The organism is Sulfolobus islandicus Y.N.15.51 (assembly GCF_000022485.1).
Classification (GTDB): Archaea; Thermoproteota; Thermoprotei_A; order Sulfolobales; family Sulfolobaceae; genus Saccharolobus; species Saccharolobus islandicus.
Window position 1 is genome coordinate 2714887 of sequence record NC_012623.1, and the last position, 57671, is coordinate 2772557.

Here is a 57671-nt window from a genome sequence, read left to right on the forward strand (position 1 = left end):
CTTTGTGTTTGTTTCATGTATGCCAATAGTATACAAGACAAATTACATTGCAAATACTCTTGCAGAGTTCTTAGATTTAATACAGACAATATCCGGTGGAGCATTGGTTTGGCATTTTGTAAGCAAAAGAGTACTTGGAATTTCAAAGAGAAATGATTTTTCAGAATGGCTAGATTCTAATTTTGGACTCTCAGAACTAGCTGAGAAATTAAGCAAGATTGACCCACAAACCTATATTGATGAGGAAGTGCTTAGGAGAGACATAATTAGAGTATTAGAAAGGTGGTTATTAAGATGATAGAGAAATACGTAGAATTTATAGGAGAGCATGAGCTCGATGCTATCTTTAAGATAGCTGAAAAGATCAAGGATCTATCAATACTTCACGTAAACTCCACTAAGGCAGGAGGAGGAGTAGCTGAGATATTAAATAGAATGTTGCCTTTAATGAAAGAATTAGGTCTCAATGTTGATTGGAAAGTAATAAAAGGGGATAGTGAATTCTTTAACGTAACCAAATCCTTTCATAATTCACTACAAAATGGAACTGGGAACATACCAGAGGAATACTTTAAAATTTACGATAAATGGCAAGAGATAAACCTATCTGAAATTCCATTAGATTACGATATAATTTTTATACACGACCCTCAGCCTGCGGGGCTTATAAAATTCAAAAAAGGTAATAATAAGTGGATTTGGAGATGTCACATTGATATTTCAAATCCTTATCCATCAGTATGGAACTTCTTACAGAAGTATATTTCACAATATGATAGCATGATAATCTCAGTTCCCTCGTTTGGGAGAGATAATATCGAGATTCCGCAATTCATAGTTCCCCCATCAATAGACCCATTAAGTGTAAAGAATAGGGATATCGCTGAGACTACTGTATTCAGAATATTATATAAGTTTGGTATTAATCTTGAAAAACCATTAATAACCCAAGTATCGAGATTTGACTACGCTAAAGATCCTTTAGGCGTTATACAAGCTTATAAGTTAGCCAAAAGGCATGTAGACATACAATTACTATACGTAGGAAGTCCAGCTACCGATGATCCAGAAGGTGAAAAGGTTTACAATGAAGTAGTTAAGGCTTCCGAGGGACATAAAGATATACATCTCCTAATGTTACCACCATACAGCGATTTAGAAATAAATGCATTTCAAACAGCATCTACGGTAGTTATGCAGAAGTCTATAAAAGAAGGTTTTGGTCTAACTGTAAGTGAGGCGATGTGGAAAAGAAAACCGGTAATAGGAGGAAATACTGGTGGAATTCCTTTACAAGTGATAAATGGAATTACTGGTTTCCTAGTCAATAGCCCACAAGGAGCAGCACACTACATAATATACTTAATTAGAAATGAGGAGATAAGGAAGAGACTCGGTATTAACGCTAGGGAACACGTAAGGAGGAATTTCCTCATAACTAGAGAATTGAGGGACTATCTAATGACAATGGCCTATGTAGCTAACAGACACAACTCTTAACTTTCTTCTCACTCTAATGAGTGGAATTTGTTTTCTCTATATAATGATATTATATGAAGGAGTTTAGAAACCTTATAAACCTCTATTCTTATTTTATATAGTGTCAAGATCTTCCGATGTTAGACTAACGCCGATTAGCGAAAGTCTTAGGGAAAGAGCAGAGGCCATTATGAGGATGTATGGAATAAAGGATGAGAAAGATTTCTACTCTAACGCGCTTATGAGTGTCATGAATATGATGGAAAAGGATGAGTCTTTATTGGGAGTAGACCTCTGCTTTCTCGTCCCTTATATTCTGATTCACGAGAACTTCTCGTTTGTTCATTCTTCCTATATAGAGGATAAAGTTGATTTGCATTCCGATGACGAGATTACAAAATATCTAATTAAAAAATATTTTAATTTCATAAATCCAATATATCTAAAACATCTTCTTGAGTATTTAATTCCATCCACATATACCCCGCTAGTAATTAGGAATGGGAATAATTTAGTCTATAAAATCAGTTTAAATAATATAAATAAAAAGTTACGAGAATACGTAGAGAATTTTCTACAGAATATTGTTGCAGTATTAAACATAGGAAAGATAAATAGCTCAAAAGACAATCTAGAAATAATTTTACCATATCGGACTCTTATAGATTTTGCAAACCAAAATCATCATCTAGTGAGGGTTGAAAGCAGTGTGATCAGTAAGAGAAATCAAATAATAGCTAAATTCAATCTCAAAAATGATATTAAATCCGATAAATTCGTAAACGATTGGTCCCTATATCAAATACTCACAATATATGATACTTTGTTCAAAAATAATTTACTTTTATATAACATATTGGATAGACTAAATGATATTTACACCTTGTTCTTAGAGCTGAGAAAGACAGGCCATATTTTATATCCTAATATAAAAGGAATCGAATATATTAATTATAGATTATTAGAGAAGGAAATAATCAACAAAAACCTTGACATTTTTGCCCTTCTTATGAGTCCTAAAATTAGAGTAATAAAGATAAATAGCCAAGAGCTAATTATTGCCGGCTTAGATGATTTTGATCAGAACCTCTCTAATTTTATAAGATATACTTTAAATGAAATAGAAATAGAAAAAGGTACTCATGGATACTTTAAAATAAGAACGAATGAGAGAATATTTTCATAACTGATATGCAAAACCCATAATTACTTTATCCCACCAATTAAACATATGGCATTACAATCTCGACCTTGGAGGATTAGAAGCGATATTTGGGAGAAATTGGATGAGATTTGCATAAAACTAGATAATAAGAAATCATATAATTGTACAGATAAGATAATACAGAGCGCGTCTGAACTTATAATGGAAGATATCGATATAACTGATATTAGTATCAGAAATTCGATACTTGGAATTAAATATCTCATTTCATCTAATGTGTTCTATAATCTTATCTCAAATATACAAGACGAAAAAATATACAAAGAAATAGCGAATTCGTTATTGTCAACAATAACTAATAAAGTGCAAGAGACATTTTTACTGTATTTAGAGAACTTTGAAAATAATTGCAAAGAGAGGTCTATTTTAGAGAACGTTATAAGAGGACTAACGTATATTCTAGGAGAGAACATAAAATTAGTTGCAGATGGAAAAACAAGATTTGAGATAATTAATGCATCAACTAACCCAAATATAATCAACTTCCTTCGCATAATAACGGAAATTCTCGATGAGAACTTTCAAATAATTGAAATGGATCATAGCTGTAAAAATGATAGGATTTGCATAAAGCTAGATTTCTGTTAATCACCCATCAATTCCTTCACTTTGCTTAACACACTATCTTCACATTGTTCAGAGTAATATATGTAAATCTTATCTCTATCTATCTTTATAATAGTCGCGTTAGGATCTAGACCAATACCAGTTAGCTCGATGTTATCACATTCACCCTTGTATCCACTTAATATATTACCAATACTTTCCTCTTTTCGTATAATCTCAGCTAGAGGCTGTTTTACTAAGTTAAATATCTGTCCTAAGCTATACTCGGCTTCTTTTAATTCTAAATGCTTTATAAGATAGTTCAACTCTATCATTACTTCGTCTATAATCTGATTGGAAATTCTTCTACATGTTGGAGAAGTTAAATTTAGAATATTTCTCAAATTATCAATGCTAAAAGGCTTTTCAACTTTATACTTCTTTACTAAATGCGTAGCAAGGACATAGTAAGTTGCGCCTTCTAATAATTCAACGTTCTCTATTAATTTACTATCTCTTATTTCCAAGTTATTCATAACTATGTCTATAATTTTCTCTTCGCTTAATAGCTTCTCTAGGTCTATTCTATTCAGAATATGAAGCATTACTAGAGGATAACAATTTTCTATACAAAAACCAATTCTCCTAAATTCAGCTCTTCCTACAGGCTGAGGTAAATTAGTTTGCTTTTCGGACTTCATTATCTTCATTTCTCTTAAGAAGTATTCAGATAGTTTAATACTATATATATCCTTAAGCACATGACTAATTAATTGTATAGAATAGCCCTTTTTAGCTACTTTCGCATAGATATAGTCTTGAACTTGTTGTGTGAGAAGTGAATCAATTATCGCTATTTCTAACGCCGCTAAAACTACTGTAGAAAAGGAAGAAGTAGAATGTGATACATCTAAAAGTATTAAACTAGGTAAGAAATTCTTTAGAACATCATGTATTTTCAGATAAGAGAAGAATAGAGAAGTGCCAAAACTTACTGAGTCCTCAAAAGGTATTACTTCAACTGTGATATCGTCACCGAATTTTAAGGTTTCTAAAATATTACTATCTAATTCATTATAATTATTGAATTTAATATTAAATCTTGTTTTTATCTCAGTTGGAACAAGAGTTAAAATTTTAACTTCATGTCTTTCTTCTTCTAGAAACTTCTTTTCAGCTAAAAAAGTATACTTAGAGCTAATTCCCACTGGTGAATTTGTCCAATTTGTAACTTCTATAGGTTTAATTTCACTTTCTTCTTCCGATACCTCAGTTAATGGGGCAATTATTAGTATTTTCACGTATATAGATAACTAACAGAATTATTAAATTCTTCCTAAAATAAACGTACAAATAAGTAAGATAATGGAATTCGTAATCATATCTAACTTCTTTGCCTTATTCTAAGATTAATTGCATCATTTAATCTTCATGAGCTTGAGAAGAATTTATTTCGAATAACTTAGAATAGGCACAAATACTCCCATTTTACCATATTATACTTGTGATTAAAAGATTACTGAAAGTATTCTTTAAATTGACACCTAGAGTACTAGCATATAGGGAGTTCAGAAATAGAATCCTAAAGGAAATTCCAATCGATGAAAAGGAGATAGCGGAAGAAGCTAAGAAATTTGTTGACACTTTAATTGAACTAGGCCCCACATTTATCAAGTTTGGACAAATTCTTTCAGTTAGACCTGATATCATGCCGGAAGCGTATATAAAGGAACTGGCCAGATTACAAGACGAAGTCCCACCTGCTCCATTTAACCAAGTAAGTAAAATTATTAAAGAGGAACTTGGCAATAGTATAAAAATTTTAAAAGAAATATCTTCAGCCTCTTTAGGTCAAGTTTATCTAGGGGAGTATGATGGGAAAATAGTTGCAATTAAGGTAAATAGGCCTAGAATAAAGGAGATTGTGAATGAAGATATTCAAGTAGTGAAGAAATTATTACCACTTCTTAGATTTGTATTTGATGAATCATTTACGGAAATAATAAAGGTGTTCTTAGAAGAATTTTCTAGAAGAATATTTGAAGAAATGGACTATACTAAGGAAGCGTTATATTTAAATAAGATCAAGGAGGAGTTGTCAGATTATCCATCCTTAAGAATACCTTCAATAATAAAGGCTACTAAAAGAGTGTTAGTGATGGAGTATATTAAAGGGTATAAAGTTACAAGCGAAGAAGCAAAAAAGATAGTTGATAACAGAATATTAGCATATAGAGTATTTAGATTGTTCATGTATATGTTACTAAATAAGGACTATTTTCATGCAGATCCTCACCCTGGTAATATAGCCGTAGACGAGCAAGGGAATTTAGTACTCTATGACTTTGGAATGTCTGGGAAAATAGATGAAAAGACTAGAAACTTATTGATTAGGGCATATGTGGCAATGATTAGAATGGATGCCGATTCACTAGTAAGGGTGCTAGACGAGTTAGGGGCAATACAACCTTTCGCGGATAGGAGGGTATTAGCGAAGGGACTGAAGCTCTTCATGCAAGCAATGCAAGGAATAGAAGTTAGTGAACTGGAACTGGAAGATTTTATGAAACTAGCCGATCAAGTATTCTTTAAGTTTCCGCTTAGAATGCCTTCTAAACTTGTTCTGCCTTTTAGAATGATTAACGTTTTAGATGGAACATGTAGAGAAATAGACAAGGATTTTGACTTTGTTAAATCTTCGATAACTTTTTTAGAAGAAGAAGGGTATACAACAAAAGTTGTTATAGAACAAGTAAGAGAAATAGTAGATGGAATTTGGAATAGATTTAGGAGCTTTCTACTATCATATTCACAACAGCAAGAGTTAATAAACATACAAAGCGGTAGGAAAGGTAGCGTAATAACTAATTATATTCCTCAAATGATATTAGTTATAACCATAATATTTTATGCTATAACAAAAGATATCATAATTACCCTCCTTATGGTCATTCTGGCATTATCAATACCGCTTAGCGGAAGAAAAAATACATAACTTAAGGAAAATTATTCTATTTTGATTGATACTGAACCATCTACGGGTATCCTTATAGTCAATACTCCATTATCGTATTTCGCTGTAACTTGAGAATCTCTCTTAATCTTTACCGGTAAACGGATTACCTTATGTATCTTAAGAGGCCTCTGAGTAGTGTATTTAGTGCCGATATACTGTATTTCCCTTTCAGCGTTGATTATCAGTTCATTCTGTGCAGATAACCTTACACTTATCTTATCTTTATTAAAACCCGCTAAATCTGCTACTATTACTAACTCTCCCCCTTCTTCGTACATATCTATGGGTGGAAAAACTGATTCATATAATTCTCTAGACAACTCATCTAACTTTTTACCTATTTCTCTCATTATTACATTCATCATAACTTATCACCTTCTTATCCTCCATAGAGCTCTGAGCAATCTATACATTAGATACCATCTTAGAATTCTTCTCATAAATATATCTTAGTGGGATTGCGATATAAATTTACTTACATTTAGGCAAATCTGTCAAACTAAGTCATAATATTGTCATTGTATGATTTATATTTCTATAAGTTTTCGACATATAGTAATACCTTATTTAATATGCCTACTCTTTGTAAGGAAATATTCATTTAATAAATATTTATCCCAACGACGATACTTTGAACTCAGTTAGCATGGCTCAGGTTCATCACAAATCAAGCCGAGCCCTTCTCAGCATCAGAGCAAAACTAACGTGAGTATTACGAATGCTGTAGCTATTGCAACTAATGTAGAACCAATAATATATAAATCATTTCTAACTCGCGGAAAGAGATTAAAGTAAGCCAGGCCGACATAGGTAACTCCAAATATAGCCATGACTAACGCTATAATCAAGAAGGAAATCTTAACAAATATTAGTGGTAAAATCATTTATCATCACATTCTTTATTCTCAAGCGGAATATATATATATATATCTTATGATAATGAAGATAATTAACAAATATTATGATTCTGATATATAGTACTACTGAAGAAAGTTCTGTTGGAAAAACACTTAAAAAGTTTTATATAAAGACAAAAAATATGGAATGGAGAGTAATTATCATAACAATTCTTTTAATTATATCTCTTATCCCATTAACCTCAGTATATCATAGCAACGCCAAACCCTTGCCATTATCTCCGTTAAATTCTAATGACCCAGGGATAACTTTCTACGATGAGCAAATATTCATGACATTAAATGCGTATCCAGTTAGTACAAATTTAATAGCTTATGTAAAAGTAATTTCGCAAACCAGCGATTCTGGTTACGGTCCGGCATATTTGCTAAACGCAATAACCAACAATGACTGGTGGTATCAAATTGGTGTAGCCTATAATTGGCCTTATACAAATGGTTCATTTGACCCAGGATTCCATATGATCTACATGGTTTGGAATAGCAGTGGGGATCCGGTAATTGGACCAGTTTTGCTTAGTTTTAACGGAAATGTGAATAATGGAGATGAGATAACGTTGGAAATTGAAATATCGAATGGTAATATAGTACTTTCTGCCTATGATAATAGCACTGGTGCTAAAGCCGTTGCGACTTTTAACACCAATGGTGCATCGAGTATCGTTACAGATCTTAACTTTTTACATGGCTACATAACTGGATTAATGACGGAATGGTATCACCTTAGAGCATATTTCGGAGGTGAACTCGGAGTGGTGTATAGATTACAATATTTAACAACAAGCTTCACTTTAGGTATTAATGAAATGTATTTAACCTCCCCTCCACAAAGTATAGCGTCTAATGAGGTAGCATACTCAGTCTCAAATAACTATACCTTTTATGATTTATCCTATGTAGGAGCATATGCTACGTCAAATGGATATTACTTTATAACTGGCGATTTATACCCGATATTCTTAAAATATAAGGTGGTTGGAGGCAGTTTTAATATACCAATAAACGTTACGTATTTTTACGATAGTTTTAAGGAGACTGCGAGATTACCTTCCTTGATTTTTGTAGATTCTAATTCTAATATAAGTTTACCATCTATGGTTTTAAATGGATTAAGTAGGATTGTTAGTTTAAATTCTACGCCAATTCTGGCAAATAGAAGTGGCAATCTAACAGTATACTATCAACTTCAGTATTTTATTAATATAAACGTCCCAGTAAACGCTAGTATTAATGGAATTTATACAACTCTAAGTAGTGGGTGGTATAACGCATCCATAAAAGTTACAATCAGCCCATTTACATATTATCCTAACAGTTCGAGAATAATGGTATTTCCATATCCAATGAGTCAGTTTACACTAAATAATCCTATTAATCTCAGCATAACTTATATTTTGCAGTATTACGTACACGTTAACTCATTAATCCCGCTTTTTGGTTCAATAAATGGTACTAATAGTACTATTTTCTCAGGATGGTATAATCAGAATACTATTATACAAATTTATAACATAACATTCTATCAGAGTAATGAAACTAGAGCGATAATTACTAAGATTTTACCCGCAAATAAAATCCTCGTAAACATGTCTTATACAATAACTGTAGATGAGTTGGTGCAATATTATATTGTTGTGAAATCACAAATACCCATTTATGCACTCATTAATGGAAGTAACAATACATTAACTAGTAACTGGTATAATAGAGGGACAACTATTAGTGTAGAAAACATAACATATTATGGGCCAAATAATGAATATAGAGACATAATAATTGCTATTTTACCTTCCAAAAATATTACGGTTGAAAATCCAGTCACAATATCAATCATAACTGTAAAGCAGTATCCTCTAACTGTTTATTCCAAGATTCCAGTTTACGCATTAGTCAATGGTACTAACGAGACTTTACAAAAATACTCTTGGTTCAATGCTGGAAGTAGAATACAGATAGAGAATATCACATACTACATAAATAGTTCTGCAAGACTTCTCATGGAAAAAGTTTTACCCTACTCAAACTTTACATTACTGCAACCAATCAATGTAACTATAATTACACTACCTCAGTATTTCTTAAATATTAGTAGTAACTATCCCGTTTACATATTCTTCAACGGTAAAAATGCCACTCTAAGTAACGGATGGTATAATAACGGTACTGAAATTGAACTATATTCGACCTGGTATATCAATCAAACTGAAAGACAACACTTAGTTAGTATTAGTCTAAATGGAAAGTCGACTTCCGTTAGTGTTATAATAATTAATGAGCCAATCTCATTAAAACTACAATACGTGCTACAATATTATATAGACTTAATTTCCAATATACCAATTAAAGCCTTAATCAATTCAACCTTAATTACTTTTAGTCCAGGGTGGTATAATACCGGAACGCTTATTTCTTTCATAAACATGTCATATTACGTTTCCAACAATACGAGATATGTAATATTATCTATAGTACCATTTAACTTTACAGTAAATAGAAGCATAACTGTAAAGGTAACCACGATAAAAGAATACTTAGTTACTGTGAATACACCCGTATTGATTACAATAGCAAATAGAACCGTAAATACAAGCGAAATATGGGTACCAGCTGGACAAACTATATTAATACCTAAGTACGTCAATATTAGCAATAATGTAAGGATATTTTATAACACTACTTCATACCTAATAAACGTAATCCAACCAACTAATATTAATGTTAAGCCAGTAAAGGAATATTTTGTAACTATAAATGGGAGTTCAGAATGGCTCCCAGCTGGAAGTGTGATAACGTTAACCCACTCTATACCGATATACGAACAAGGCAAATGGATAGGCACTTATAACGTTAGTAATGGTATGACAATAACTGTAAATGAGCTAATAACTGAGACTTTGGTAAAGACCTTAAATGGGACTTTTGTAGGAAGTATCGTAATAGTAATTGCAATTATCATTGGAGGAATACTGCTCTTAACTATAAGGAGATCCAGACCAAAGTTCTAAGTTATTTAACTTTTTTGTATATTACTATATTTATTATAATTAATGAGATAATTGAGAAAATTAGAGAGTAATATACGTTAGCAAAGAATACTAATAAAGCGGCTACGCCTATAATTGAGTTTATTTCTATTTCCCTTATTAGTAGCGATAATGGATCCGCAATCATTATTCCTTTTCCTTTAATAACATTATTATACGATATGAAAAGACTAAGTTCCACACTAGCTATTAATGACGGTAACATAATCAGACTTAAATAAGCGTGATTAAAAAATGAAAAGATTAGAACATCTATCAGATAGATTATCAAAATAATTAATAGTTTCGAAATATAAGAGCTTCTTAACCCTGATGGTAGGGATAGTAATAGTTGAATTCCAGAGGCTTCAAGTAATATTAGCATTATTGAGGATGTTGTTATCATAAAGATTGTATAAAAGATCGCATAAATGGGCACAAAAAACGAGAAAATGAATGCAAATACGGGTATGGTTAGTAAGAAACTAGCTTGAGGCACTCTAAGAAGACCCTTGATATCTTTATGAAGATATGTTATTAATGGAGACTGCAATTTTATACTATATTTTGTAGAATAATGAGAAGTAACCCTAAATGATAAGAATTTCAAGGCTTGATTATATGCAAAGACTATGGAAAGACCAGTGTAAAGCAGGGAGAGTAAAAGACCCTCAACATTTAAGAAACCAAAAGGAAAGATCAGTAAAATGTAGGGGGGAAGAATTAGGTATCTAAAGGTAAAACCGTAAGGTAGTATTATAAATATTATCCAAATTAGCGATGTTCCTACCCTAAATAGCGCAGAAGTTATTCCTAATCTTATTCTTTTCCCCAAGAGTATTACCAACGCAAAGGAAAGTGAAAAGAAAAATACTATTTCAAGTTCAGCCATAAGGGCTTGTAAAACAGAAAGTGTTATTATATAAGTAGAAATAGGAGCAATTACTATCGATGCTAAAAAACCATAGTAAAAAAATTCAAATATACCTCTAAATACAGCAATATTTATATCTCTCTCAGTAAGAGGAAGCGATAGTAAGAAAGTTTTTAGATCATAATTTGTTACGAAGAAAATTACATTCAATCCGGTAGTGAAAATATTGGCAAGTATAATTAAATCTAGAAATATAAAGGAAAAAGGAGCATCTTTATTTATTATAGAGATAGATGCCGAAACTACGGTTGCTATGGTGTATGCAATAATATTACTTATCTTGATTGTAACTGCATTTCTCTTGATTTTGCTAATCGCATCTGGCTTAGGTGATAAACCAAAAGACCTGCTTGTATACATTAAATAGATTATTTGCTTGTAAACCACATCATGAATCTTTACGTTACTCATTCCAATCCCTTCAGTATATCCTTTATCTCCTCATCTAATCCAGTAACGGATAGGAAAACGTCTTCAAGAGATCTCCCGGCTTCTCTAATGTTATCTGAAGAAGCCTCCATTACCATTATTCCTCTATTCATTATACCTATTCTATTACAGATTTTTTCTGCGACTTCCATTATATGCGTGGAAAACAATACTCCACCTCCATTCTTAACATGATTCTGAATTAGTTCCTTAAGGACTCTAACCGATAGAACATCTAACGCGTTGAAAGGTTCGTCAAGGATTAATAATTTAGGTTCATGAATTAAGGATAATAATATAGAAACTTTTTGTTTATTCCCTATAGATAAGGAGGCTATGGGTGTATTCATGAACATTTCTAAGGAAAATGCCCTAATTAACGCGTTTATTCTGTTCACATCTTTAATTCCTCTTAAACTTGAGACGAAACTTATTATCTCAGCCGGTGTCATGTATTCATAAAGAGCTGGTTGTTCAGGGACATAACCAACGTAATTTTTCACAATTTTGTCCTTATTACTAATTCCTAAGATTTCTATCCCACCCACAAAAGGTACCATATCCATTATGGCCTTCAACGTACTGCTTTTCCCAGCTCCATTAGGACCTAAAAGACAATATACTTCTGAGTTTATAGAAAAACTTAGCGAGTTAACTGCGATAAAAGAGCCATATTTCACTGTAAGGTTTCTAACACTTAAGAGCATTATATAAATAAACGTATCACACTATTATTAACCTTTAATCTTTAAGCTAATTTTGATTCATGAATTTTGACAGCAACCTATTTACCTTTTCCTCTAATTTTTTTATTCTCCTCTCGTTTGGATCGTCATTATCATAAAATCCAAATAATCCTCTCATTTTCATAAATATCACATCCCCAATTCTTTCTATCTTAGGCTCATAACCAGTTTTAGTAATTCTATAAAGACCTTGGGCTTTTTCACCTCCTATTGGTACTACCATGATCCCGTTTTCCTTAAGTTGATCGTATAGCTTACAAGGTATAGTTGGTGCAGCTGCCCATACTACGATCCGATCATAAGGGGCCTCTTTCTCATATCCTAAACTTCCATCCGTCTTCAGTAATTTAATTAGGGGGTATCTGATCAGAAGAACATTTTTAGCGTACTCAAACATCGTATCATCGATCTCGATAGATACAATGTTATTCTCACCAACTACTTCAGCTATCAGTGCTGTGTAATAACCTATACCAGTACCTATCTCTAAAACCTTCTGATTTTCTTCTAAATTAAGAATATCAAGAATATATATGCCTAAACTTAGCGCCGTTGTCGTAATGTTAGGTGTTACATAAAAGGGTTTATCTATATAATTTGGCTCATATGCGTATTTTTTCAATAGTTGCGGCAAAAAGTCTTCTCTATTAACTTTGATAAATGCATTAGCCAACTTTGAATTTTTTATAGATCTTAATAAGTCTTCTTTTGCACCCATACTTATTAACTATTTGAAGACATTTTTTAATAAATATGATGATAGACCCCTACCTAAAAGAAGATACTCCTACGGTTGCAAACTCAAGTCTATTAGAGGCGAAGCGTGTAGTGACTTCTCGATCCTACTTTGTGAATTTCTTCAATTTTTATCAAAACTAATCTAAAATTTACTTTTTAATCAACACTTGATTTTGAATTTAAGAAAAATTAACGAGTCAAATATCTAAGAAAGTTGAAGGATTCAACAAAACATCTCGACCCAGGGTTATGGTGTCAGGTGGAGGATTGAGTCCTTATTCTCTGCCGTGAAGCGTACTTTTGGGGAATCTGTTAGGGCTACAAGGCACTACATGCTGACGCCTCTAACAAACCTATGGGGATAACGAGTCTAGCGCGTCTCCCACGTCGAAGTCCTTGACATTAACTTCCTTACCCCTAGGAATCCTAAAACTCTTCTTGACAACTCCCTTGTAAACACCGTCCTTTATAACATGATAACAAATGCTTGCAAGCTTTCCGGCAAGAGCACAAGTAGCTTGAGTAACACTCTTCCCCCTAGCAATAAGCCTCTCATAATACCCTTTAAAAGGCTCAAGACCCCTAGCAACCTTGGCAACCAAGTAGAGAGCTCTACGCAAATACTTATTACCCCTAATCATACCGGAGTGAGACTCGCTATCACCACTCTGCTTAGTTTTGGGTGCAAAGCTTGCATAAGCCCTAGCAGCCTTAGAACTGGAAAAACGGGAAACATCACCGAACTCAGCGTAAATAGTTGCAGCACTAATCAAACCAATCCCGGGGATCTTACTCAACTCAATTACTGGTTTTGGAATCTTGGAAATTATCATATCCTCAACCTCCTTAATCATTTTCTCCAAGTTTTTTAACAGTTCAACTAATTGTTTTAACGCTAGTTTTTCCGCGTCGTTTAAGTTTCTCCCTAGTTTTTCTTTTAGTTCCTCCTTCTCTTCCTTGCTTAGTCCCTCCCCCTTTACTAGCTTTTCAAGTAGTTTTCTTCCCTTCTTGTCGAATGGTTGTATTTTATATCCCGCGAATTCTAATATTTTCCTTATCTCGTTCTTTACTTGTGTTGTCTTCTCTACTAAGCTTTCCCTATATCTCGTTAGTTCTCTTAGCTCCATTATTTCTCCTGTTGGTATGTATGATCCCTTGATTACTCCGGTCATGTGTGCTACTAGTAACCTTTGTGCGTCGAGTTTGTCTGTCTTTTTCCCTAGTATTTCTGTTAGGTGTAGTGGGTTTATTACTGTTACCTTGTATCCTTTTTCCGTTAGTTTTTCGTGTAGGTAGAAGTAATATATTCCAGTTGCCTCTATTATTCCTTCCTTATATTCTCCTAGGAATTTAATTAGTTCCTCTATTCCCTCGTTGTCGTGGTTGAATTCCTTTACCTCCTTGACGTATACTGCTGATTTTTCTTGTTCTACTACTAGTTCTCCCTTTGCTGCTGTTAGTTTGCTTTGTGAAATATCAATTGCGAAGGCCTTGTTTGTAACTTTTAATTCCATGCTTGTGTATTACGCGTTTCTCGAGATATTTTTTGTTCTCATAATACCTTGTTTTCTTTGCATAGTGTTAAGTGTTTCAGCCCCTAGAGTATTTTGTTACAACCTCCTACTCGGGGGTTTTTATCCCCTCTTGTTAGATCGTTCTAGGGGCTTCACAGCTAGCCTTGTAGATGGGGTTTTATCCCCATGTTTTCTATGAGCTTATGTTGTTTTTCTCCTTACTTGTTTATTTCCTTTTCTCTTGTAATACTTGGTTTTATTCGTTCTCTTGTTTTGCGTGGATTGCCCCGTAGGAGTTTTTTAGGGCAAGTGGTTGAGGCTAAGCTCAAGTTCTGGGCTTACGCATGGATGGTCCACTTGGCTAATTCTGTAGTCGGTAGAGCTCCGGGTATTAGGGTGTGAGCTTGCGAATAACGTTGAAATAAATATTAATTACTGAAAAATTCTCAGTGTATCATTTCATGCTTATGAAATAAATTGAAGAGATCAACAAAGCATCTCGACCCTGAAAATTTAAATAATAGGCATATGCTATTTCCTTTATGATGGAAAATAGTGAAAAGTTGTGGAATTCTATCAAAGATATTTACTCTTCAATCCTTAAACACCCATTTATTCTTGAACTGGTTGAAGGAACCCTAAGTAGAAATAAATTCGAGTACTATATCATTCAAGATTATCTGTATTTAAGGGAGTTCTCTAAGGCCTTGGCTTTATTATCGGCAAAGGCTGAAGATGAGGAAAATGCTTTATTGTTTGCTATACACATACAAGATGCCATAAAGGTAGAAAAGGCGTTACATAAATTTTACATAAGTGAATTCAATTTGGATGTGGAAGATTATGAAATGAGTCCGACTAATCTAGCTTATACATCTTACTTACTTGCTGTGGCTTATTCCAGACCTTTTCATGAAGTAATATCTGCAGTATTACCTTGCTATTGGATATATATGGAAGTTGGAAAGGAATTGCTCAAAAAAGGATCTAGGGATAAATATTATCAAAAATGGATAGAAACTTATGGTGGAGAGGATTACGAAAGGGGAGTTAGGGCAGTATTGGGTATTGTGAATGGTCTGAAAGTTAGTGAAGAGGAATTTAATAAGATGAAGATTCATTTTAGAACTGCATCTATATACGAATATATGTTTTGGGACTCTGCGTATAGATTAGAGAGGTTTCCTTTCCTACAGAAAAAAATAAAGGAGTGTAACTAACTTACCTTTTATGGATAAACTGCTACTTCATGTAGGTCCTACTACTATCAAGGAGGATGTTTTAATAGCAGGGCTTGAAAACAACGTTGGTTTTACGTCTAAAGAATTTGTAGAGGCACTCTCATATTCGTTAAAAGGATTAAGATACGTAATGGGGTCAAGCAAGAGTTATCAGCCATTAATAATCCCCGGAAGCGGTACCTCCGCTATGGAAAGCATCACGTCATTACTCAAACCTAATGATAAAATACTAGTGGTTTCTAATGGTGTCTTTGGTGATAGGTGGGAGCAAATATTCAAGAGATATCCAGTTAATGTAAAGGTATTAAGACCTTCTCCAGGAGGTTACGTTAAACCAGAGGAAGTAGAGGAAGAGGTTAGAAAAGACAACTATAAGTTAATAACACTAACTCACGTAGAGACCAGTACTGGAGTTAGAGAACCCGTAAAAGATGTAATAAATAAGATTAGAAGATATGTGGAATTGATAGCAGTAGATGGAGTATCAAGTGTTGGGGCTGAGGAAGTTAAAGCTGAAGAATGGAACGTTGACGTTTACTTGTCAGCCAGTCAAAAGGCGTTAGGTTCCTCAGCTGGTTTAGGCTTATTATTACTTTCTCCTAAGGCCGTATCAATATTAGATTCACAAGACTCAATTGCTGGATATTATTTGAATTTAAAGAATTGGTTACCAGTTATGAGAGCGGTTGAAGAGGATAAAGATGCATACTTTGCTACCCCACCAGTTCATGTAATTTTACAGTTAGCTGAAGCCTTTAGACTGATAGAGAAGGAAGGTATAGAAAATCGAATAAAAAGACACGCAACAGTAGCTAGTGCAATTAGAGCTGGTTTAAAAGCATTAGGATTAGACGTAGTAGCTAGGAGACCAGAGTCCTATAGTAATACTGTAACTGGAGTACTTCTAAAGACTATTGAACCGCAAAAGGTTCTCGCGGAGACTGTTAACGAGGGTGTAGAGTTTGCCCCAGGTGTTCATCCAGCATTCAAATATTTTAGAATAGGTCATATGGGCTGGGTTACCCCTAATGATGCGATAGTAGCAATAAGTGTTATTGAGAGAACCCTAAGGAGATTAGGTGAACCAATAAGGTTTGGTGAAGGGGTAAAGGCTGTAGAAGAAGTCTTGTCATCAGCCCGCTGAAAGTATATCATCAAATCTAAATCCCCGAAAATATCATCACTCTCAGTTTTTAAGATAATACCATATAATATTATAAATATGACTAATGCTAATAGTAACGATGTTACATTTAACGATATACTGGAATACGAGATTATCAAAAAGACTTACCAAAATATTATAACGAAGCTTAATTCTAGAAATTTAAAGTCATTAAAAGAGGGATTAAGAGAACTATTAAACTTCGTGAGAGATATAAAGAATAATATATTAGATAAAAGATTAAGAAGAATGATTCAATACCAGCAGAAATTGGCTAAAAGGCTGCTCTTAATCATAAATATAAGGTACGTAATATTCTTTATTTATAAAGTAGTAGTTAACACTTTAGTATCTAGACTTTACGAATCTATCAGAACGTTATTAGAGGAAGTAAGCAATGTTATCAGATATTAAGTAATGATTCCTTAAGACACTCTTCCACTATTTTAGCATCGCTTTCCGGAATAGGCCTCTTGAGGTTTGCAGGGGCATTTCTAAGGTATTTAGCTATCTGCCCTTTATCTTCAATAAATCTTATCTTATCTAAAATTTTTTTCATATCACACTCTCCAATTACAACAGGTTCTACTTTAACTCTATAAACGTATATTCCCTTATTCCTTACTGTCTCCTCTGGATATATTGGTGTCTGATCCTCATACCAGTTTGAAAGCACTTTTACTATACCTACAATCTTTCCCCCATATCTTTTAGCATAGTACTTACTAACGTATATAATAATGTAGTCGCCTTCTTTTATGTATTCCTCTAGATTTTCTTTGTAACCATAGACTCCCTTATCTCTAATTATATCCCACATGTCCTCTTGTATTGGTACTAACCAGTAGGTCACAGAATGCAATAGTATTTTGAGAATATAAGATTTACTAAACACTTGATAAAAAGCATTGCCTTATACAACAACTCCTATAATTACGTAATAATACCAAAAGGGAGAACTTTTAAGTAGAGTTTACAGATTTATACTTAGTGAACAAGGTTCAACTTGTCTCTTATATCGCAATCTCCTTATCAATCTTAGGTATCATCTTAAGCACTATAGCAATTATTATGTCACTAAGAGGACATTAATTTGGTTGGAAGGAAAAAGCTATAAACATAGAGAGTGATATCACATGTTGGTTAGAAATAATGATAGGTTGTAAAGATACGTCTTGTGTTAAAGATACTCTGAATGGACTCCTTAACAAATATGGTGTTAGAAAAAATGTTACAGAAATAGCATTGGAAAATATAAATGAACTTGCAATTTATAGGAATAACAAAATATTCATTAACGTGTTGAAGTATGATGAAATAGTAAATGACGTTTCAGGAGAAAGTGAAATAGTATCGGCATTTCTTATTTTATCATCCTTATACTCTTTGGTTGGAATAAAAAGAATGGAGGAAATAGTTAAAAATGAGTACAGAAGAGAATCACCCGTATATAAACTCTATGAGATATTATTTAAATAAAATTAGACAATTTGTAAAAGAAAATTATAGTCGAGAATTAGAGTTGAATAGTGAACTGCCCTCATAGAAGGAAACATTCGCCTCCCCCTTCCCCATTAAACACTATTTAAGCTTCAATGGTAATAGATTGCTAAGATTAATTAGTAAAATTCTGATAATTAATTTAATAACTATAGAAGAATTTGTATGGAAATTAAAGAATATATTCTATTTTATGCATTAATCTATGTTTACACATATTTCTCATTAATTGTGTTTTGAGGAGAATGAAATAAAAACATATGTAGGCATGGTTCTCCAGACATATATTTATTAAAAGTAGCTAAGAAGAGATAGCCTTCAATGCACTTGTGATAAAATCTTCAACAACTTTCTCAGGTTCTTTAGCCTTCATGACTGCACTTGCTACACCTATTCCATGAGCTCCGAGCTTTAACGCTTTATAAACGTCCTCACCGGTTGTAATTCCAGCACCCGCTATTAAATAGATCCCCTCAGACTTTCTTATCTCATCCACGGCTTTTGTTATTACCTCGGGTTTGGCTTTAGACACTGAGATACCGGTTCCTATCAATTCTGGAGGCTCTATCAAAATTGCATCAGGCCTTAGTAAACTAAAGGGATAGACTAACTCATATCTGTCAACGCATAGTATACTACTCAAACCTAATTTCCTAGTTCTTTTTAATACATCATCTATTTCATCAGCCCTTAGACGTCTCTCACTGTGATTTATCAATGTCCCTTTAGCATCTGCATCTTTTATCATTTCTGGTAATACGGCTCCCGTATAAGCGCCTAGAGGAACTGGATCTACATGTTCAGCATAAATTGGTAAATCTACCTCTTGGACCATTCTGTAGATCATAGTAGCTGGTACTGATAATATTATTTCAACTGAATGCTCCTTACTTATTTTTTCTATCTTTTTACCTAACTCAATTGCCTTATTACCAAAGGAGTTTTCGTAGGCCTTAAAGTTTATCACAATAATAGGGGGTTTCACAATAAGAAGATAATAGGGGAAATAAATATGTATTGTGGAATCGATCTAGCAGTAAGAAGGAAGACTGCAGTGGGTATCCTCATAAACAACGAGATAAAAATCATTGAACTAACAATAAATGAGGAAATTATAGAAAGTTGTAATAGAGCAAAAGTTACCGCGATAGATTCACCTCTTTCTCATCATAACGGTTTCAGAAACGTTGACAAGGAGTTGATAAAGAGAAAGCTGAAAGTATTACCACCATCCTTTATGAAAAAACTTGTAGAAAGAGCTATCCAATTGAAGGACAGATTAAATAATGTAATCGAGACTCATCCAACGTCTTCCATGAAGTTGATTGGTTTGAATTGGAGAGAATTGCATGAGATTAAGGATTACGTTGATGCTGCATTATGTGCCATGACTGCGATGGCTTACGATTCAGGGTATGCTGAGGAAATAAAGGCTGATGATGGTACGATTTACCTACTATCAACAAAATTTCCTTATGAGATAAAAAGGAAAAATTACTTTGAGTTTTATCTTAAAGGACCTAAATGAGGCAAGAGACAATTCAAGACTCCATTGCAAATTTAGTTTAGTTGATTCATTTCCTCTCTGCAAGAGTGGAACGTAGAAGTAGCCATGCCCGTTCAATAGGTTCGTGTAAAGCTTATAAGTAAAGAAAGAAAATAAGGATATTAGAAGAAATTAATAAAATATCAGCTAATCTATTCTAGAATTGAAAGAAATGAGGTAAGGTAATCCCTATTAGCCCTAGAATAAATAGTATTATAATCGCAACTATTATTGCCAAAATTGCTATGCCTAAAGCCTGTATCCAGCCGGTGTTAAATACCACCTTGTATACTCCTAGAAATGCTATAAATCCTATTATTACTCCAATTATTGGCGAAATGAGTGAGAATAACGCTGTGAAAATTGCATAAACTATTACTCCAATCAACGTCGCTAACATAGCCCTACCAAACGTGGTAGTTCGTGGTGCAACTACTTTTCCAGCTAACCATGTAGGTATGGAAATCACTATCCAAGCTATTATAAAAGCGATAATAGCACCTATCGAACCTAATATTGAAGGCATCTGTATATATCTTAGGTAAAAAGTTAAAAAAAAAGCTTATCTCCTGTCTATAGGAACATACTCTTGATGTTCTGGTCCAACATACAAAGCTCTTGGCCTAATTAGTCTGTGTTGCTCCTCTACGTATTCTATTATATGTGCTAACCAGCCTAAAGTTCTCGATAAAGCAAATAATGCGGTAAACATGTATACTGGAAATCCTAAAGCGAAGAAGACTATTCCGGAATAGAAATCGGTATTAGGATAGATTTCCTTGCTAGAAAATTGCTTTATTCCTAACTCCTCAAGTTTTTGAGCTATCTCGAAATATTTCTTAGCCTCACTATTTCTTTCAATCAGAGTTGAGGCTAGTTCTTTGAATATTTTTGCTCTAGGATCATAAGTCTTGTAAACCCTATGACCAAATCCCATTAGTCTATTCTTTTGATTTATTATCTTATCATTAAACCACATTTCTACTCTATTTGGATCTCCTATCTCAACGAATTGTTTAAAAGCCTCTTCAGCTGCTCCACCATGTAACGGACCTTTTAACGCTGCTAATGCTGCAGTAAGAGAGGAATACATATCTGATAAAGTAGATGCAGCTACAAGTGCTGCAGTTGTCGATGCTGGTACCTCATGGTCTGTATAGAGTATTAGAGCCTTATCCATTGCGTTAATTTCCTCTGCAGTGGGTTCCCTAGCTAAACTAGCTAGCAGAAAGCTTTTAGCGAAACTATCTGAAGGTTCTGGTATTCTTGGTTTGTTACCCTCCTTTCTCCTATATACATTTGATACTAGAGTAGCCATTTTAGCAATGATACTAATTGCTTTTTCCTTATCATTCTCCTTCCATTTGAAGTTCTTATCGATAGAAGCCAGCGCTGCTGTTCCCACTTCTAAAAGACCTATAGCATCAGCATCTCTAGGCATCAGGTATATTGAATCTAATACTTCTTGAGGTACCTCGTACTCCTCATTAAGTTTCTCCCTTAAATCGTTTAACTCTTTCTTCGTAGGTAACTTTCCATAGAGCATTAAATAGATAGTCTCTTCATAAGTGCCGTAATTAACTAGGTCTTCAATATTATACCCCCTATACCTCAATATTCCCTTTTCTCCATCTATAAATGTTAAATTCGTAACCTTTATAATAACATTCTCCAAACCTTTACTTACAACACTCATTAGTCAGTACCCCCTTCCCAACTTAACTCAGACCTAACTAAAAAATCTAGAACATGTTTCTCATTAACTATATCCTTTATGGATACAACACCAACAAGCTTACCTTCTTCATCCACTACAACTAAATGCCTTATATTGTTTTTAACCATTTTCTCTGCTATTTCTCCAATGGGAGAATTAGGCTTAACTGTTATTAATTTCCCAAAAGTTCCTAGGTTCTCTACATTGTCATTTAAATTCTTTCCACACGCTACAGCACGTAATACGTCTCTCTCCGTAAATATTCCGACTGGATAGCCTTTTTCGTCAACAATTACTACAGATCCTATATTATTTTGATACATAATCTTACAAGCCTCAATAGCTTTAGTACCTACCTTAACAACCACAGGGGATCTCTTAATTAAGCTTCTAGAAGTTACTGCCATAATTTAAATTTCGAATATAAAAATTTAAAGCTTTCTAACGAGTTTTATACTACCTAATTCCTTATCTAATCTCTCATAGAAGAAGTAATCAATTATCTCATACTGTTGCTGCCTAGTAATCATCTTATCTAATAAATTAACTTGCGTTCCCTCTTTCAATAGTACTTCTAAGGCATCTTTCATTGCCTTGGCCGCTACTCTAAATATAGTAACGGGGAATATTACGTATTTATAACCCATCTCCCTAAACTCTTGGGCTTTAATGTAAGGAGTTTTACCAAACTCAGTCATATTAGCCAGTAACGGAGCTTTTACCTCTTTAGCGAACTTGGCGAACTCCTCCTTACTAGTGAGAGCCTCCGGAAATATTATATCAGCACCTGCCTCTAAATAAATCTTGGCCCTTTCTATTGCATCGTCTAACCCTATTACACCGCGAGAATCGACTCTTGCAATTATTAAGGCATCTCTTCTAGCCTTTAATGCCGCCTTTATCTTCTGAACCATTTCTAAAGGCTCTACAACCTCTTTACCCTCTAAATGGCCGCACTTCTTTGGCATTCTCTGATCCTCTATTTGAATAGCGTCAGCACCGGCTTTTTCTAAAACCCTTACCGTTCTATAGACATTTATTGCCTCACCAAACCCAGTATCTGAATCAACTATTATCGGAATATCAGCAACTTCCTTTATCCTTCTTATCATCTCAGCAACCTCATCTAATGTTATTAAACCTATATCTGGTAGACCATAAGATGAGGTAAGAGCTGCACCCGATAAATACACTGCCTTAAAACCTACCTTTTTTGCCAGAATTGCAGTAAATGGATTAAATACTCCCGGTACTATTAAGAAGTCAGATTCCTTTAATACTTGAGACAATTTCCTTCACCTTTAATTCTTCCATATTCCACAAAATATTTAACTCTTCCTTCCTACCTTTTAACCTTAAGTACTTCTCCTCAACTTCTTCATCAGTCATTGGATTATTATAATAACCTCTTGGATTCCTAACCTCAACCATCTCTCTACCCTTACTGGTATAAACTGTTACTTTAACGGGTAACTCCTTAGGATATATACTAGTATATTTCTCGTCTTCAATAACAGTAATCTTCTTCATCAAACTCCTTATTTTTTCATTAAATATCATTTCTTGATCATAGGCGTCGAGCCAGAAATCCTTCTTAATTAGGGTATATGCCAGAATATAAGGCAAACTGTGATCTGCAGTCTCCTTATTAGTGGGATTCCATTTCTCTTCATCAGCTATTATCGTCTTGGCTGCCTCATAGGTTTCAACTTCAATCTTAACAATATCATCAACGTTAACGTTCAAACTCTTTCCAGCCTCAACAACCGCTTCAGCGTGATACTCCACTGGATATTTCTTTAGACTAGTCCTAAGTACACCATCAGCCTCTAGGTGATTAAACACCGAAGAGTCAAAATCTTTAGCTACAACATTAATGAAACCTAATCTACCTGAAAAAGGCTTTGAAGGACCAGTCATACCAAATTTCGCCAAAAGTGCTGAGAAAGCCGCTTTCCTTGAAGCATCAGCTGCCGCACCAGCTTTCCACATCGATAACTCCCCAGACCTAGTCTCCCTAAGTGCAATGTTTGGCACTATTGTTAACGAAATAGCGTTAATAGTAGATTTCTCGTCTAATTTCAACATTTTAGCTAAACCTGCAGCTGCTCCTACTTGAAGAAAAGTTACGTGATCAAAACCTTTTTTTCTCAATGATGTTGCGTCACATAGTTTTATCCCAACTTCATAGCCTATAGCAATTGCTTCTATTATATCCCTCCCTTTAAGATCGAATAGTGAGCCTAAGGACAAGAAAGCGCCTATCATATCACTGGGATGAAGAGGCTCTTTTGAAAGGTAAGTATCATTGAAGTCTAGATATCTAATCAAAAAAGTGTTGTAGAATGCTGCGAAGTCTGGAGTCGCATTTCCTCCGAAAAGTAGGGGAACAGAACCCTGGAAATACATTACCACGTTTTTGTTAACTAAATGAGGTGGGGAATCTAATGCTCCACGGGCCACTGCTATTGCATCAATTATCCTCCTTTTTGCCTCATGTATAATCTTTTCACTTAACTTTTGATAATTGACTGAATTTATAAATTCAGCAATCTTTTCAGCTATTTCCATAATAGAGTAAAGTTAAATGGAGTATAAAAGTCGAACTATAATGAACATTGAAAAAAGCTTAATATACTTTAGAATGCATATTTATACTTGTGATAATATGGTAAAAATAGCTTTTATAGGAGTAGGAAAAATAGGCCAGACAATAGCTTATTCTGTAATTTTTGACGGTTTAGCAAGTGAAGTTATATTATACGATATTATTCCAGAATTACCAGAAAAGTTCGAACACGAGTTAAGACATGCAATGGCTACTAGAGGTCTTTCCACTGAAGTAATAGGTACTAACTCTCTTGATGATGTAGCCAATGTCGATATCATACTTATTATGGCGGGTAAGCCAAGGAAACCAGGGATGAGCAGAAGGGATCTATTTGTTGATAATGCAAAAATACAAATAGATCTTGCAAAACAGCTTCCTCCTAAAAATCCAGGGGCATTATACATAATGGTAGCAAATCCCGTTGACATGATGGCGTCAATATTCATGAGATTCTCTAAACAATTCACAATAAGCACTGGAGACACGGTAGAGACAATGAGAATGAGATCATATATAAGTAAGAAACTCAAAGTCCCAGTGACTAAGGTAACCGGGTATGTAGCGGGAGAGCATGGAGAAGACGCAGTAGTTTTGTGGAGTACGGTTAAAGTTAACGGGAAACCCTTTGAGGAAATAGCTAAAGGATTAACTAAAGAGGAAGTTGAAAATTACGTTAAGTCAATACCGGGGGAGATAATAAGAGTGATGGGGGGAACAACGTGGGGACCTGCAACTATAATAAAGGACATAGTTAGATCAGTAGTCTTAAATGAAGGAAGAGTAATGAGCATAGCGACTCCTAGAACTTATCAAGGCGAAATAATACATATAAGTGTTCCAACAGTTGTAGGAGCTGAAATAGGACCAAGTTTAGAGGGCGTATTACCAGAGAGTGACAGGGAGAGGTTAAATAAATCTGTTGAGGATTTTTACAAAGTTTATAAGGAGAATTTAGATCATCTACTACAAGTAATCAAACAATGATTTCTTGATCTCGCAGATGCAGATTTAACTTTATCCCCGTAAATAGATGTCACCCTAACCATAAGCTTTTTTATTCTCTTAATCTCTAGATTATTGATGAAAGTAGTTATCTTAGGTGCTGATGGTTATTTAGGATGGTCACTAGCATTACGATTGGCTAAGAGAGGACATGAAGTTATTGGAGTAGATAACTTATACACAAGAAATGCCGTAAGGGAAGTAGGGTCAGATTCTGCGTTTCCATTACCAGATCCAGAGGAAAGGATAGTAGCAGCAAGGAAACTACTTGATGTTAATATAACCTTTCATAGAGTTGATGTGAAGGATTTTGATAAATTACATGAGATTATTCAAACACATAAACCAGATGCCATAGTACATTTCGCCGAACAAAGATCAGCTCCCTACTCGATGATTGATGTAAACCACGCTAATTACACCTTCATAAACAATCTTACTAGTACGATAAATCTCATCTATTCAATCATTAAAGTTGATCCAAGTATACATATTTTAAAGATGGGAACGATGGGAGAGTACGGAACACCAAATTATGATATACTAGAGTCGCCATTCGTAGAAGTCGAAATAAACGGCAAAAAAGATAAGATTCCATTTCCCAAATGGGCTAGCAGTTGGTATCATTGGAGTAAAGTTTACGATAGCTATAATTTGTTATGGGCGAATAAAGTATGGAATTTAACTATTACCGATATTATGCAAGGTCCAGTATATGGTACGAGAACTGAAGAGATTATAGATGAGAAGTTAAGGACGAGATTCGATTTTGATGAAGTTTGGGGAACGGTTGTTAATAGGTATTGTGTCGAAGCAGTATTGGGTCTTCCGTTAACACCTTATGGAAAAGGAGGTCAAACTAGAGGATTTATCTCACTTGAGGATAGCATGCAAGCGTTAACCATTTTACTTGAACATCCTCCTAATCAAGGAGAGTATAGAGTAGTTAACCAAATTCATGAAGTATATAGTGTTAGTCAAATAGCCGAAATGGTTAAAGAAGTTGCTGAGTCCATGGGATTGGGGGTTACTATACAAAATGTAAAGAATCCTAGAGTAGAAAAAGAGGAGCACTATTATAAAGTTGAAACTAGAATATTACCATCATTGGGATTCAGTCCTAAAAAGAATATGAAGAAAGAAATAAAAAACATAATAGAGGACTTAATTCCTTACAAGAATAGGCTGGAATCGTTTAAACATGTAATACTGCCTAAAACCGATTGGAGAAGAGGAAGAACATGAATTACTCTTAACTGTAAAACTGTCGTATTAAGGTAATATTCAAACTAAATTCGTACTAGATGTATCTCGATTTTTGGGAAAAATCTATTTAAACCCTCATAAGAAAATTAGTATGTTGGAAAATAGTCTAAAAAAGAAATTAGGCTATTTCATAAATTATAGTGATATAGAATATGAAGTCCTTTCCCAATATTATATGTTAGAGTTGAGAATGCCCAGCAATGGAAAATTAGGTCAATTTCTGCATGAATATTTGCAAGAATATCTAATAAATGGTATTAACAAAATTAATGAGAAATATCTTCCATTTTACTATAATTTGAATAAAGCTCTAGAGCTTCTTTCAGGGATAGTTGATGAGAGGAAGTTGTATTATTGCGATAAGAAAATAGAGAAAATAGGAAATGTTAAACTAATTGGACAAGCTGATATTTGCTCCGACGACTTAGTGATAGAAATAAAAAGTAAACCAGAACTTAAAAAGGTCGACTTAATGCAAGCACTTATATACACTTATTTGTACGAGAGAGATGTAATACTTTTTATGTATGGAATATATACCGGGGAATATACTATAATAAGACTACCTTTTAGTGAAAGAAATATAAACTCCTTATTCGAAGGTCTCAAAAAGATAAGTGAAAGAGAAGAAATATTGTGAAAACTTTTAAAACAGTATTGTAAGAAAAGGATATAAAACATAAATGAGATAGGTAATTATGGACTCAGTAGATAAGGGAATATTAAAGATACTTCTAAAAGATGCTAGAACACCACAGAGAAGAATTGCAATGCTGCTAGGCATATCTCCACCAGCAGTAAGTTACAGAATGGAGAAGTTGTTTGGGGATATAATCAAAAGATTTACAATTTACGTTAATCCAAATTTCCTAGGCAGATATCATGGTTATGTAGCCTTTAACAATTTATACGATTGGGATGGAGATTACATAGCCAAAATCGAGTGTCTAGAAGAGACTAACGTTTATGAAATTGACTCCAAGAGTAGAGTTGAACTTGATGAAAAAATACGAAAAATGAGCGAGAAGTTGGGAGAACCAAAAATGATATATATCCCAAATCAGATGCCTTATAGCCCCTCTAAGTTTGACTTGAAAGTAGTAAGCATACTTAAAGAGAAACCCCTAATAAAACCAATTGAACTTGCAGAAGAATTAGGAGTGTCGTCTAAAACGATCAGAAGACATCTAAGATATTTGTATAGCAAAAAATTTATCAGATTGATGCCTATTATAGATTTAAATAAGGCTGAAATATCTATATTTGCAGTATTTACATCAAGACTAGAAGAGGGGAAAAAATTCTTTGCAAAGTACGCTTTCACTGAAATAGAGGATGACAAGGCTGGAATATTTGTAAATGTAGTCGATAGTATGGATGAAGCTAGAGACCTTGCATTAAAGTTTAAGAGAGAATATGACAAAGATGTAGAAATAATGATAACAACAAAATATGAATTTTTATAAAATTGTATTTGTTATAGTATCTTGTCTTCTTTCTCTGCCTACTCTTCAATGCCTTAAACTCCCTAATTCTAGCCAACGATTCTTTCACATCACTAACTCCCCTTAACATCTCAGCCAAACCCCTCTCACCAATATAGTTCAACCAAGCCACAATATGCCCTTCCTCAAGATGCCATTCAACACAAGCTGGATCTTCTTTTCCTAATTATCACAATAAGACAATGATAGATCAACTTGATGCGTTTAGGCTTATTTTCTACTCAGAAAACTGAAGCAAAGGTATATAGTACAGAGACACCTTTATTAGGAAAAAGTTAGATTTTAAATTTAAATTGGTACTGTAAGACATTTTATACGGATAAAGTTATATCTTTATTTTACTGAAATCATTCTATAGGTATAAATTCAACATCATAATCTTTTGCCGTTCTTTCTGCAAACTCGTGATCCGATGTGACAACTGTTCCCCCAATCATCTCTGCTGTAGCGACGAGAAAAGAATCCCCTAGAGATAGATTATATTTTAATCTTATTTTTGAAGCTATTTCCGCAAGCGTCTTATCAATTTCCACAAGGTTAATGAAGGTCAAGAGATAGTTCAACTTGACACCCGAAGCCTTAAAGCCAAATTTCCTTGCATAATGATATGCGAATTCTGAAAGATTTACGGCGTTAATGAACTTCTCGTCATTATTTAATAGATACTTCTTGACATTAGGCGAACCGGAGAAGAATTGAAATATAATATTAGCATCAAGGATGTACTTTCGCACGTTCAGTTTCCCTTTCTTTAATATGTTCCTTAGCTAGCTCTTCCAAACCTTTTCCCCTATCTATTCCAAATAATTCCTCTGGTGACTTCTTTGGTAATATGTGAATCCCATATTCATCACTGTAAATGATCACTTCATCCCCCTCCTTAATGTTAAACTTTTCCCTTATTTCCTTTGTGATAACCACTATTCCCTTTTTGTGTACCTTTGTGACCATCATAAATAATAGTTTAACTCAATAGCTATAAAGTTTAACTTCTTAATATTAGAGCGGAGAATCCCATAACCCATATTTTACAATCAATTTTAGATGTAATTTAAGGATAATCTCCAATTAATAATCTTTTTCTTTAATTAATAATTTTTTTCTTTTCTAGTCTTAATTCCTTACCATTGAAAGTTTAGCCTTTTTAAGGTAAAGATGAATGCTTAAGATTTTTAGATTTTAATTCAAGTTTTTCATTATGGCCCTGAGGCCATATCCAAGTAAAAAAGCTGGACGTTCCACTAACCGTGGAAAATGGACTATTTGTTATAGTATCTTGTCTTCTTTCTCTGCCTACTCTTCAATGCCTTAAACTCCCTAATTCTAGCCAACGATTCTTTCACATCACTAACTCCCCTTAACATCTCAGCCAAACCCCTCTCACCAATATAGTTCAACCAAGCCACAATATGCCCTTCCTCAAGATGCCATTCAACACAAGCTGGATCTTCTTTTCCTAGTCTCTCGATTTCCTTCTCCAACTCATTCACATCATGAGCTATTCCTACTGTTCTGTTATATGACTTAAAATAGAATGGTTCCATGTAGCATAGATTCTCTCAGAAAGAGTTTATAAGGACTTTTGCGTAATACCAAAGAGATTATATGAAGGGCTAGAGGTGGTTTTAAAACAAGGGAAAACTTCATTCTACTAGCCAGAGCCGTTGCCAACAGTTTCCGATAAACCACGAAATTTATGCACTTTATACGTAAAGATTTCTTAGAAATCTTACCACCAGATGTGGATGGATTTTCCAGAATGATAAGATTTCATAAGATGTGCGGATTTACTTATCTGACAGATGAGTAGGGTTATCCCGCTAGATAGATGGAGAAGGGTGAATGGGTTTTCCCGTGACTTCGGTGAAGCCCAAGGGCTGAGAGTTGGATATGAGTTCATGAAAATTTAATGAAGCCCAAACCCCATACTTAGAAAATACCTAAACGTCTTTTAGAGTTCTCCTCATTTGGCTAACTCTATTATAATTCGATAAAGACCTCTATCATTAATTGGGATCGTAATAGAGAATCTTCGTTAATTTAAGTAACTTTTAAGGACTTAGTGGATTCTTTCTCCTTAGAACTTGGGATTTACTTTTGAAGAAAATATTATAGGAAACATATTAAATAATTCTTATATTTGACTTTCCTTCTCCATATTCTATACCTTCTGACCATTTCTTGAAAATCTCTCCATTTCCTTTTATAACCACGTTGTGTCCAGGGTTTTCACTTGGTGTAATTGTAAACTCCATAAGTTTTCCCTCTCGATTAATAACCAGTGCTAATGTAACTTGGCATTCTAAATTTAAATTATTGGAAGAGACTCCATTTATTCCAATTATCTCGTCACCCTGAATAATTCCTGCTTTATCTGCCGGTGAATCATCCTCAACAAAAGTTACCTTCTTGTTATCTAACATTAAACCGCAATACGGAGAACCTTTATCTACGAAACTCAGTTCAAAATATCTTGACAGCCTATTAAATATTGGTGGATCTCTTGAAAATACTAATTCGTCTAAATTTCTAACTCCTAATCTCTCTGCTATATCCCTAACATTATCATACGTACATTCCCCTAACTTGTATAATTCTCTAAAGAAATCATAAATTGAGTTACCATTTTCAATCATCTCTAGATCCATTATAAGACCAACAATGAGACCAAGCTGATAATAGGAAATGCCTACGTTTAAGAAATTATTATCACGCCGGTAATACTTTATCCATGTAGTATAGGAAGATTCTGCTAGGCTCATTCTCTTTGTCCCGGGAAAGGTAAGCCATGCTAACGTATTTGCAATGTAATTCAGAGTCTCCTCAACTTTTACTACTCTTGTTCTTAAAGGTACTATTACTGCAATATACTCTGTAAGACCCTCTGCAACCCACAGCAATTCAGTATAAGTTTCGTCTTCGTAATTAATCCTTAAATCTTTAGGCTTAATCTTCTTCACATTATACCTGTGAAAATACTCATGAATAAACAAGCGGATAAGATCTTTGTAATTCCACGAGACTACAATGGAAGAAGATCTCTCATGTTCAATTCCGCCGAAATCTGTATCAGATCTCCTAAAGAAGAATATATATTCATTTGTAGAGGAATTAGAGAAGATCTTCTGATCTATTTCAAATATACATTTTCCTAGTGATTCTATAAACGATTTGTCAAGTTCATCAATAGTAGAAATTTTATGCTTTTTATCAATCTCAATCAGCTTTAATTTAGGTGAAGCTTGAATCGGTGAATCCGCAAATTCATTATAGTTATCGGCACAAAACCAATCTTCGACCTTTTTTAGCGTAGTATGGATAGGCCACGTGGTGTTAATTTTTACACAATATTCCTCTTCAATTGTCTGAAACGGAAATACTGATGGGGGATTAATGAATAAATAGTCACTAGTTGAGATCGCTTCTCTCTGATCTTTACTAAGCGCTTGAATCAAATATCTGAACTTATCTTTAACGAAGAATCTATTCTTCCCTATTCTAATTCCTTCCATTTCTACGATATATCTCTCAGTATCTCTAATAACGTAAGAACCTGGTACCCATGTTGGAAAAATGATTATACCCTCTTTCCCTTCCCCAAAAACCTCAATATACTTATTCCGAGAATTTATATAAAATTTCATTTTAGAAAGCAAGTAGAAAAGTTAATAAAAAATTTTATGGTGGCTTTACATCAATTGCAGCCACTGGACAAACGTTAACACATGCCATGCAGAATATACAAGCTTGCTCGTTTACTGGATCTGCTTTCTTTTCTGATGCAGGATGACCCGGTGTGTCATACCATTGGAAAACATTAACTGGACATGCATTTATACATGAACCATCTGCAATACATAGATCGAAATCTACGCCAACAATGGTTCCATGTATACCCAGCTTTGCCGGTGGCTCTACTGTACCATATATTTTATGCCCAGAATGCTCACCAGATACCGGAAAATTCGTCCTGTAGTTAGGATCTATACCCATTTTTTCACCATTATCCTATTCTACCGAATCATTAATTAAAATAATCCCTAACGAGTTCGGGAATCTTTTTCCATCTTTGCTTATTAATATTATATATTGCTTTATTAAGGTAACTAACCCATTACAGTATATAATGAGGCAAATTAGGCTAGCCAAAATATTTAAATCTGAGGAAAATAAGAGTACAGTTAGATGAATCTCAGAGAGAAAATTCTTGCTTATTTATATCAGAATAGGGACTCCACTTTGGAAGAAATAGCGGAGGGACTTAAGGAAGATAAATATGAAATTGATGCGACGTTGAAGTATTTAGAACGAGAGGGATTAGTTATAAAGAGAAGTAAAGGCATTATATTTAAAAAGACTGTTTATGATCTTACTGCATCCGGTTTAGAGGAGGCGAAGAAGATTTACGAATCTTTACAAGAAAAATCGAGACAATTACAAGAATTACTTACAAGTGGTAATGTTGATCCTTCTCAGTTACCTCAAGAGTACATTGATGTTCTTCCATTATTAATCACTTTGTCACTTTTAGATATGATGTTATTAGAAGATCTGATGCTATTTGACACATTTGGATATTAAACGCTTAAATCCGATAGTGTGCATATAGAAGTTATGTGAGACTTAAGATTACTAGTATTGAAGATTTATTTATCCCACTACTTCAAGAATACTCATACTTATGTAATGGGATAATAACTGACATGAAATGCAAAGGTATGGAAATTTATAGAGATCCGGATTTTATCGCTTTTACAGTGAATGACATACTAAGTTCCATGAGTTTACAAGGTTTAATTAAGATGAAAACCAGAGGAAGGAAAAGGGAAAGGTGGTTAAGATATATTTCAAAATATAAACTGGAATTAGAACCTAAAGAGTTCTCAACAGTACTGAGATTAGGAGCATTATTAACTATTTACGTTGATGGATATGAGATAGAAGGGAATCAAGGAGATGTAGTAGTTAAGGAGTTCAGAGTCAGCGGAACTGGTAGCAATACAGACCATATTAGAAAAATGTTACTCGAACTCTCCCCTAGGCTAATAGTCATTCAGAATAAGAATAATATTTGGTACGTGGTTACGGGATATAAGGTAGCATTTGTAGATTCACAATTAAAGAAAATAGAAAAATCATTTGTAAACTCAGATAGAATGGAATGTAGTGAAATACAAGAGGAGTATAACACCAGAATATGTCTTAATCCTTCTTAATCAGAAAGTGAGTTCATTTCACATCGTCAACACTCGGCAAACTCATCATCACTTAATTCATGGAGAAACGGATAAAAAACTTAAATATAATAAATGGAAGATTATGCTTCCCTTTGTGGTAATACTGAATAGTTATACGTTATCTTTTAACTCCTAAAATTTAATCTGAAAGTTAGGGAATAAAGATGCTTTTTTGCGTAATAGAGAAATCCTCCTATTTGTAGACATAAAAGTAGGAGGAAGACGTTACAGATTAGAAATAAATAAATTTAAAGTATTTATAAATATGTCCGAATAATTATAAAAATTTCTAGGCGAAGAAAGTTACTAAACACATTAGAAGACATTAATATGTTCATAGATCGTAAACTTCCTCTGAGTGAGATTAATCAATATCTTGAGGAAAGCTCTATATCCTCAAATACAATAAATTATAGTTGAGTAGATTTCATGAATGAAAGAGATTCCCGAAACCAAATTGGAGACTTACCCTTTCGTGTTAAGGAGGGCTTTAGCGTATACGAGTTCATCGAACAATTATATGAAGCACACGTAGTAGAACGGATAAATAGATTCTTGGTTAAAGTGACTTTTAACGGGAAAGAATTCCTTGCCCACCTGCATGACCCTGGAAGATTAAAAGATTTAATTTATCCAGGAAACTTAGTATTGATTAGGGAAACAAAGGGTTATAAAACAAAATTTTCAATAACTGCAGCTTACTCTAATTCAAGATTTGTAGTACTAGATAGTAGATTACACAACATTATAGCCTCAAAGTTTCTACCGGAAGCATACGAAAAAGAGATAAAGGTAGGAAACAGTAGAATTGACTTCAAATACGATAATACCTACTTGGAAGTAAAAGGATGTACATTAGTGGAGAATGAGATAGCTTATTTTCCTGACGCACCAACTGAAAGAGGGAGAAGACACCTTAAAGAATTGAGAGAGTTAATGAAGAAGGGATTTAACTCAATACTATTAATTCTAGTAATGAGAGATGATGCTAAATGCTTCTTACCTAATGAGAAAACCGATCCTAAATTCTCGATTGAATTCTGGAATTCGATAAATGAAGGGTTAAATGTAAATATAAAAACTTTTAAATTAGTTGGAAATAAGATAATTTATGTTAGAGATATTCCACTTTGCAAAACAAATTTAACTTAATGTTCAGTTGTATATATGATGGCTAAAAGGAAAAAATCGCAACAAAATGAGAATAAATTGATTTACATACCTTTTGTTGTGTTAGCTGTGATAATTATAATCTTAGTAGCAGTGCCATACCTTGGCCATCCTTCCTCGTCTTCACCAATTACAGCCAATGCTAATACTCCTCTCTTTAACTTATATAAGGTAAGTAATACCAATTACGCTTCTAACAATTCAGTCGAAATTTACTTCATAAGTTGGTATGGTTGTCCAAACGGTGCTACGACGTCATGGCCCTTATATTTAGCACTTTCAAAATATGGAAATCTAAGCATAGTCACACACTATTCAGTAAACGAGCAAGAATTTGGAGGGGAAATCCCAGCTTTACTATTCCTAAACTATACGCCATTTCCAAACTCTCGAGTATACTTCCACCCAATTTACATTTATGGCCAATATTTAAATCAGACAACAAATGGTACACCAATAAATACTGATGATGTAACTTTTGGACTGAAAGAGTTAAAAAGTGAGTTACCAGGTTGGGCATATAATCTAGTAGTATATTATGAAGTAAATCAGACATACACGAAACTTAATAATATAGCCCCAGCATATTTTGGAAGCCATCCCCACATAATCACAATATTAATTATAACTGGACCTGGAGGCACTTGGGTTGATTTGGGGTATCCTAATTCAATCTCTCCAACCGTATTAGCAGCATTAAATTCTACATTATTATACAATATGATACTAAACAAAGTTACGCCTTCAGGACAGTACTTACAGGCTTACAATGAAATTCTAAATGCTTCAAGCGAAATAACAAATGCTATAAACGAGGCTTTAGCCTAAAAATCTTGCTATAAATACTTTTGAGAAGTTACCCTCTTTTTGTACTTTTAGCAGTCTTAAAGAGGATGGACATTCGCTACATTTATCAATTTGGGGGAGCTTCTTATTGCCTAATAGAATAATTTTATTGAACATGTGGGAATATCTAGTCAGTATGAAGTCGAAATACTGTTTATTAAGTATAACTGGTAATGCTTCAATCTCATGAAACACTGAACTAGTAAATAACTTAGAGTTCTTCCAAGCTGAAACTATGTTGCTATTATCATCGAAGACCTTATCCTTACCCCATACAAAAATTGGGACCAATAATACATCACCGCCTTCTATATCGTTTACTCTTTTGTTTTTACCATATTCTTCTAAAAAGTCAAGTATAACATTCATATAATATCTTCCCAATTTCTCATCATACATCTTATCCTTATCATATTGTTCATGGAATAACTCATTAAGCCAAATATAGGCATCAACTATTTCATTTCTTCTCCCTATTATTGGGTCGTAAAACTTAAACTCAGTAAAAGACGAAAGTGATGGGGACGCAACAATAACGCTCCCTTTAATTTCATCCTTAACCTCATTTAAACCATCTTTGAAATAGTTATAAGGAATTAAGGGATCTACTGCAATACCAGGAGTGTAACCTTCTTCAGTCCCAGGGATTGAATATTGAATAAATCTGTAAATATCAAAAAACTTTGCCTCTGGATACCATTCCTTAAATTTTGCCAAACCATCTTCCTTTCTTTCATTAATCTCCTCCATTATTTTTTTAAATGCCTCAATGGTATCCTTATACTCTCCATCTAGATAGCCATAGGGAATGAAAATAGGCTCTCCCCATTTAGGATCCGCATACCTAAAACCATAACCTCTTATAATATCTGGGAGATAAGAATCTAGTATAGTCTTTATTGCTAACTTCATTGTTGGATGTAAGTGATCTATATGATGTATTACCTTGACTTTCCTACCAAATAAGCTAGGCACGTCTTATAATGGAAGTAATAAAATTTAAAGCCTTTCATATTAAATGCTGCCATTTAGAAATCTTGACGCTAAATATCCTAAAGCATGAGTACCTAAAGCTGCCAACAGCGCTAAAGAAGCCATTTGAGCACCTTTCCTAAAGGGGTTTATTCCACTTAATATCCCTATGATAGAACCAACTATAAATGTAGATAATCCTGCTACCACATAAGACGTTATCACGCCAGTGAGTCCAGATAATCCAACTAAATATGGCAAAATTGGTATTATAGCTCCAGTAATGTATGATAAACCTGTGATTAAGGCACTCTTAACCGGATTTTCTTTAACCTCCGGGTATAGAATATCTTCAGCAACGTTAACTAAACTTGACGAAACCTTCTTGGCTAGATTTAGATTTACTCCAAGTTCTGTGAAGAAATTAACTAGCCTTAATTGAACTGAGTGCTGGTCAACATTCTTTTCCAACTCCAATCTCTTTCTTTCTTGGATCTTTACATCTTTTTCTGACTTAGTAGATAGGTATGCACCTATTGCCATTGAAAGCGTTCCAGATACTCCAACTATTAATCCTCCCACGGCAACAAATAGTGGTGAAGATATGGCCCCAGATAATCCCGATACTGCAGCTAAAACCTCTACTAGACCATCACTTATACCATACACAAAATCACCTACGCTCTTGGCTTCAACATTCCCTAAAACTTTTTCGTGTACTGCCTCATCTACCATAATATCCTTTAATCTTTGTTTCTCCTCAGATGAGAAGATCTCCATTTCGGACAATTTTCTATACTTCCCTATGTCATCTTCTTCACTGCTCTCTAAAACTTTAATAGTAATATCTAAACCTAAAATTTTTCGCAACAAAGTGTAAAAGTTTACTCTGATTCTATTTAATGTTGTTAATTTTCCTTTAACTCTAAGTCCTCTCTTCTCTGCGACCTCTATCCAAAATTCCGAATGTTTCTTCTCCATCTCTGCTAACTTAAAGAGTGTCTTCTTCAACTCTGGATCTCTCTCTGCTTCTGCTAACTTACTGTAAACCTCATGGTCAAATAGCTCTTCTTCGTAACTCCTAAGTATAATATTCTCCAACTTTCCCACTCTTTATAATATTCTATAACAGAGTAGAATTTAAGATTAACTTATAGTTATTATGAATTAATAGCTACTTCAATTAAGAAGGGAAATTTTTAGCTCCAAAAAGGAGAATATAAAACATGGACATATTTGAAAAGGCGAAAAAGCTGAAAAGTTTAGGAGATGAATATGAAAATTTCCTTAATAGTCTACTTAACGACCTATTTAAGTTAATACCGGACTGTCTAGCATTGAACTTAGATGACTCCTTATTGCCAATATACGCAGTTTCCGGACTAAAGACAAAAGGATTGCTAGCATTTCCATATAAGTGCAGAGGGAGAGTTGGATATGTGGTAATTGGTGAGGATGGAATACTGTACTTTGAGGATACAGAAGGAAATGTTATTGAACTTAAATAAAAATTAATAAAGTATAGAGTGAGAAGTTAATCCGCATTGAAAAATTTCACTCTAAGCAAGGCAGTATTTTTATTTCCATTTTTATTATGGTGGGTTCCAATTATAGGGCCATTTTTCACTGGGTTACTACTAAGTTATCATTTCAAAACAAATTATAGGCTTTCAATAATCTCTTCTATAGCATATTCAGTTTTTCTATCTGCAATAACAACATATGTATTTTATGTAGTGAGGATTACTATTTTGGGATATCCATTTTATTATTTTGTGTTGGCATTCAATGTAATTGGAAGTATAACATGTATAGCAACGGCATATATGTCAAGCCGGCACGGTACATTCGCAAGAATGATGAGAAATACCATAGAATTAGAATTTACAGTAAATGATATGAATGAAATAGACGAAATACTATCACAATATCTTGACGTAAGTCTTTGTAGTAAGCCAAATATTAGGTTCATATCAGAGGATCAAATTGAGATTAAACGATCGTGCAATAATTTACAAATAAATTACGAAGTAATAAAAATGGGTAGGGCCCTAAGAGTTAAGGCTAAATTTGAAAACCTCAGAAATTATTAAATATTTTCTCAAATGTTCTATCTAATAACAGTCTAAACTTATCATTAGGTTTCTTACCAAAAACATCTTCAAATACTAAATCTGACAACGTTAGCCTTCTATTCCATCCCTTCTCCTCCAGTTCTGGTATTTTAGGGAACTCCCTTACATATCCTAAGGTTAAATAACCTACCAGCTCTATCTCCTTTGGAATTTTTAATATCTCTTTGACTTTTTCCTTATTGAAAAACGATACAAATCCAACACCTATTCCCTCTTCAGTAGCAGCTAACCACAAATTGCCTATTGCCAATATAGTACTATACAGTGATGTCTCTGGCATAGTTGACCTACCTAAAATATTAGGGCCAAATCGATTAGGATCGTAGGTTACTGCTATATTAACGGGAGAATCTAATATGGCTTCTACCTTTATCTTAGAAAATATTGCTTTGCGTTCTTCATCTAAAACGTTCTCAAATCTCTTCCTTTCTTCCTCTACTAACTGCTTAATCTTCTTCCTAATTTCCATGTTTTTAATTATAATGAAATTCCAAGGCTGTGAATAGCCAACTGAAGGAGCTAGATGAGCTGCAGAAAGGATTCTGGCTAACACCTCATCAGGGATAGGGTCTGGTTTATAATAACTTCTTATATCCCTCCTTTTTCGTATTGCTTCATATACATTCATACTTATGGATAGACTATCCAGATATATATACTTACTTGCTGAGTGATGGTGTCTAGATATCTATCTCAGAGTCTGCTTAGAAGTTCAGTTATGGCCTCGATATAGGAGGGATGTGGAGCTACGTAATCCTTAATCTCACTAACCTTAATATTATATCTAATTAAGAATGAAATTAAAGATATCACTTCTTCAGCATCCTTCATAAAAGCTTGAGCTCCCACAATCTTATCGTCTTTAACGCAAATCTTAAGGAATCCATCAGTCTCTTTTTCAGTAATCGCACGACCTATTTCAGCTAAATTAATTTTAGCACACTTTCCTTCCATGTTTCCTACATAAGCTATTGTAGGATGAGTATATACGACTTTAGGTATACCTTGTTTATTAAATACTTTCTTCCCACCCATAACGTTAATTGCGGCTACTTTCCCTGCGTACATTGCTTCATGAGCAGTGTGAGTACCAATTATATCACCAGCTGCAAAAACGTTACTTATACTGGTCCTTAAGTATTCATCAACAGTCACAAAGGGATTGTGATTAACCTCCTCAAAACCTTGGATTGATGGTTTTCTACCAAAAGTCATGTATACAACATCTGCAGTTAACCTCTCCCCGTTCTCTAATACTACCTCTCTTTCTTTCATCTCCTTAACTGAACGATTCAAATACAATTTCATACCTATCTTTGAGAAGTAGTTGGTTATAGCATTACTAACCTCCTTATCCAGATATGGCAATAGCGAAGACTGTTTATCAATTATAACTACTTCCTTTCCAAGTTTTCTTAGCATCCATCCAAATTCAACACCTCCCACATCTCCTCCAACGATAACAACGCTCTGGAAATCCTTATCTAGATAAGGCAAATCCTCTGAATATATTATACCCTTAACCACTTCTCTATAAGTACCTGTAGCTAAAACAATATAATCTGTTTGAAGAGTCTCATTATTTACGTTCAACTGCCCAGATCTAAGGGACGCAACCCCATAAATAACTTCTACTCCATTATCTTCCAGCATGTATTCGACTCCCTTGGATAACCTAAATGACGCCTCCTGGCCTAATTTTCTCAACTCTCCCAAATCAAAAACTATACTTTTACCTAACTTTTCGAGCTCAGAAGCCAGATGTATGGGATGCAACATAGCCTTAGATGGAATACAGCCGTATAGCACACATGTTCCTCCCAGTCTTTCCTCTTTTTCCACTAATATTACCTTGTTATTTTTAGCTAATTCTAATGAGGCATCTATTCCGGCGGGACCCGAACCTATAACCGCAACCTTCATAAGAAAAATAATTGACTTGGCATTTAAAAGCAAATCACTGTTCTAGACTTATCTTATATGTCTCTGGTCCAGCGACAAGTCCAATTATGGCTATAATAAAGCCAATGACTGCTATAGTCGTAGCTGCGTTAAATGGGTTCATAAAAGTCGAAAGAATTGAAACGTAAATTGGTGCGAAGCCCGCTATTATATACGCTCCATTGTATGCAGTACCAACTCCTAAAGCTCTTGTAAACGTCTTAAATCTCTCTGATAGAAATGCAGGAGTTATAGAGGAGGGCAAATTTATCAGAAAACCAAAAAGTAATACAAGATATAATAAGTTAATGTTGTGTATTTGAATAAAGTAGTAAAAAGTAAATGAGCCTATTGCAGCGATTATCGAACCTATTATACCCATCATTCTTCTCCCTATATAATCTGAGAGTAATCCTGCAATTATCATCGATGGTATTCCTATTAGATTCATATAGAGAACTAGGGGACCATAGTATGAGGGAGGCAACTTCATAACTTGGCCAAATAGTGTAGGTACTAATTGAGGTCCAGCATATATTGCTAACCAGAAGCCTACCATGACTAGAAAAGGTTGCGGAAGTTCTCTTAAACCTTTTAAGGGGTTTGTAGAATGCTTCACCTTGAGCCAAATACTTGGCTCTGTCATCTTAAATCTGATTAATACTGCTAACACTGCTGGTATTACTCCAATTGCGAAAATCAGTCTCCAATAAAATGATATAAACTCTGCCCCATTAACAGAAGCTAAATAAGTGAATAAGGAGTCTACTCCGACAAAACCTACTAGCACTCCAGATTGCATTATACCAGAAAATATACCTCTATAATTGTTTAGACTCTCCATAACTATGGTAAAACTTCCAGCAACGTCTCCACCAATAAAAATACCTTGTATGAATCTGAGGATTGAAATTATAATAGCTGCCAAGATTCCTATTTGAGCGTAAGTAGGTAATATAGAAGTTAAGCCTATAGACAAAGAGTAACCTAAGACTGTAATTAACAAGCTAACTCTTCTGCCGTATTTATCTCCAACAAAACCAAATACGAAACCACCTAAGGGCCTTGAGATTACAGTAAAAACTATGGGCAAAACTGCACCTAGTAAACCTATTCCGGGATAAAATAATTTACCTAGTATAGTTGACGTAATAACGACAGCGCCTAAATCGTAACCATCCATTATCCACGAAATGTAACCCCCAACTACATTACTCCAATTTTCAGCTTTCATGGACTCTAACTCTTAAATTTGTACTAAAAAATTATCTCCTAAAAATACAAGAAGCTAAACATAAACAGTATTGCAATGCTTTGCTGAATACTTCAATTTTCTAAGATGTCAGACTCATCAATTTTTCTTAAATTCAAAATCGAACGTTGATTTAAAAGTAAGTTACACGTTAACTCAGATAAAAATTGAACTAATCCACAAAGCAGTATTGCAAGAAAGATTTTTATTGAATCCAACTGTTATGTTTGAAAACAGTTTAATATGCACCACTAATGTCTTCTAAGAGAGCCCTAAGAATAAATCTACGTCATTATTAAGTATTTTAAAAAGGACTTAATATCTAGCTTTTACTTTCTCTCCATTGTATACGAAGATTAAGTTCTTTTTTAAGCCGATGATTTTCCTATCCGTAATTACAACTAATGGGAACCTCTTCAGGTCTCTCTCTAATCTTATCACACTGGTAACCCTTAACCTATTGGATTTAACTTCTGAAAGTCTTTTCAGCACCTTATAGGTTTCCAATAGATCCTCCACAGTATAGAATGTTAAAACTAAATTCCCATCTAATTCCACTATACTGTCATCATCTATAATGAAAACTACTTCTAAAGCACCAAATGTCTCAAAAAGCTTCTTAACTGAGCTCTCTAGTTGAGAAATACTCATATTGGAATTTAGATCTATGGCTATTAGAGGTTCCATAGTCACACACTTTTAACTATGCTTATAAACTTTTTGCCTACTCACCCTAACGATCTTTTATTAATTTTAGTCAAAAAAGTCCTAAATATTTTTGATGTCAGGATTTATATTGAGGTTAAACTAAATAATTTATTATGACAGTAACTAAGGAACAACTGCTGAATAGGGCAATAGAAGTAATAGATAAGGCTAATAATGAGGGAATAACTCTAAGAGCAATTGGAGGTGCAGCAATAGCACTAATAGCCAAAAAAGGATCAGAGTTATATCCACGAGTATACAAGGATATAGACTATTTTGGACTTTCATCTCAAAGTAGTAAGATATCTAAATTCTTAGAAGGCATAGGATTAATCCCAAATAAGAGATTCAACGCTCTGCATGGACATACTAGATTGATGTTCTTTGACCCTATAATAAACTCAACGGTTGATGTCTTTTTAGACGAGTTCATAATGTGTCACAAACTTGTATTAAAAGATAGATTAAGAATAATGAAATACACCATCCCAACTTCAGACTTATTTCTAACAAAAATGCAGATAATACAACTTACTGAAAATGACGAAAAGGATATAGCTGCACTACTTCATGACGTTGAATTAGGAGAGAGGGATGACGAGAAGACTATGGACTATAACTATATTGCGAAAATCCTATCTGAAGACTGGGGATTTTATAAGACTTATACAATAAATCATGAGAAAATATTAAAATTCTTAATAAATGATAAAAATAGAGAAATAATTGAACCTAAACTATTAAAATTAAGAGAAATAATTGAGAAACATCCTAAGAGCATTAAGTGGAAAATGAGGGCAAAAATTGGGGAAAAAGTAAAGTGGTATGAAGAACCGGAAGAAGTAAATACTAACTTCACTCAATAATAATTATTAATAAACTAGCGAGTTTATTTTATTATTAATGAATGTAGAGAAAGAGCTTAGAGAAAAGGGTGTAGAAATTTTAAGGTTCACTTGGGTTGGGTTAGATGGATATATTAGATCAAAGGGAGCGTATATTGACCACATAGATGGATTATTAAAAACGGGCATAGGCTTAACAATGGCAATGATGAGCTTTACCCCAATGAATTATATAAGTCCCTATGGGACATTTGGACCACAAGATGAAGATGTATTCCTTACTCCAGACCTTAGCACACTCTCAATTTTTCCACCATCAGCCATGGTATTATGTAATTTGTATAAGCAAGGAAATCCGTGGAATTATGATCCTAGAAGTACGCTAATTAAAACAATAGAAAAGGTGAAAGAAAGATACGATTTCGACTTCAAATCAGCCTTCGAAATAGAGTTCTACTTAACAAAGGATAGAAAACCATTTGATGAGGCTAGGTGTTTCGATCCTTCTGCATTTTATACTAATCAAATCGTTCCGGAAATTGCCAAAACAGTAAGGCAAATCAACATAGAACCGATAAGGATAATAAAGGAATATGGACCAGGACAGTACGAATTTGACATAATGCACAAAGATACGTTGAGAAGTGCCGATGAAGTTATTATATTTAAGGAAGTCGCTAGACAAGTAGCGAGTAAACATGGTGTTGAGGCAAATTTCATGCCAAAGCCTTTTAATAAAATGGCTGGATCTGGACTACATTTGAACATTAGCGTATGGAAAGATAATCGGAATTTGTTCTATAACCAGAACGATAAGTATGGACTTAGTAACTTAGCTTATAACTTCATAGCTGGTTTATTAGAACATGCTAAAGCGTTAACTGCAATAGCCGCACCCACTATTAACTCCTATAAGAGACTAGTTCCAGGCTCTTGGGCACCAACTAAAATAGCCTACGGATATAACAATAAGTCTGCAATGATAAGAATACCAACACCATATCCCGGAATGTCACAATTAGATAGGAGAATAGAATATAGAGTTTCCGATCCCTCAACAAATCCATATCTTCTCTTAACAGCAGTAATAGAGGCAGGGTTGGATGGAATAGAAAAAGGATTGAAGCCTCCAGAAGCTTTAAATGAAAATGCATATAATAGAAAAGATATTGAGGACATACCAAGAAGTCTCAGAGAAGCGCTAAATGAACTAAGAAAAGATACCAGATTAGTGGAAAAAATTGGTAAAGAAATTATCGATGAATTCATAAAGGTCAAGTTAGCTGAGGTAGAGGAATATGAAAGCCTAGTAACAGATTGGGAATATGAGGTGTATAGGCGATTATAATAGATTCTCATGCCCATTGGTTCTCTGCTAAGATAATGAGTGAGAAGGAATTTATAATAGCTTCAGCTGAATCTTGGCTTGAAAATGAAATAAGTGCAGATACATTTACAATGAATCAATTGAGGCCATTCTATCTATATCTAAGGAATGAACTTAGAAGATTATTAGGTGACAATTTCATAGAAGAAAGAAATAAGTTAATCAAAGACGATCCAGTAAAGTATATGCAATTCCTATTTAATGACGCTGGAATAGAGGGATTTGTAATAGATACTGGATTTGGAAATAAGGAGATGGAAATACCAGCAAAACTAAAGTTACTATTTAGAATAGAGAGCATTATTAATGATAGTATTTTTCAAATGCCTTTCGATAAGGTCTTAGAGTACTTTGAGGAAACCTTAAGGGGAAAAATAAGAAAAGAAGGGTATACTGGTTTTAAGAGTATAATAGCATATAGAACTGGATTAAAAGTGAACTGTGACATAGAACAAGCTAGAAGAGATTTTTACAGTAATGAGACAGATTGGTTTGGCAAAGTTGTAAAGGGTTTTAGAGATTATCTACTTTGCGAAACCTTAAGAATAGCTAAAGAGTTAAAAGTTCCCGTACAAATTCACACCGGGGCTGGAGATAGAGATATTAAGCTAGAACTATCAAGACCTTCATACCTAACTAATGTTGTTAGAAAGTATGAAGGAAAGGTAATTTTCGTGCACGCTGGTTATCCTTATCATAGGGAGACATCTTGGATGTCCTACCTCTATCCCTCAGTTTACTTAGACACCTCACAAGTAATACCATTTGCACCTTTAGCAGCTTATACTATACTAAACGAGATTTTTGAGGTAGCCCCATTAAATAAGGTGATGCACGGTTCTGATGCGTTTCACATTCCAGAAATAGCTTGGCTTGCAGCTAAGTTAGCTAAAAAAGCTATACATAAAACTACAGAAATGATGATTGAAAAAAATATATTAGATGAAAAAGATGCTAAAGAACTGGTTGAGAGGTTCTTATACTATAATTCTAAGGAAATGTATGGGTTTGACTAGAAACATACCATCTACATTAGGAGGATCACTATTGTTAATTGGAATGAATTGGATTTTTTGATAAACATAATACCCAATAAAGTTAGTAGTGGAATTCTGTAAACCTTGGGCCAAGAATATCTCCTTATAACCAGCTCCATTAAGCAGTATATAATTAACTAAGCTCTTAGTAGTTAAAGCGTTATTTGAAATTATCGAGACAAGTACTGCACCACCATAACGATTTATAACTTCTATAATACCACTAAACCCACCAACCGTAGTAACGTTTTCAGTAGTCTTAATAGTCAAATTTTGGTTGTCAAATATGTTAGTATAATAATAGTATAGTCCTAGGTTTAAAGTGCCATTTTGAGCATATGATAAGTTGTAAGGTACAACGTGAGGATTAGATATAGGGGAGGCAAATACGGAGAATTGCATAGATATAGGGTAATATACGTTGTAATATAGTGTGGAGTTATAAAGTGAGCCCTTCTCAATTGCATATTCCATGAAGTTCTCCCCTAAATATGCCTTTTCGTATAGTTGATTGAATGTTTGATAAGCGTAAAATCTTCCTTCTTGAACAACATCAGAGTATTCAAACCCGTTCTTGAACTGTAAAACTGCAGAGTAGTTAAGTATATACGATCCTCCTTCTTGATAATATTCCCCGACTAGACCAGGATTGAAAATTGGTGAAGAATCCATAAATTTACTATAAGCCGTTAGCAATTTAGCTGAAATTAGTGGATTTGACCCGTTAACCCATAACATTAATACTCCAGCTATATCCCAATCATAAGCTGCACTACCAGTTAATTGTAAAGCTGTTTCTAGGTTAGTTACCGTAACTGCTATAATATTATTTGGCGAACTCATTGCCAATAGTGGTGTTAGGTCTATAATATAAGGACTATGGAAAGATAAGGTATTTATTGATGTTAATGGCTTCCACCAGAACAAATCTATACCACCAGTGTATATTGTCTGATAAGGGTTAACAATGCCAACTAGCTTATTATCGTAAAACACTTGAATCTCCCTAGTCGCAGGCTCATTGGCGTACCAGAACTCATCCAGCCCTCCACCCTCTTCATATAATAGTAAGGTCATTCTATAAGTACCATGGGGTATTGTTAAATTTTGTGATATGTAATAGTTCAATGGATTCAATATTACGTAAGAGTAATTGTACTTATTTAGGAATAATGGTATAAAGTAATTAGGTAACCCTTTAGGCGGAGTACCGGGATATAAGTAAAGTGTTACATTCATCTTATATATTCCAGTTATACCAATCTTAGCATCATAGAAGTTCTCTAAGACTAATTGGAAAGTAACATTACCACTTAATAAGTTTTCAAACATCGTAAGATCAGTCTCTGCTGTTGAATTTAGAAACTCTTGAGTTGAGCCCCAGAATATTGGAACATCGTTTGCGAATATGTAAACTGGCCTATCATATTGAGCTCCATTAGACTCGTTTATGCTAACGTTTAAAATCAACATGCTATAATTACCCTTCGGTATATTCACATGGACGATATAAGGAGTTAAACCACTATTGTTAAAAACAGCATTATTAGCTATTCTTACCACTACTGGAGTAACGTTGGGAGGATGAATCTGATAAGCTTCGAAGGAATAATATGTAGGGTCATACTGTATTTTTCCGCTGTTTAAGACAGAAACATTCCCTAATACTAGTGGACGTGAGATAATGGAGACGGGCTGTGAGCTGCCTATAGGCACCATAATAATTCCAGCTAAAATTGAAAATAATAGAATGAAGGTGATACTCTTCCTCATTCTTTATCACCTCCTTCTCATTAATACTAACAATAGAATAATAGCTATTATTGCTATTATTAAGGAAATTATTGCTATTACAGTTAATAAATTCACTGATCCTTGTAGTGTTATAATACGACCTTGTACAGTTACGAGATGATAATTATTTAAAATGTTAAATGTCAAGTTGTATGGCAACCCATCAGATACGCTTACTGTGAATACGTATTGGCCATCAGAGAATTGAGAAGCATTAAACGGTATACTTAGACTTATTGAGGAAGGTGAAGATGAAATTACACTATAACTTACTGGCTTATTGTTCATTGAAACTCCTAGAAGTCTTAGGTATTCCCCAGTTATGTTAACAATTATTGATTCTTTAGATACAGTAACATTAGTTGTTGATAAGTAAATTATCTTAGGAGCAGGTATTACAGACAAGTCAGTTACGTTATACATACTAATACCACTTATGCTAATTACTGAATTGGGTTGTAGAAACGCATATCTTGAATTTTGTATTACCGATGAGGTTATAGTCAAATTGGAATCATTAGCAACTACAGCAATATTATTACCTCCTATTTTAGATCCTATAATTGAGACTGAAGAATTCTCTAATACTAACTGGTTAATACTCGATGACCTTATCATCACATTAGAGTTCTTAAGAGTTATCGTATTAGCTATAACGTTATCCAAAATAACGTTTATTCCCTCAACCGTAATATTATTTGCCTTAACATTAGATAACATATATGTTGTAGAGTTGATTTTTGATAATAGGGGTGAATCTAGAGATTTACTGCTTACTATAATATTATTGATGAAAGTATAAGGCATAACATTAACGAAGCTAAAGGAAGCTGGAGTAGAATATAAATTATAACCATTCCAGGAAACACCAGAAACTATAACATTCCAAGGACCAGCTAAGGAATATACAGAGGACCCTTGGAATATGGAGCCGTAAAATATGGATGGAACCTTATAAATACCAACCCATTCTCCCAAAGTAGAGTTATACTGTAGTGGTATTCCAGCTTGGAATCCTATGATTAACTGTTCATAATTAAGGGAAGTCGGTAATACTGTTGCAGTGAACATCCCATACTTAACTGGAGTACCATTAGGATAAGTTATGTTAGCGTAAATCTTCAGAACCTCACCCTCATAGACTACACTATTCACCTTTACATTTAATCTCAAGTTAGCTGGGGAAACGTAAAACGATGTGACGAAGTTGGCTTTAACTAATCCAGTAGAAGTATTACTCACAGATTGTATTACAACATTATAGAATCCAGGGGAAGCATCGAAAGGTATTGTGAAGTTAGCGTAATAGAGGAAGAAGAGCAAGTAAACGCCGAATTGTATTATATCTGGAGCTGGAGTAAGTTTAACTTGCCCTATAAGGTTACCATTCTGATTATAAATGTATGCAGTGACGTTAGACGTAAATATGCCAGTAAGTTCTGGCGTAAGTACTTCGTCAATTATAGTTATGTTTTGTCCAGGAGAAGCAGCTGGAAATCCATCATTTATTGGAGTTAAAATTGCGCCAAAATTATACTCACCAAAATATACATAAGAGAAAGCGCTACCGTATGAATCGTTTATTATTAATAAATAAGTGCCTTGTGGCAATGGAGGAAGTAGGGCGTAACTACCCTCATATAACCCTGGAGCCATCATCAATAAGGGTATAGAAGCCAATAGCTTACCGCTATTACTAACTAAATATGCCGTAACGCTTTGATTAACGACTGGAGTACCATTAGGATAGTATATCCAAGCCTCAATGCCAAATGGTGAGTTATATGGAATAGGAAAGTTAAAGGGATAAGGAATGGGAGATACAATATTGATTGATTCACCAATATCAACTTCTGCAGTTCCAACTCCAGTAAACTGACCAGAACTACCGTTAACTACTATTTCCCAGATATTTGGCGGATCATTAGGAGTTATAGTATAATTACCAACCCAATAAGTACCGTTAAAGGATAAGGGGACTGTTGCCAAATATCCCTCGCTAGTGTATATATAAGCATTAAAACTACCTTTACTAACAATTGTGTTGTTGGGATAAGTTACGTACGCAGCTATTGTAAAAGTAGAACGATAGAAATACCAAGGTTGAAAAACTCCAGGCTCAAAAGTACTTACAGATATTGCTAAACTCTTGGATAGTAAATGCTTTATGATAATTCCTAACATACCAGCATTAGGACTTCCTAAACCAGTAACTAGATTGTAAGAGGAATTAGCATAATAATAACCATTATACCCTAAACTTATTGGATGGAAGGCCTTATGATACAAAGTAGTATTTTGGTAAATTTCATAAAGTATTGGATTTACCAAACCTAATGGATGGCCAACAATTCCATCTATATCAGCAATAATTCCAGCCCACAATGGAGCAGAAAGACTAGTTCCACCACTTACCCCCTCTTGACCTAAAGCATAAATTACAAACCCAGTAAATGGATTAGCGTCTGCCGCAACATCTGGAATAGCCCTATAATTCGAATGAGTAACATAACGCTGATACCAAGGAGCTGGGAACAACTGACCATATCCACCCCCAGAACTCACACCACCTTGAATAACACCAAGCAATGGATTAACACTCCACGCAATCTCAGCACCATAATTCCCTGTAGCATTATAAGTTGAAATGTAACCGCTAGTAATATTAGCAAATAGGGAAGTACCACCTACAGCTGTAACGAAAGGAGATGATGCAGGATAATTCGCTGAGCCGTAAACGGTTGGTAAATCATTATAAGCACCTAAATCTCCAGATGACGCTAAAAACGTAATACCCTCAGCCGAACCTAGCTCAAAGTAATAATCGTAATAGGGGTAGTTAGGAAATGCTATACCATTGAATACGGCATAGAAGCCTGAAGCACCAAATAGTATCCCGGGAAGACCCCAGCTCATGGAAACTACTTGTGCTAAATCCTCGCTTACAACAATATCAATTGCTGAAAATAATCCTTCTAAGGTTGCTGATGGCGCAACAACTAATAAAATATTGGAATATGGAGCAGCTGTATGAGCTGCCTCAACATCTAACGCAACTTCTTCGAACCAACCAGTAAACAACCCATTTTCTGGATTGTAAGGACCAACTGGTAATACGGTTAAGTTTATTGATGGTAAACCGAACTTAGCGTCAAACAGATTTACATCTTGATATATCTCTGGATCGCCATAGGCATCTATTATTGCAATTGTAACCTTTTTATCGGCAGTTGAATTTAGCAGTGGAGTTATATTGTAAACACCTTGGATAACTTTAGGAGTATACCAAGTTGCTGAGAATTGGAAAGTATAGACAAATGAGGAATAAACTTGTTTACTAGGTATTAAATTCCCATTTTCCAATTTACCTAACTGAATTAAAGGTAACGATACGTTGGTAAAGTTTGTTAAACCACCTATTAGTACGTTATCAAGAACAGACGGTATTTTAACGTTACCACCAGGCTTGTAATATATCTGACCACTAGCCGATTTGGCTACTACAAAATCAGTCCCAAAAACTGATGAAACAAGGGAAACTGGTGCTTCAGCCATGACTTCGAAGGGACTCCTATATACTATTGTGAAACCCTTACTCTCAAGGTACTCTATAGTCTCGTTAACCTTCTCTTGATTACTAAACATCGAGATAAGCTGACTGTTACTTAGTGGCTTAATTTGATGGTTAGCTACTTCTTGTGCTACTAGATAAAGCTCATTAAGATTCTTTGGGGGGATGAAAAAGGAAAGAATAATGTTAGTATTTGTGGGTAGAGATGAGATAATGTTAGACTGAGGATAGCTAGGGTTTATAAAGGTTGTGGAATAGGCTAAAGATAGTAAGGGGAATAAAGTGGATATCGATAAAAAAGTAGATATAACTATAACTTGTATTATTCTACTTTCCATATAATTAATAAACTTTCACACGTATAAAAAGATTACTTTAAAATCAAATCATCACAAGATTCTTTCATAAAAAAGAGATTATCCTATTAAGTGAAAAATAAAAATAAAAACTTCTCACTTTATATTTAAATCTTATTCATTTATTTCTTTTGTTTCTCTAACATTTGTAATAGCTCTTTTGGAGCATCTTTCTCGCTTACTGCTCCTCTACCAGTCTTTCCTCCACCCTCATCATAGGTGAAGCTTATCATCTTTCCGACTCTCCATACCTTCTTTATCTTGCTTGTATCTACTTCCTTCTCTTCTCCCTTGTACTTGAACTTTACTGTTACCATGTTTCTTCAAGTTATTCTTGAAGGTTTCACATAAATAAGCTTTACGCTATTAACAAGAGTACGACTTAAAGGAAATCCTTAGCGCAAACTAAAGTTATTACCTTAGCCCATAATAAAAATAAAGATGCCTAGAAGGGCAAAAACACATTGCGTCAACATAATATATTTACTTATTGTTTTATACTGATATCATTTATATTACCTATAATTAAAACATTAAGTCATAAGAAAAACATTACGTGTCATTTTGTAGAAAAAAATATAAGTCATAAGAAAAACACTTTAGCTAGTGAAAACTATGACAATGGCTGAAGCACTAAACAAGATCATGAAAAACAGAACAACCACTTTAAAACTATCCTATTACCCCTTCCTGCTGGCAGTAAAGGATAACGTACCAGAACTAGACATAATGCTAAAAAGAAAAAGAGAACTAAACTATTACTTAGACAAATTGTATAGTGAAAGCAAAAAATACTTATTAAAATACGCTAAGGATAAATACTATTGCGTATGTGGAAGAACATTCCCGTCAGCATATGACTTTTACACTCACGTTTTCAGAGAGCATAAATTAAGTATAAGGAATTAATCTGGTGGTATCTCCTTATACACTAACCTTAAATCTATACCACTCTTCTTCCTATAATAGTATGATGATACGAAAGTAATGACGCCTAATCCTATTAAGCTAACTATATAGGCTATTCCCGGCCAGTAAGGTGCACCGTTATCAGATATAACACCGAAGTAAGGATTAATAAAGGCCTCGTATCCCATAAAACCCAAAAACACAATAGAAAGTAAAGCTGATATTAGCATACCCATATTTCCCTCACTTAAAGCCTGCCTAATACCAGCTATTGAGACTAAAACTAAGTAGGCAATAGCCAAAGGAGTATAACTATATAAGGCCTCGTATCCGTTAGGACTTATTATTGGTACTGCTAAGAACACTAAAGTTACCGCAAAGTCTAAGAGATGAGCATAAGCTGGAGAGCCTTGCCTATTTAACCTTGAAAACACCTCTGGGAATAACCTATCAAAGGAGAATGCAAATACGTACCTAGCGAAAACAACGACACCGAAAGCCATTACAAAAAACTCCCAGGCTATCAAACTAATCCCTATAAACCACTCTAAAGCGTAGCTATGAGATAAAGCAATAGCGACAGTCCAGAAGTTATAAGTACTTGATAAATATAAAGAGTAATTAAACCCATACCCTGCAGCAATATCCATTAGCAGGAATGGGACAGTTATAAAGATAAGCGTTAACAAACTACCTAAAATTAAATTGTATCTTATCCCACTCGTATTCTTTATCTCAGAAGCGACAGCTGGCCCTGCATATAACCAAATGTAAGCAAATGATGCAAAGTAAGGAATCATATAAAACGTTGAAGACAAACTAAATGTTGGTCCCTTATAGGGTTGAACAGTTAAATTAAAGTCCTTTAGAAAAGGCTGAATTGCAGTATGAAAATCTGAAACGTTAAGTGCTAATACAAGAATTGCAACTAGAGTACCTAAAAGCGAAAGCATCCCTAGTGCTGACGTTAAAGTATAACCCCATCTTGGTCTGAGGATGTTAATAAGAATTATTATCAGAAATGCAAGCGCTGCTAAACTATAGGCTAGAATAGCATTACTAGTTGTAAACACATTATTAGCTAGATTAACCAGATAGGGCTGGGAATTCAAAGTACCAATAATTAACAATACAATATTTATTGCTGAAACAGAAAAGAATGCTGATAGTGCAAAAAACGGAGGCATATTAAAAGCTAATGCAACACCCATTATAGCACCTAAAGGACCATTAAGCTTTCTAGATAGCCAAATATAATCACCTCCAGTCCTAGGAATTCTAGAAATAAAGTAAGTATAAAGAAATACAAGGGGTAAAGTGAATAGGAAAGTGAGCAATGAAGCAATCCATAATACCGCACCCTTGACTATGTAAGGACTTATCCCGATAAAAATTGCTAACCCAGCACCCATATTAGCTACATTTAACATTGTTGCATCCAGCAAAGAGACGTTTTTGGTAAGACCAGAAGTTTCCCTAACAAACAGCTTAGCCATAATCTCAATTATGATGAAATATTTTTAAAGTTATCTTACGAAAATATGTTCGGGCATATAGTAGAGATATAAATAAAATTACAGTGATTAAGAGAGTAATTAAATTGATCATTATTGAAAAAGAGATAACATTATTATCATTATAGGGATACCCAAAAGCCCTACCCAATTGTGGATAAGGATAAGAGGAAATGTTATTGCCATTAAGTTCATTTTGTATAGAAATGTTATAAGGGATAAACATTACACCTATTAGATATGATAGAGAATTTCCAATAAAGAACAGCTTCACGCTACTAGAGACAGAAATATTACCTAAATACGAAAACACAATAGAAATGTTTGGAGAGGAAGTTGAAACAGAAAGCGAATAAGAACCATTAGTAACACCGAAAACACCTCCTCCAGGTAAAGAGACATAAACTAGCACAACCTTGTAAAATCCTGGTTTCACTCCTAAATTAAGAAATGAAGTATTACTAACAGAAATAAATGAAATGCTTGGGAATTCTGACAAAATTTCCTCATCATATACATTTACGTTTATTGTATCTGTGAAATTATTAGGATATGGTAAGTGCTTAACGTTTAGTTTAACCGGTAAGATACCTTGTTTATATGCAGACAGTGCTAGAAGTTCAGCATATGTCACATTTCCAAAATAACCACCTATATACTTTGGAGGAATATCAAACATGAGATAAGAGGGGACAACGTTAAGTGAACTATTAGTATTAGGAATCTTTGGATATTCAAAATTTATGAAAATTGGGGAATTAATATTATACGTAAAATCGTTGTTTTTGTATACTAAAAAGTAAGAGTCGTTATAAACTAGAGTGAAGACGTTTTTGTGAGAGTTAATTATGCTCAAGGTGTAATTATCATTAACAGTACTAACAACGTATTGTATACCATACTCGTTTAAAATAGTCCCTACACTAGAGGTATTAACTAAGAAGGCAGAAGTTACATTCGGTAATACTTCAATAAATGTACTCCAATTTGATGGAACTATAGCATCAACGAGAACGTTGCCTATAGTGTTATTCTCTAAAAATTTTGCTAAATTTACTAGTAGGGGAGGAGGATTTACAGGGTTATAATATCCAAGGTAGTCTCCGCTAATTACCATTGAGGAGGAAAAGGTAAATTGAGATAAAACTATGAGAATAAATAAAGGAATTAAGTAGTGTCTTGAAAGAATCTTAGCCATTACCAAGGATACTAAAAGAAATAGTGGTGCTAATATCATCTCAGTTAAATAAGTTGGCAAAAAGAGCCATAGGTAACTATACACGAAAGTTTGGGCTAAGAAATCCAGTAAGGGATATGTTAAGTTCAACATTATGTTATACCCTAAAACGTTTACATAAGACGAGACTAGAAATACTAAAAATAAGTAAAGCGCTAAGAAATAGTTAGCTGGTGAGCCCTTTTTCTTTAGAAAGATATAGCCTAAAATTCCAGTTTCGACAAACGCAAAGGACATCACATAAATCAGGAGGGGATTTCCAAACGACAAGTAAGATACTAATGGCCTAAATAGTGACAATCCCCTCAATGAATCTAATAGGGGAAACGTAAAGTAATTTAACCATAACTGTTGATTAGATATTGTGAAACTTATTGAGGAGTAAGAGTGAAAGTTGTAAAATAATACCACAAACAGTCTAGAATTTAATAAGAGATAAAAAGGTATTGAGTATAGGAAGACCTTTAGATCATTTAATTTATGTCTATAAATAAGAATTGAAAGTATTATAAATAACGTGTAAACGAAACCCCTAGGGTCAGTTGTAGTTAGAGAGGCGAAAAGTGAGAGAAGTATAGCACCAGAAAGACCTCCTTTCTCTAGCGAGTAAAAAGTACCGGCAATCAACCCCGGTAAAAGCGCATAAAAGGCTGCGTAATTGGACCAATGACTGAAATAGTAAGCTGTAGGTGTTATAGCGTAGAGGAAAGCAATAGTAGAAGATACTGAAATTTTAACCCATAATTTAGTTTCTTTTGCATATTTATTTAAAAAGTATCTAGAAGAGAAATACATAGATGGGACTGAGATGGCATAGGGAAATAAAAGATACGTTATCCAGTATGCTATCACTGGTGAGATGAAATTAAAATACAGTATAACCACTAAAGGCATCCAAACATTATCTATAATCATGGGAAAATTAAGATAAGATAGCGCTGCCTGCCTAGAGTCTAAATAAAAAGTCGGGTAAGAATCCCTTTGATAAATGTATCCAACATGGAAGAAAACCTTCCATAAGGCTATCATGGGAGTTAGTATGGAAAGGAGTATTACAACAATTATCTCAACTACTTGAAGTCTTCTTTCTCGACGCATAAATTTTCACCATCACGAGTACAAAAATGAGCAAAAGAGTTACAAAACTTATATATTTACCAACTACTTGATCTAGATCAGAGTTTAAATCTAAAGAAATAGGTAAATTAATGATCTTGCTATTATTTGTGAATTTAAAGCCATCTGGAAGTATTGGTTGTTCGTTAGGATTTACAAGATTTGAGCTCACTAAAGTATAAGTTGTATTACTGACTATCTGTCCACTCTCCCCTATTTGAAGGATAACGATCTTATATGGAACCCCAGTGGAATTAACGTAATAAAAATACTCAAGCTCAATATAACCTATAAAAGTCTTGCCATAATATACATAGTTGGAATTATTTGAGGATAGTAAAGACAAGATAACACCTCTTTCAATTACTGGTTCTCCAACATTAGGAATATAGAAAAAAGTTTCCGGAAGAGAGACATTATCTAGAATTGTGGAAGAAGTTAGAATCTGAGAGAAATTGAGAACATAAACAGTCAGATTATAAGCGAAGGTTGCATTATTATAACAAACTCTTGTAACATTTTCAAAAAGAAGCTCTGATAGATGGTAAACTTGGTTGTCATAATTTATTTGAATATGAAGCGAGTACTCTACAAAGGCGTTAGGAAATAAGGCTATTATTAGGAGAAATAGAAGAGGAGAAGACATGACTATCTTACCCATTTAGTCCCCCTAAATAAAAGAATTACCATAACGAGAAGTGCCCCAACTATTATAATGTACTCCATAATTTTAGAATATTGCGGGAATAGACTGACAATTACTTCACTACTTGCAGTCGTAATTCCCTCAAAGTAAGGTATTCCAATATGCGTATTATTGAAGTTCGTCATCCATAAAACTAATGTAGTTTCACTAGATATCTTACCATTTGCACCTATCTGTAAGTTAATTATCTTATCCGCCAAACCATCAGACTTAAAATAAAAGTAAGTTTCTATAGCTACGCCTTCTACATTACTTTTTCTGAGATAAACGTAACAGGAGTTAGTATGATTAACATAAAAAAGGTTTACTCTACTTACACTTATGTTTTTTTCTCCTAATAATAAGGGTGAAACATAATAAAATGGTAATGGAAGAGTAGAGTTAACTAATGAATATGAAAACTTACTTTGCATTGATGTATTCCATGATATTATACTTATACCAACTAGAACTGTCCCGTTGTTAAAGGTCTTGTTTATCATTTGAATTATAGAAAATTTCTGAAATAACATAGATCCATCTTGGAGATAATAAGTTGAGGTGCCGTTATAAATTGCGAATGTGCCAGAAACTAGAGAAGATTGAGAGGACGTTATTAAAGTTAAGGAAAGGGCTAATGGAAAAAGAAGAATAGACAGGAAAAATATTAAAAAAAAAAAACTTTTCATCTTGCTGGCTCCTCTTTTTCAGCTCGTTACTATTGCACTCACTGTTACTGTTTGTCCATTAGAAAGTTGTAATGTCAGCGAAATAGGAGAACCAACTAGATTTTGTAATGTAGAAGTGCTGACACTTAGTGCGATTGAATATGTACTTTC

General features: G+C 34.1%; 58 protein-coding genes and 3 pseudogenes (2 of these 61 only partly in view). 27 read left to right on the plus strand and 34 right to left on the minus strand.

Annotation, left to right across the window (positions count from 1 at the left end):
• The 4 genes from YN1551_RS14705 to YN1551_RS14720 all read left to right on the plus strand — a co-directional run.
• Positions 1-298 carry the 3' portion of a DUF5752 family protein gene (locus YN1551_RS14705; RefSeq protein ID WP_012718223.1) on the plus strand. 359 nt of this gene lie to the left of the window's left edge, so 298 of the gene's 657 nt are visible here — the last part of the coding sequence; the start codon falls outside the window, past its left edge; it ends in the stop codon at positions 296-298.
• On the plus strand, positions 295-1500 hold the full coding sequence (locus tag YN1551_RS14710; RefSeq protein ID WP_012716861.1) for a glycosyltransferase: 1206 nt from the start codon (positions 295-297) through the stop codon (positions 1498-1500). Before YN1551_RS14705 ends, YN1551_RS14710 begins: the two co-directional genes overlap by 4 nt.
• A 100-nt stretch (positions 1501-1600) precedes the next feature.
• Positions 1601-2665: a hypothetical protein gene (locus tag YN1551_RS14715; protein WP_012718224.1), complete on the plus strand. Its 1065-nt coding sequence runs from the start codon at positions 1601-1603 to the stop codon at positions 2663-2665.
• 45 nt (positions 2666-2710) lie between these two features.
• Complete coding sequence (locus YN1551_RS14720; RefSeq protein WP_012718225.1) at positions 2711-3292, plus strand: hypothetical protein; 582 nt, start codon at positions 2711-2713, stop codon at positions 3290-3292.
• Here YN1551_RS14720 and YN1551_RS14725 read toward each other — a convergent pair.
• Positions 3289-4551, minus strand: a complete 1263-nt coding sequence (locus tag YN1551_RS14725; RefSeq protein ID WP_012716863.1) for a hypothetical protein — start codon at positions 4549-4551, stop codon at positions 3289-3291. The two genes, YN1551_RS14720 and YN1551_RS14725, sit on opposite strands and share 4 nt — an antisense overlap.
• 203 nt (positions 4552-4754) lie before the next feature.
• Here YN1551_RS14725 and YN1551_RS14730 point away from each other — a divergent pair, with 203 nt between their 5' ends.
• Entirely contained in the window at positions 4755-6245 is a 1491-nt protein-coding gene (locus YN1551_RS14730) for an ABC1 kinase family protein (protein WP_012716864.1), read from the plus strand.
• Between the two features lie 11 nt (positions 6246-6256).
• Here YN1551_RS14730 and hsp14 read toward each other — a convergent pair whose 3' ends face one another.
• Together hsp14 and YN1551_RS14740 are read right to left on the minus strand one after the other, a co-directional pair.
• The gene (gene hsp14 / locus YN1551_RS14735) at positions 6257-6631 is read right to left on the minus strand and encodes an archaeal heat shock protein Hsp14 (protein WP_012718226.1); all 375 of its coding nucleotides are present in this window, start codon (positions 6629-6631) and stop codon (positions 6257-6259) included.
• A gap of 324 nt (positions 6632-6955) precedes the next feature.
• Positions 6956-7150 (minus strand): hypothetical protein, encoded by a 195-nt coding sequence (locus YN1551_RS14740; protein WP_012716865.1) that lies wholly within the window; start codon positions 7148-7150, stop codon positions 6956-6958.
• Between the two features lie 77 nt (positions 7151-7227).
• Between YN1551_RS14740 and YN1551_RS14745 the strand changes: the two genes are divergently transcribed.
• A complete protein-coding gene (locus tag YN1551_RS14745) occupies positions 7228-10188 on the plus strand; it encodes a hypothetical protein (RefSeq protein WP_012718227.1) in 2961 nt (986 codons plus the stop codon).
• A gap of 1 nt (position 10189) precedes the next feature.
• Here YN1551_RS14745 and YN1551_RS14750 read toward each other — a convergent pair whose 3' ends face one another.
• From YN1551_RS14750 to YN1551_RS14760, 3 genes are read right to left on the minus strand one after another with little or no spacing between them, the layout of a single operon-like run.
• Entirely contained in the window at positions 10190-11551 is a 1362-nt protein-coding gene (locus YN1551_RS14750; RefSeq protein ID WP_012718228.1) for a hypothetical protein, read from the minus strand.
• A complete protein-coding gene (locus tag YN1551_RS14755) occupies positions 11548-12276 on the minus strand; it encodes an ABC transporter ATP-binding protein (RefSeq protein WP_012718229.1) in 729 nt (242 codons plus the stop codon). The genes YN1551_RS14750 and YN1551_RS14755 overlap by 4 nt, the downstream gene beginning before the upstream one ends.
• 46 nt (positions 12277-12322) lie before the next feature.
• Positions 12323-13033 (minus strand): protein-L-isoaspartate O-methyltransferase family protein, encoded by a 711-nt coding sequence (locus YN1551_RS14760; RefSeq protein WP_012718230.1) that lies wholly within the window; start codon positions 13031-13033, stop codon positions 12323-12325.
• A gap of 262 nt (positions 13034-13295) precedes the next feature.
• On the opposite strand from YN1551_RS14760, the pseudogene YN1551_RS18140 reads away from it, so the two are divergent.
• A pseudogene (locus tag YN1551_RS18140) lies at positions 13296-13418 on the plus strand (IS5/IS1182 family transposase); the annotation flags it as partial.
• Here the strand turns inward: YN1551_RS18140 and YN1551_RS14765 are convergent.
• Complete coding sequence (locus YN1551_RS14765; protein WP_012715521.1) at positions 13407-14567, minus strand: IS110 family RNA-guided transposase; 1161 nt, start codon at positions 14565-14567, stop codon at positions 13407-13409. The pseudogene YN1551_RS18140 and the gene YN1551_RS14765 overlap by 12 nt on opposite strands.
• Before the next feature lie 294 nt (positions 14568-14861).
• Between YN1551_RS14765 and YN1551_RS16900 the strand changes: the two are divergent.
• The 4 genes and pseudogenes from YN1551_RS16900 to YN1551_RS14785 all read left to right on the plus strand — a co-directional run.
• Positions 14862-14969: pseudogene (locus YN1551_RS16900) on the plus strand (IS5/IS1182 family transposase); the annotation flags it as partial.
• Positions 14970-15109: 140 nt separating this feature from the next.
• Entirely contained in the window at positions 15110-15787 is a 678-nt protein-coding gene (gene tenA / locus YN1551_RS14775) for a thiaminase II (RefSeq protein WP_012718231.1), read from the plus strand.
• 10 nt (positions 15788-15797) lie between these two features.
• On the plus strand, positions 15798-16952 hold the full coding sequence (locus tag YN1551_RS14780; RefSeq protein ID WP_012718232.1) for a pyridoxal-phosphate-dependent aminotransferase family protein: 1155 nt from the start codon (positions 15798-15800) through the stop codon (positions 16950-16952).
• Between the two features lie 78 nt (positions 16953-17030).
• On the plus strand, positions 17031-17387 hold the full coding sequence (locus YN1551_RS14785) for a hypothetical protein (RefSeq protein WP_012718233.1): 357 nt from the start codon (positions 17031-17033) through the stop codon (positions 17385-17387).
• Here the strand turns inward: YN1551_RS14785 and YN1551_RS14790 are convergent.
• A complete protein-coding gene (locus YN1551_RS14790) occupies positions 17377-17868 on the minus strand; it encodes an EVE domain-containing protein (RefSeq protein WP_012712628.1) in 492 nt (163 codons plus the stop codon). The two genes, YN1551_RS14785 and YN1551_RS14790, sit on opposite strands and share 11 nt — an antisense overlap.
• 257 nt (positions 17869-18125) lie before the next feature.
• Between YN1551_RS14790 and YN1551_RS14795 the strand changes: the two genes are divergently transcribed.
• Positions 18126-18452, plus strand: a complete 327-nt coding sequence (locus tag YN1551_RS14795) for a hypothetical protein (protein WP_012716870.1) — start codon at positions 18126-18128, stop codon at positions 18450-18452.
• 322 nt (positions 18453-18774) lie between these two features.
• On the opposite strand, the gene tpiA is transcribed toward YN1551_RS14795, so the two are convergent.
• Positions 18775-19458: a triose-phosphate isomerase gene (tpiA, locus tag YN1551_RS14800; RefSeq protein WP_012714661.1), complete on the minus strand. Its 684-nt coding sequence runs from the start codon at positions 19456-19458 to the stop codon at positions 18775-18777.
• A 27-nt stretch (positions 19459-19485) separates the two neighbouring features.
• Between tpiA and YN1551_RS14805 the strand changes: the two genes are divergently transcribed.
• Entirely contained in the window at positions 19486-20001 is a 516-nt protein-coding gene (locus YN1551_RS14805; RefSeq protein WP_012714662.1) for a DUF429 domain-containing protein, read from the plus strand.
• A 175-nt stretch (positions 20002-20176) separates the two neighbouring features.
• Here YN1551_RS14805 and YN1551_RS14810 read toward each other — a convergent pair whose 3' ends face one another.
• From YN1551_RS14810 to YN1551_RS14830, 5 genes are read right to left on the minus strand one after another with little or no spacing between them, the layout of a single operon-like run.
• The gene (locus YN1551_RS14810) at positions 20177-20545 is read right to left on the minus strand and encodes a hypothetical protein (RefSeq protein ID WP_012712632.1); all 369 of its coding nucleotides are present in this window, start codon (positions 20543-20545) and stop codon (positions 20177-20179) included.
• A gap of 36 nt (positions 20546-20581) precedes the next feature.
• Positions 20582-21715, minus strand: a complete 1134-nt coding sequence (gene gltA / locus YN1551_RS14815; protein ID WP_012714663.1) for a citrate synthase — start codon at positions 21713-21715, stop codon at positions 20582-20584.
• Positions 21715-22143, minus strand: a complete 429-nt coding sequence (locus YN1551_RS14820; protein WP_012718234.1) for a CBS domain-containing protein — start codon at positions 22141-22143, stop codon at positions 21715-21717. The genes gltA and YN1551_RS14820 overlap by 1 nt, the downstream gene beginning before the upstream one ends.
• Positions 22144-22167: 24 nt before the next feature.
• Complete coding sequence (prpB, locus tag YN1551_RS14825; protein WP_012714664.1) at positions 22168-23025, minus strand: methylisocitrate lyase; 858 nt, start codon at positions 23023-23025, stop codon at positions 22168-22170.
• Positions 23000-24307, minus strand: coding sequence for an MmgE/PrpD family protein (locus YN1551_RS14830; RefSeq protein ID WP_012714665.1), 1308 nt, complete (start codon positions 24305-24307; stop codon positions 23000-23002). The genes prpB and YN1551_RS14830 overlap by 26 nt, the downstream gene beginning before the upstream one ends.
• Before the next feature lie 16 nt (positions 24308-24323).
• On the opposite strand from YN1551_RS14830, the gene YN1551_RS14835 reads away from it, so the two are divergent.
• The 4 genes from YN1551_RS14835 to YN1551_RS14850 all read left to right on the plus strand — a co-directional run bounded on the left by YN1551_RS14835 (position 24324) and on the right by YN1551_RS14850 (position 28081).
• Entirely contained in the window at positions 24324-25331 is a 1008-nt protein-coding gene (locus YN1551_RS14835) for a lactate/malate dehydrogenase family protein (protein WP_012714666.1), read from the plus strand.
• Positions 25332-25427: 96 nt separating this feature from the next.
• On the plus strand, positions 25428-26594 hold the full coding sequence (gene agl3 / locus YN1551_RS14840; RefSeq protein ID WP_012718235.1) for a UDP-sulfoquinovose synthase: 1167 nt from the start codon (positions 25428-25430) through the stop codon (positions 26592-26594).
• A 112-nt stretch (positions 26595-26706) separates the two neighbouring features.
• Complete coding sequence (locus YN1551_RS14845; RefSeq protein WP_012718236.1) at positions 26707-27255, plus strand: hypothetical protein; 549 nt, start codon at positions 26707-26709, stop codon at positions 27253-27255.
• A gap of 58 nt (positions 27256-27313) precedes the next feature.
• On the plus strand, positions 27314-28081 hold the full coding sequence (locus YN1551_RS14850) for a winged helix-turn-helix transcriptional regulator (protein WP_012718237.1): 768 nt from the start codon (positions 27314-27316) through the stop codon (positions 28079-28081).
• Here YN1551_RS14850 and YN1551_RS18020 read toward each other — a convergent pair.
• From YN1551_RS18020 to YN1551_RS14875, 6 genes and pseudogenes are all read right to left on the minus strand, one after another.
• Positions 28020-28286 (minus strand): annotated as a pseudogene (locus YN1551_RS18020) (hypothetical protein); the annotation flags it as partial. The gene YN1551_RS14850 and the pseudogene YN1551_RS18020 overlap by 62 nt on opposite strands.
• Positions 28287-28467: 181 nt before the next feature.
• The gene (locus YN1551_RS14855) at positions 28468-28854 is read right to left on the minus strand and encodes a type II toxin-antitoxin system VapC family toxin (RefSeq protein ID WP_012714670.1); all 387 of its coding nucleotides are present in this window, start codon (positions 28852-28854) and stop codon (positions 28468-28470) included.
• A complete protein-coding gene (locus tag YN1551_RS14860) occupies positions 28835-29074 on the minus strand; it encodes an AbrB/MazE/SpoVT family DNA-binding domain-containing protein (protein WP_012718238.1) in 240 nt (79 codons plus the stop codon). The genes YN1551_RS14855 and YN1551_RS14860 overlap by 20 nt, the downstream gene beginning before the upstream one ends.
• Before the next feature lie 305 nt (positions 29075-29379).
• On the minus strand, positions 29380-29664 hold the full coding sequence (locus YN1551_RS14865; RefSeq protein ID WP_012714672.1) for a hypothetical protein: 285 nt from the start codon (positions 29662-29664) through the stop codon (positions 29380-29382).
• Between the two features lie 579 nt (positions 29665-30243).
• Positions 30244-31764, minus strand: a complete 1521-nt coding sequence (locus YN1551_RS14870; protein WP_012718239.1) for a M61 family metallopeptidase — start codon at positions 31762-31764, stop codon at positions 30244-30246.
• Positions 31765-31798: 34 nt separating this feature from the next.
• Positions 31799-32113, minus strand: coding sequence for a 4Fe-4S dicluster domain-containing protein (locus YN1551_RS14875; RefSeq protein WP_012712645.1), 315 nt, complete (start codon positions 32111-32113; stop codon positions 31799-31801).
• A 192-nt stretch (positions 32114-32305) separates the two neighbouring features.
• On the opposite strand from YN1551_RS14875, the gene YN1551_RS14880 reads away from it, so the two are divergent.
• From YN1551_RS14880 to YN1551_RS14895, 4 genes are all read left to right on the plus strand, one after another.
• Positions 32306-32701: a MarR family transcriptional regulator gene (locus tag YN1551_RS14880; RefSeq protein ID WP_012714674.1), complete on the plus strand. Its 396-nt coding sequence runs from the start codon at positions 32306-32308 to the stop codon at positions 32699-32701.
• 35 nt (positions 32702-32736) lie between these two features.
• The gene (locus YN1551_RS14885; RefSeq protein ID WP_012712647.1) at positions 32737-33336 is read left to right on the plus strand and encodes a hypothetical protein; all 600 of its coding nucleotides are present in this window, start codon (positions 32737-32739) and stop codon (positions 33334-33336) included.
• A 450-nt stretch (positions 33337-33786) separates the two neighbouring features.
• A complete protein-coding gene (gene sfsA, locus YN1551_RS14890; RefSeq protein ID WP_012714675.1) occupies positions 33787-34509 on the plus strand; it encodes a DNA/RNA nuclease SfsA in 723 nt (240 codons plus the stop codon).
• 15 nt (positions 34510-34524) lie between these two features.
• On the plus strand, positions 34525-35355 hold the full coding sequence (locus YN1551_RS14895) for a DUF929 domain-containing protein (protein ID WP_012718240.1): 831 nt from the start codon (positions 34525-34527) through the stop codon (positions 35353-35355).
• On the opposite strand, the gene YN1551_RS14900 is transcribed toward YN1551_RS14895, so the two are convergent.
• Together YN1551_RS14900 and YN1551_RS14905 are read right to left on the minus strand one after the other, a co-directional pair.
• On the minus strand, positions 35347-36348 hold the full coding sequence (locus tag YN1551_RS14900) for a hypothetical protein (protein ID WP_012718241.1): 1002 nt from the start codon (positions 36346-36348) through the stop codon (positions 35347-35349). The genes YN1551_RS14895 and YN1551_RS14900 overlap by 9 nt on opposite strands.
• A 39-nt stretch (positions 36349-36387) precedes the next feature.
• Entirely contained in the window at positions 36388-37455 is a 1068-nt protein-coding gene (locus tag YN1551_RS14905; protein ID WP_012718242.1) for a VIT1/CCC1 transporter family protein, read from the minus strand.
• A gap of 116 nt (positions 37456-37571) precedes the next feature.
• Between YN1551_RS14905 and YN1551_RS14910 the strand changes: the two genes are divergently transcribed.
• Together YN1551_RS14910 and YN1551_RS14915 are read left to right on the plus strand one after the other, a co-directional pair.
• On the plus strand, positions 37572-37853 hold the full coding sequence (locus tag YN1551_RS14910; RefSeq protein ID WP_012712652.1) for a hypothetical protein: 282 nt from the start codon (positions 37572-37574) through the stop codon (positions 37851-37853).
• 36 nt (positions 37854-37889) lie between these two features.
• Positions 37890-38438: a hypothetical protein gene (locus YN1551_RS14915; RefSeq protein WP_012712653.1), complete on the plus strand. Its 549-nt coding sequence runs from the start codon at positions 37890-37892 to the stop codon at positions 38436-38438.
• Here YN1551_RS14915 and bluB read toward each other — a convergent pair.
• The 4 genes from bluB to YN1551_RS14935 all read right to left on the minus strand — a co-directional run bounded on the left by bluB (position 38425) and on the right by YN1551_RS14935 (position 42360).
• A complete protein-coding gene (bluB, locus tag YN1551_RS14920; protein ID WP_012716878.1) occupies positions 38425-39108 on the minus strand; it encodes a 5,6-dimethylbenzimidazole synthase in 684 nt (227 codons plus the stop codon). The genes YN1551_RS14915 and bluB overlap by 14 nt on opposite strands.
• A 65-nt stretch (positions 39109-39173) precedes the next feature.
• Positions 39174-40403 carry an FAD-dependent oxidoreductase gene (locus YN1551_RS14925; RefSeq protein WP_012716879.1) on the minus strand — a complete coding sequence of 410 codons (1230 nt, stop codon included), beginning with the start codon at positions 40401-40403 and terminating at the stop codon, positions 39174-39176.
• 34 nt (positions 40404-40437) lie between these two features.
• Complete coding sequence (locus tag YN1551_RS14930) at positions 40438-41655, minus strand: MFS transporter (protein ID WP_012718243.1); 1218 nt, start codon at positions 41653-41655, stop codon at positions 40438-40440.
• Between the two features lie 333 nt (positions 41656-41988).
• Positions 41989-42360, minus strand: a complete 372-nt coding sequence (locus YN1551_RS14935) for a hypothetical protein (RefSeq protein ID WP_012712657.1) — start codon at positions 42358-42360, stop codon at positions 41989-41991.
• A gap of 134 nt (positions 42361-42494) precedes the next feature.
• Between YN1551_RS14935 and YN1551_RS14940 the strand changes: the two genes are divergently transcribed.
• From YN1551_RS14940 to YN1551_RS14950, 3 genes are read left to right on the plus strand one after another with little or no spacing between them, the layout of a single operon-like run.
• Positions 42495-43247, plus strand: a complete 753-nt coding sequence (locus YN1551_RS14940; protein WP_012718245.1) for a hypothetical protein — start codon at positions 42495-42497, stop codon at positions 43245-43247.
• A gap of 37 nt (positions 43248-43284) precedes the next feature.
• On the plus strand, positions 43285-44574 hold the full coding sequence (locus tag YN1551_RS14945) for a glutamine synthetase family protein (protein ID WP_012716881.1): 1290 nt from the start codon (positions 43285-43287) through the stop codon (positions 44572-44574).
• A gap of 35 nt (positions 44575-44609) precedes the next feature.
• A complete protein-coding gene (locus tag YN1551_RS14950) occupies positions 44610-45629 on the plus strand; it encodes an amidohydrolase family protein (protein ID WP_012714682.1) in 1020 nt (339 codons plus the stop codon).
• Here YN1551_RS14950 and YN1551_RS14955 read toward each other — a convergent pair.
• From YN1551_RS14955 to ssh7b, 3 genes are all read right to left on the minus strand, one after another.
• Positions 45591-47423 carry a peptide-N4-asparagine amidase gene (locus YN1551_RS14955; protein ID WP_012718246.1) on the minus strand — a complete coding sequence of 611 codons (1833 nt, stop codon included), beginning with the start codon at positions 47421-47423 and terminating at the stop codon, positions 45591-45593. The genes YN1551_RS14950 and YN1551_RS14955 overlap by 39 nt on opposite strands.
• A 6-nt stretch (positions 47424-47429) precedes the next feature.
• A complete protein-coding gene (locus tag YN1551_RS14960) occupies positions 47430-51353 on the minus strand; it encodes a S53 family peptidase (protein WP_012718247.1) in 3924 nt (1307 codons plus the stop codon).
• Between the two features lie 140 nt (positions 51354-51493).
• A complete protein-coding gene (ssh7b, locus tag YN1551_RS14965; RefSeq protein WP_012712662.1) occupies positions 51494-51688 on the minus strand; it encodes a chromatin protein Ssh7b in 195 nt (64 codons plus the stop codon).
• A gap of 289 nt (positions 51689-51977) precedes the next feature.
• Between ssh7b and YN1551_RS14970 the strand changes: the two genes are divergently transcribed.
• Complete coding sequence (locus tag YN1551_RS14970) at positions 51978-52280, plus strand: hypothetical protein (protein WP_010923918.1); 303 nt, start codon at positions 51978-51980, stop codon at positions 52278-52280.
• Here the strand turns inward: YN1551_RS14970 and YN1551_RS14975 are convergent.
• From YN1551_RS14975 to YN1551_RS14995, 5 genes are all read right to left on the minus strand, one after another.
• A complete protein-coding gene (locus tag YN1551_RS14975; RefSeq protein ID WP_012718248.1) occupies positions 52277-53776 on the minus strand; it encodes an amino acid permease in 1500 nt (499 codons plus the stop codon). The two genes, YN1551_RS14970 and YN1551_RS14975, sit on opposite strands and share 4 nt — an antisense overlap.
• 4 nt (positions 53777-53780) lie before the next feature.
• Complete coding sequence (locus tag YN1551_RS14980) at positions 53781-56129, minus strand: hypothetical protein (RefSeq protein WP_012718249.1); 2349 nt, start codon at positions 56127-56129, stop codon at positions 53781-53783.
• On the minus strand, positions 56098-56808 hold the full coding sequence (locus YN1551_RS14985) for a hypothetical protein (protein WP_012718250.1): 711 nt from the start codon (positions 56806-56808) through the stop codon (positions 56098-56100). Before YN1551_RS14985 ends, YN1551_RS14980 begins: the two co-directional genes overlap by 32 nt.
• On the minus strand, positions 56796-57365 hold the full coding sequence (locus tag YN1551_RS14990; protein ID WP_048052519.1) for a hypothetical protein: 570 nt from the start codon (positions 57363-57365) through the stop codon (positions 56796-56798). Before YN1551_RS14990 ends, YN1551_RS14985 begins: the two co-directional genes overlap by 13 nt.
• A gap of 174 nt (positions 57366-57539) precedes the next feature.
• On the minus strand, positions 57540-57671 hold the end of the coding sequence (locus YN1551_RS14995; RefSeq protein WP_048052402.1) for a hypothetical protein. Its footprint extends 297 nt past the window's final position; 132 of the gene's 429 nt are visible here — the last part of the coding sequence; its start codon lies off the right edge, out of view; it ends in the stop codon at positions 57540-57542.

Excerpts from the sequence above, each read along its gene's own strand:
- YN1551_RS14830 (WP_012714665.1), bottom strand. The coding sequence starts at position 24,307 with ATGGAAATAGCTGAAAAGATTGCTGAATTTATAAATTCAGTCAATTAT.
- YN1551_RS14780 (WP_012718232.1), top strand. The coding sequence starts at position 15,798 with ATGGATAAACTGCTACTTCATGTAGGTCCTACTACTATCAAGGAGGAT.
- YN1551_RS14870 (WP_012718239.1), bottom strand. The coding sequence starts at position 31,764 with ATGAAATTTTATATAAATTCTCGGAATAAGTATATTGAGGTTTTTGGG.
- YN1551_RS14740 (WP_012716865.1), bottom strand. The coding sequence starts at position 7,150 with ATGATTTTACCACTAATATTTGTTAAGATTTCCTTCTTGATTATAGCG.
- YN1551_RS14945 (WP_012716881.1), top strand. The coding sequence starts at position 43,285 with ATGAATGTAGAGAAAGAGCTTAGAGAAAAGGGTGTAGAAATTTTAAGG.
- YN1551_RS14935 (WP_012712657.1), bottom strand. The coding sequence starts at position 42,360 with ATGGAACCTCTAATAGCCATAGATCTAAATTCCAATATGAGTATTTCT.
- YN1551_RS14850 (WP_012718237.1), top strand. The coding sequence starts at position 27,314 with ATGGACTCAGTAGATAAGGGAATATTAAAGATACTTCTAAAAGATGCT.
- YN1551_RS14785 (WP_012718233.1), top strand. The coding sequence starts at position 17,031 with ATGACTAATGCTAATAGTAACGATGTTACATTTAACGATATACTGGAA.
- tenA (WP_012718231.1), top strand. The coding sequence starts at position 15,110 with ATGATGGAAAATAGTGAAAAGTTGTGGAATTCTATCAAAGATATTTAC.
- YN1551_RS14910 (WP_012712652.1), top strand. The coding sequence starts at position 37,572 with ATGGACATATTTGAAAAGGCGAAAAAGCTGAAAAGTTTAGGAGATGAA.
- YN1551_RS14720 (WP_012718225.1), top strand. The coding sequence starts at position 2,711 with ATGGCATTACAATCTCGACCTTGGAGGATTAGAAGCGATATTTGGGAG.
- YN1551_RS14960 (WP_012718247.1), bottom strand. The coding sequence starts at position 51,353 with ATGGAAAGTAGAATAATACAAGTTATAGTTATATCTACTTTTTTATCG.
- YN1551_RS14895 (WP_012718240.1), top strand. The coding sequence starts at position 34,525 with ATGATGGCTAAAAGGAAAAAATCGCAACAAAATGAGAATAAATTGATT.
- agl3 (WP_012718235.1), top strand. The coding sequence starts at position 25,428 with ATGAAAGTAGTTATCTTAGGTGCTGATGGTTATTTAGGATGGTCACTA.
- YN1551_RS14860 (WP_012718238.1), bottom strand. The coding sequence starts at position 29,074 with ATGATGGTCACAAAGGTACACAAAAAGGGAATAGTGGTTATCACAAAG.
- YN1551_RS14880 (WP_012714674.1), top strand. The coding sequence starts at position 32,306 with ATGAATCTCAGAGAGAAAATTCTTGCTTATTTATATCAGAATAGGGAC.
- YN1551_RS14940 (WP_012718245.1), top strand. The coding sequence starts at position 42,495 with ATGACAGTAACTAAGGAACAACTGCTGAATAGGGCAATAGAAGTAATA.
- YN1551_RS14845 (WP_012718236.1), top strand. The coding sequence starts at position 26,707 with ATGTTGGAAAATAGTCTAAAAAAGAAATTAGGCTATTTCATAAATTAT.
- bluB (WP_012716878.1), bottom strand. The coding sequence starts at position 39,108 with ATGAATGTATATGAAGCAATACGAAAAAGGAGGGATATAAGAAGTTAT.
- hsp14 (WP_012718226.1), bottom strand. The coding sequence starts at position 6,631 with ATGATGAATGTAATAATGAGAGAAATAGGTAAAAAGTTAGATGAGTTG.
- YN1551_RS14865 (WP_012714672.1), bottom strand. The coding sequence starts at position 29,664 with ATGGAACCATTCTATTTTAAGTCATATAACAGAACAGTAGGAATAGCT.
- gltA (WP_012714663.1), bottom strand. The coding sequence starts at position 21,715 with ATGAGTGTTGTAAGTAAAGGTTTGGAGAATGTTATTATAAAGGTTACG.
- YN1551_RS14750 (WP_012718228.1), bottom strand. The coding sequence starts at position 11,551 with ATGAGTAACGTAAAGATTCATGATGTGGTTTACAAGCAAATAATCTAT.
- YN1551_RS14745 (WP_012718227.1), top strand. The coding sequence starts at position 7,228 with ATGATTCTGATATATAGTACTACTGAAGAAAGTTCTGTTGGAAAAACA.
- ssh7b (WP_012712662.1), bottom strand. The coding sequence starts at position 51,688 with ATGGTAACAGTAAAGTTCAAGTACAAGGGAGAAGAGAAGGAAGTAGAT.
- YN1551_RS14755 (WP_012718229.1), bottom strand. The coding sequence starts at position 12,276 with ATGCTCTTAAGTGTTAGAAACCTTACAGTGAAATATGGCTCTTTTATC.
- YN1551_RS14760 (WP_012718230.1), bottom strand. The coding sequence starts at position 13,033 with ATGGGTGCAAAAGAAGACTTATTAAGATCTATAAAAAATTCAAAGTTG.
- YN1551_RS14980 (WP_012718249.1), bottom strand. The coding sequence starts at position 56,129 with ATGCGTCGAGAAAGAAGACTTCAAGTAGTTGAGATAATTGTTGTAATA.
- YN1551_RS14925 (WP_012716879.1), bottom strand. The coding sequence starts at position 40,403 with ATGAAGGTTGCGGTTATAGGTTCGGGTCCCGCCGGAATAGATGCCTCA.
- YN1551_RS14930 (WP_012718243.1), bottom strand. The coding sequence starts at position 41,655 with ATGAAAGCTGAAAATTGGAGTAATGTAGTTGGGGGTTACATTTCGTGG.
- YN1551_RS14765 (WP_012715521.1), bottom strand. The coding sequence starts at position 14,567 with ATGGAATTAAAAGTTACAAACAAGGCCTTCGCAATTGATATTTCACAA.
- YN1551_RS14955 (WP_012718246.1), bottom strand. The coding sequence starts at position 47,423 with ATGAGGAAGAGTATCACCTTCATTCTATTATTTTCAATTTTAGCTGGA.
- YN1551_RS14820 (WP_012718234.1), bottom strand. The coding sequence starts at position 22,143 with ATGGCAGTAACTTCTAGAAGCTTAATTAAGAGATCCCCTGTGGTTGTT.
- YN1551_RS14810 (WP_012712632.1), bottom strand. The coding sequence starts at position 20,545 with ATGCCTTCAATATTAGGTTCGATAGGTGCTATTATCGCTTTTATAATA.
- YN1551_RS14990 (WP_048052519.1), bottom strand. The coding sequence starts at position 57,365 with ATGTTATTTCAGAAATTTTCTATAATTCAAATGATAAACAAGACCTTT.
- YN1551_RS14835 (WP_012714666.1), top strand. The coding sequence starts at position 24,324 with ATGGAGTATAAAAGTCGAACTATAATGAACATTGAAAAAAGCTTAATA.
- sfsA (WP_012714675.1), top strand. The coding sequence starts at position 33,787 with ATGAATGAAAGAGATTCCCGAAACCAAATTGGAGACTTACCCTTTCGT.
- YN1551_RS14795 (WP_012716870.1), top strand. The coding sequence starts at position 18,126 with ATGATAGGTTGTAAAGATACGTCTTGTGTTAAAGATACTCTGAATGGA.
- YN1551_RS14985 (WP_012718250.1), bottom strand. The coding sequence starts at position 56,808 with ATGGGTAAGATAGTCATGTCTTCTCCTCTTCTATTTCTCCTAATAATA.
- YN1551_RS14805 (WP_012714662.1), top strand. The coding sequence starts at position 19,486 with ATGTATTGTGGAATCGATCTAGCAGTAAGAAGGAAGACTGCAGTGGGT.
- YN1551_RS14710 (WP_012716861.1), top strand. The coding sequence starts at position 295 with ATGATAGAGAAATACGTAGAATTTATAGGAGAGCATGAGCTCGATGCT.
- YN1551_RS14975 (WP_012718248.1), bottom strand. The coding sequence starts at position 53,776 with ATGGCTAAGCTGTTTGTTAGGGAAACTTCTGGTCTTACCAAAAACGTC.
- YN1551_RS14950 (WP_012714682.1), top strand. The coding sequence starts at position 44,610 with ATGAGTGAGAAGGAATTTATAATAGCTTCAGCTGAATCTTGGCTTGAA.
- YN1551_RS14875 (WP_012712645.1), bottom strand. The coding sequence starts at position 32,113 with ATGGGTATAGATCCTAACTACAGGACGAATTTTCCGGTATCTGGTGAG.